At 70.4% G+C, this 57,671-nt stretch carries 49 protein-coding genes and 3 rRNA genes (2 of these 52 cut by a window edge); 39 read left to right on the top strand and 13 right to left on the bottom strand.

The annotated features are described in order from the left end of the window. The 3 genes from RLT59_RS31185 to RLT59_RS31195 all read left to right on the top strand — a co-directional run. Positions 1–8, top strand: the 3' portion of a protein-coding gene (locus RLT59_RS31185; protein ID WP_311306495.1) for an NfeD family protein. Its footprint begins 424 nt before the window's first position; 8 of the gene's 432 nt are visible here — the last part of the coding sequence; its start codon lies off the left edge, out of view; it ends in the stop codon at positions 6–8. A 157-nt stretch (positions 9–165) separates the two neighbouring features. Beyond that, the gene (locus RLT59_RS31190) at positions 166–1,107 is read left to right on the top strand and encodes an SPFH domain-containing protein (RefSeq protein ID WP_311306496.1); all 942 of its coding nucleotides are present in this window, start codon (positions 166–168) and stop codon (positions 1,105–1,107) included. A 62-nt stretch (positions 1,108–1,169) separates the two neighbouring features. Continuing rightward, a complete protein-coding gene (locus RLT59_RS31195; protein ID WP_311306497.1) occupies positions 1,170–1,937 on the top strand; it encodes a sulfite exporter TauE/SafE family protein in 768 nt (255 codons plus the stop codon). A 61-nt stretch (positions 1,938–1,998) separates the two neighbouring features. Here RLT59_RS31195 and RLT59_RS31200 read toward each other — a convergent pair whose 3' ends face one another. The 3 genes from RLT59_RS31200 to RLT59_RS31210 all read right to left on the bottom strand — a co-directional run bounded on the left by RLT59_RS31200 (position 1,999) and on the right by RLT59_RS31210 (position 4,033). Further along, positions 1,999–2,505 (bottom strand): HNH endonuclease, encoded by a 507-nt coding sequence (locus RLT59_RS31200; RefSeq protein ID WP_024490345.1) that lies wholly within the window; start codon positions 2,503–2,505, stop codon positions 1,999–2,001. A gap of 156 nt (positions 2,506–2,661) precedes the next feature. Then, complete coding sequence (locus RLT59_RS31205; protein WP_311306498.1) at positions 2,662–3,192, bottom strand: YbhB/YbcL family Raf kinase inhibitor-like protein; 531 nt, start codon at positions 3,190–3,192, stop codon at positions 2,662–2,664. Between the two features lie 58 nt (positions 3,193–3,250). Next, positions 3,251–4,033 (bottom strand): sporulation protein, encoded by a 783-nt coding sequence (locus RLT59_RS31210; protein ID WP_311306499.1) that lies wholly within the window; start codon positions 4,031–4,033, stop codon positions 3,251–3,253. Between the two features lie 73 nt (positions 4,034–4,106). On the opposite strand from RLT59_RS31210, the gene RLT59_RS31215 reads away from it, so the two are divergent. From RLT59_RS31215 to rrf, 4 genes are all read left to right on the top strand, one after another. Continuing rightward, positions 4,107–4,748: a DNA-3-methyladenine glycosylase gene (locus RLT59_RS31215; RefSeq protein ID WP_311306500.1), complete on the top strand. Its 642-nt coding sequence runs from the start codon at positions 4,107–4,109 to the stop codon at positions 4,746–4,748. Positions 4,749–5,325: 577 nt separating this feature from the next. Beyond that, positions 5,326–6,852: ribosomal RNA gene (locus RLT59_RS31220) — 16S ribosomal RNA — on the top strand. A gap of 309 nt (positions 6,853–7,161) precedes the next feature. Beyond that, positions 7,162–10,288 (top strand): 23S ribosomal RNA (locus RLT59_RS31225). A gap of 111 nt (positions 10,289–10,399) precedes the next feature. Next, a 5S ribosomal RNA gene (gene rrf, locus RLT59_RS31230) occupies positions 10,400–10,516 on the top strand. Together the 16S, 23S and 5S rRNA genes form the textbook arrangement of a ribosomal RNA operon. 224 nt (positions 10,517–10,740) lie before the next feature. On the opposite strand, the gene RLT59_RS31235 is transcribed toward rrf, so the two are convergent. Then, on the bottom strand, positions 10,741–11,808 hold the full coding sequence (locus RLT59_RS31235; protein WP_311306501.1) for a hypothetical protein: 1,068 nt from the start codon (positions 11,806–11,808) through the stop codon (positions 10,741–10,743). A 30-nt stretch (positions 11,809–11,838) separates the two neighbouring features. Between RLT59_RS31235 and RLT59_RS31240 the strand changes: the two genes are divergently transcribed. After that, a complete protein-coding gene (locus RLT59_RS31240) occupies positions 11,839–12,585 on the top strand; it encodes a tetratricopeptide repeat protein (protein ID WP_311306502.1) in 747 nt (248 codons plus the stop codon). 63 nt (positions 12,586–12,648) lie between these two features. Here RLT59_RS31240 and RLT59_RS31245 read toward each other — a convergent pair whose 3' ends face one another. Next, positions 12,649–13,926, bottom strand: a complete 1,278-nt coding sequence (locus RLT59_RS31245; protein ID WP_311306503.1) for a DUF1015 family protein — start codon at positions 13,924–13,926, stop codon at positions 12,649–12,651. 71 nt (positions 13,927–13,997) lie between these two features. On the opposite strand from RLT59_RS31245, the gene RLT59_RS31250 reads away from it, so the two are divergent. After that, entirely contained in the window at positions 13,998–15,026 is a 1,029-nt protein-coding gene (locus RLT59_RS31250; protein WP_311306504.1) for an HAD-IIA family hydrolase, read from the top strand. 155 nt (positions 15,027–15,181) lie between these two features. On the opposite strand, the gene RLT59_RS31255 is transcribed toward RLT59_RS31250, so the two are convergent. After that, positions 15,182–16,063 carry a sigma-70 family RNA polymerase sigma factor gene (locus RLT59_RS31255; protein ID WP_311306505.1) on the bottom strand — a complete coding sequence of 294 codons (882 nt, stop codon included), beginning with the start codon at positions 16,061–16,063 and terminating at the stop codon, positions 15,182–15,184. A gap of 58 nt (positions 16,064–16,121) precedes the next feature. Between RLT59_RS31255 and RLT59_RS31260 the strand changes: the two genes are divergently transcribed. The 4 genes from RLT59_RS31260 to RLT59_RS31275 all read left to right on the top strand — a co-directional run bounded on the left by RLT59_RS31260 (position 16,122) and on the right by RLT59_RS31275 (position 19,938). Then, positions 16,122–16,859, top strand: coding sequence for an FMN-dependent NADH-azoreductase (locus tag RLT59_RS31260; RefSeq protein ID WP_311306506.1), 738 nt, complete (start codon positions 16,122–16,124; stop codon positions 16,857–16,859). 114 nt (positions 16,860–16,973) lie between these two features. Continuing rightward, positions 16,974–17,936 carry a FecCD family ABC transporter permease gene (locus RLT59_RS31265; RefSeq protein ID WP_311307914.1) on the top strand — a complete coding sequence of 321 codons (963 nt, stop codon included), beginning with the start codon at positions 16,974–16,976 and terminating at the stop codon, positions 17,934–17,936. A 119-nt stretch (positions 17,937–18,055) separates the two neighbouring features. Beyond that, on the top strand, positions 18,056–19,045 hold the full coding sequence (locus tag RLT59_RS31270; protein WP_311307915.1) for a FecCD family ABC transporter permease: 990 nt from the start codon (positions 18,056–18,058) through the stop codon (positions 19,043–19,045). 77 nt (positions 19,046–19,122) lie between these two features. Continuing rightward, a complete protein-coding gene (locus tag RLT59_RS31275; RefSeq protein WP_311306507.1) occupies positions 19,123–19,938 on the top strand; it encodes an ABC transporter ATP-binding protein in 816 nt (271 codons plus the stop codon). Positions 19,939–20,042: 104 nt separating this feature from the next. Here RLT59_RS31275 and RLT59_RS31280 read toward each other — a convergent pair whose 3' ends face one another. Beyond that, on the bottom strand, positions 20,043–20,390 hold the full coding sequence (locus RLT59_RS31280; RefSeq protein ID WP_311306508.1) for an SCP2 sterol-binding domain-containing protein: 348 nt from the start codon (positions 20,388–20,390) through the stop codon (positions 20,043–20,045). Positions 20,391–20,805: 415 nt separating this feature from the next. Here RLT59_RS31280 and RLT59_RS31290 point away from each other — a divergent pair, with 415 nt between their 5' ends. From RLT59_RS31290 to RLT59_RS31305, 4 genes are all read left to right on the top strand, one after another. Then, complete coding sequence (locus RLT59_RS31290) at positions 20,806–21,621, top strand: TlyA family RNA methyltransferase (protein WP_311307916.1); 816 nt, start codon at positions 20,806–20,808, stop codon at positions 21,619–21,621. After that, on the top strand, positions 21,618–22,523 hold the full coding sequence (locus RLT59_RS31295) for an NAD kinase (protein WP_311306509.1): 906 nt from the start codon (positions 21,618–21,620) through the stop codon (positions 22,521–22,523). Before RLT59_RS31290 ends, RLT59_RS31295 begins: the two co-directional genes overlap by 4 nt. A 96-nt stretch (positions 22,524–22,619) precedes the next feature. Then, positions 22,620–24,365, top strand: coding sequence for a DNA repair protein RecN (recN, locus tag RLT59_RS31300; protein WP_311306510.1), 1,746 nt, complete (start codon positions 22,620–22,622; stop codon positions 24,363–24,365). 193 nt (positions 24,366–24,558) lie between these two features. Next, positions 24,559–25,656 carry a glycosyltransferase family 4 protein gene (locus RLT59_RS31305; RefSeq protein ID WP_311306511.1) on the top strand — a complete coding sequence of 366 codons (1,098 nt, stop codon included), beginning with the start codon at positions 24,559–24,561 and terminating at the stop codon, positions 25,654–25,656. Positions 25,657–25,779: 123 nt separating this feature from the next. On the opposite strand, the gene RLT59_RS31310 is transcribed toward RLT59_RS31305, so the two are convergent. Then, on the bottom strand, positions 25,780–27,414 hold the full coding sequence (locus RLT59_RS31310; RefSeq protein ID WP_311306512.1) for a PucR family transcriptional regulator: 1,635 nt from the start codon (positions 27,412–27,414) through the stop codon (positions 25,780–25,782). A 370-nt stretch (positions 27,415–27,784) separates the two neighbouring features. Between RLT59_RS31310 and RLT59_RS31315 the strand changes: the two genes are divergently transcribed. Continuing rightward, on the top strand, positions 27,785–28,630 hold the full coding sequence (locus RLT59_RS31315) for a sulfurtransferase (protein WP_311306513.1): 846 nt from the start codon (positions 27,785–27,787) through the stop codon (positions 28,628–28,630). Between the two features lie 48 nt (positions 28,631–28,678). On the opposite strand, the gene RLT59_RS31320 is transcribed toward RLT59_RS31315, so the two are convergent. Beyond that, the gene (locus RLT59_RS31320) at positions 28,679–30,478 is read right to left on the bottom strand and encodes a glycoside hydrolase family 15 protein (RefSeq protein WP_311307917.1); all 1,800 of its coding nucleotides are present in this window, start codon (positions 30,476–30,478) and stop codon (positions 28,679–28,681) included. Between the two features lie 407 nt (positions 30,479–30,885). Between RLT59_RS31320 and RLT59_RS31325 the strand changes: the two genes are divergently transcribed. The 13 genes from RLT59_RS31325 (at position 30,886) to RLT59_RS31385 (ending at position 45,527) form a co-directional block, all read left to right on the top strand. Next, a complete protein-coding gene (locus RLT59_RS31325; protein ID WP_311306514.1) occupies positions 30,886–32,559 on the top strand; it encodes a CTP synthase in 1,674 nt (557 codons plus the stop codon). Between the two features lie 88 nt (positions 32,560–32,647). Further along, positions 32,648–33,274: an NUDIX domain-containing protein gene (locus tag RLT59_RS31330; RefSeq protein WP_311306515.1), complete on the top strand. Its 627-nt coding sequence runs from the start codon at positions 32,648–32,650 to the stop codon at positions 33,272–33,274. Positions 33,275–33,514: 240 nt separating this feature from the next. Next, complete coding sequence (locus RLT59_RS31335) at positions 33,515–35,578, top strand: tetratricopeptide repeat protein (RefSeq protein WP_311306516.1); 2,064 nt, start codon at positions 33,515–33,517, stop codon at positions 35,576–35,578. A gap of 144 nt (positions 35,579–35,722) precedes the next feature. Continuing rightward, complete coding sequence (gene ald / locus RLT59_RS31340) at positions 35,723–36,838, top strand: alanine dehydrogenase (protein ID WP_311307918.1); 1,116 nt, start codon at positions 35,723–35,725, stop codon at positions 36,836–36,838. 367 nt (positions 36,839–37,205) lie between these two features. Then, positions 37,206–38,324, top strand: a complete 1,119-nt coding sequence (locus RLT59_RS31345) for a ParA family protein (protein ID WP_123468964.1) — start codon at positions 37,206–37,208, stop codon at positions 38,322–38,324. After that, positions 38,321–38,917, top strand: coding sequence for a hypothetical protein (locus tag RLT59_RS31350; protein WP_311307919.1), 597 nt, complete (start codon positions 38,321–38,323; stop codon positions 38,915–38,917). Before RLT59_RS31345 ends, RLT59_RS31350 begins: the two co-directional genes overlap by 4 nt. A 79-nt stretch (positions 38,918–38,996) precedes the next feature. Continuing rightward, the gene (locus RLT59_RS31355) at positions 38,997–40,064 is read left to right on the top strand and encodes a segregation and condensation protein A (protein WP_311306518.1); all 1,068 of its coding nucleotides are present in this window, start codon (positions 38,997–38,999) and stop codon (positions 40,062–40,064) included. Next, positions 40,061–40,708, top strand: coding sequence for an SMC-Scp complex subunit ScpB (scpB, locus tag RLT59_RS31360; RefSeq protein WP_311306519.1), 648 nt, complete (start codon positions 40,061–40,063; stop codon positions 40,706–40,708). Before RLT59_RS31355 ends, scpB begins: the two co-directional genes overlap by 4 nt. After that, positions 40,708–41,919, top strand: coding sequence for a pseudouridine synthase (locus RLT59_RS31365; protein ID WP_311306520.1), 1,212 nt, complete (start codon positions 40,708–40,710; stop codon positions 41,917–41,919). The genes scpB and RLT59_RS31365 overlap by 1 nt, the downstream gene beginning before the upstream one ends. A 128-nt stretch (positions 41,920–42,047) precedes the next feature. Then, positions 42,048–42,701: a nicotinamide riboside transporter PnuC gene (gene pnuC / locus RLT59_RS31370; protein WP_311306521.1), complete on the top strand. Its 654-nt coding sequence runs from the start codon at positions 42,048–42,050 to the stop codon at positions 42,699–42,701. Then, complete coding sequence (locus RLT59_RS31375) at positions 42,698–43,777, top strand: AAA family ATPase (RefSeq protein WP_311306523.1); 1,080 nt, start codon at positions 42,698–42,700, stop codon at positions 43,775–43,777. The genes pnuC and RLT59_RS31375 overlap by 4 nt, the downstream gene beginning before the upstream one ends. Then, on the top strand, positions 43,774–44,508 hold the full coding sequence (locus tag RLT59_RS31380) for an NUDIX hydrolase (RefSeq protein WP_311306525.1): 735 nt from the start codon (positions 43,774–43,776) through the stop codon (positions 44,506–44,508). The genes RLT59_RS31375 and RLT59_RS31380 overlap by 4 nt, the downstream gene beginning before the upstream one ends. Further along, positions 44,505–45,527 carry an ADP-ribosylglycohydrolase family protein gene (locus RLT59_RS31385; RefSeq protein WP_311306526.1) on the top strand — a complete coding sequence of 341 codons (1,023 nt, stop codon included), beginning with the start codon at positions 44,505–44,507 and terminating at the stop codon, positions 45,525–45,527. Before RLT59_RS31380 ends, RLT59_RS31385 begins: the two co-directional genes overlap by 4 nt. Before the next feature lie 99 nt (positions 45,528–45,626). On the opposite strand, the gene RLT59_RS31390 is transcribed toward RLT59_RS31385, so the two are convergent. After that, positions 45,627–46,337 (bottom strand): nucleotidyltransferase domain-containing protein, encoded by a 711-nt coding sequence (locus RLT59_RS31390; RefSeq protein ID WP_311306527.1) that lies wholly within the window; start codon positions 46,335–46,337, stop codon positions 45,627–45,629. A 176-nt stretch (positions 46,338–46,513) separates the two neighbouring features. Here RLT59_RS31390 and aroH point away from each other — a divergent pair, with 176 nt between their 5' ends. The 5 genes from aroH (at position 46,514) to der (ending at position 51,028) form a co-directional block, all read left to right on the top strand. After that, entirely contained in the window at positions 46,514–46,876 is a 363-nt protein-coding gene (aroH, locus tag RLT59_RS31395; RefSeq protein ID WP_311306528.1) for a chorismate mutase, read from the top strand. After that, positions 46,873–47,958, top strand: a complete 1,086-nt coding sequence (locus RLT59_RS31400) for a prephenate dehydrogenase (RefSeq protein ID WP_311306529.1) — start codon at positions 46,873–46,875, stop codon at positions 47,956–47,958. The genes aroH and RLT59_RS31400 overlap by 4 nt, the downstream gene beginning before the upstream one ends. A 115-nt stretch (positions 47,959–48,073) precedes the next feature. Further along, positions 48,074–48,790, top strand: coding sequence for a (d)CMP kinase (gene cmk, locus RLT59_RS31405; RefSeq protein WP_311306530.1), 717 nt, complete (start codon positions 48,074–48,076; stop codon positions 48,788–48,790). Then, positions 48,787–49,494, top strand: coding sequence for a lysophospholipid acyltransferase family protein (locus RLT59_RS31410; RefSeq protein WP_311306531.1), 708 nt, complete (start codon positions 48,787–48,789; stop codon positions 49,492–49,494). The genes cmk and RLT59_RS31410 overlap by 4 nt, the downstream gene beginning before the upstream one ends. A gap of 64 nt (positions 49,495–49,558) precedes the next feature. After that, positions 49,559–51,028 (top strand): ribosome biogenesis GTPase Der, encoded by a 1,470-nt coding sequence (gene der / locus RLT59_RS31415; RefSeq protein WP_311306532.1) that lies wholly within the window; start codon positions 49,559–49,561, stop codon positions 51,026–51,028. Positions 51,029–51,145: 117 nt separating this feature from the next. Here the strand turns inward: der and RLT59_RS31420 are convergent, their stop codons facing one another. Together RLT59_RS31420 and RLT59_RS31425 are read right to left on the bottom strand one after the other, a co-directional pair. Then, positions 51,146–51,499: a hypothetical protein gene (locus RLT59_RS31420; protein WP_311306533.1), complete on the bottom strand. Its 354-nt coding sequence runs from the start codon at positions 51,497–51,499 to the stop codon at positions 51,146–51,148. 137 nt (positions 51,500–51,636) lie between these two features. Then, on the bottom strand, positions 51,637–52,425 hold the full coding sequence (locus RLT59_RS31425) for a DUF8842 C-terminal domain-containing protein (RefSeq protein ID WP_311306534.1): 789 nt from the start codon (positions 52,423–52,425) through the stop codon (positions 51,637–51,639). Positions 52,426–53,084: 659 nt separating this feature from the next. Here RLT59_RS31425 and RLT59_RS31430 point away from each other — a divergent pair. Next, positions 53,085–53,300, top strand: a complete 216-nt coding sequence (locus RLT59_RS31430; RefSeq protein ID WP_311306535.1) for an I78 family peptidase inhibitor — start codon at positions 53,085–53,087, stop codon at positions 53,298–53,300. A 128-nt stretch (positions 53,301–53,428) separates the two neighbouring features. On the opposite strand, the gene RLT59_RS31435 is transcribed toward RLT59_RS31430, so the two are convergent. Next, on the bottom strand, positions 53,429–54,478 hold the full coding sequence (locus tag RLT59_RS31435; protein ID WP_311306536.1) for a phosphatase PAP2 family protein: 1,050 nt from the start codon (positions 54,476–54,478) through the stop codon (positions 53,429–53,431). A gap of 532 nt (positions 54,479–55,010) precedes the next feature. On the opposite strand from RLT59_RS31435, the gene RLT59_RS31440 reads away from it, so the two are divergent. Continuing rightward, positions 55,011–56,738 carry an MFS transporter gene (locus RLT59_RS31440; protein ID WP_311306537.1) on the top strand — a complete coding sequence of 576 codons (1,728 nt, stop codon included), beginning with the start codon at positions 55,011–55,013 and terminating at the stop codon, positions 56,736–56,738. Between the two features lie 151 nt (positions 56,739–56,889). Continuing rightward, on the top strand, positions 56,890–57,671 hold the 5' portion of the coding sequence (locus tag RLT59_RS31445) for an acyl-CoA dehydrogenase family protein (protein ID WP_311306538.1). Its footprint extends 430 nt past the window's final position; only the first 782 of its 1,212 coding nucleotides appear in the window; it begins with the start codon at positions 56,890–56,892; the stop codon falls past the right edge of the window.

Here is a 57,671-nt window from a genome sequence, read left to right on the forward strand (position 1 = left end):
TCATGTGACCGAACAGCCCACACGGCAGAGCCCGTTCTGTCAGACTCGATGTCGATCATCATGAGAACCGGACCGGCAGGACAACCGACCTGACCCACGGCCCCTCACACGATCTCGACCTCGATCATCGCGATCCGTCGGCAACCGAAGGGCACGAGAAAAACGATGCAACCGATCATCATCGTCCTGATCATTCTGGTGGTGCTCGTCTTCATCGCTCTGATCAAGACGATCCAGGTCATCCCACAGGCCAGCGCCGCCATCGTGGAGCGATTCGGCCGGTACACCCGCACACTCAACGCAGGCCTGAACATCGTCGTCCCGTTCATCGACTCGATCCGGAACCGGATCGACCTCCGGGAACAGGTCGTGCCCTTCCCGCCGCAGCCGGTGATCACCCAGGACAACCTGGTCGTCAACATCGACACGGTCATCTACTACCAGGTCACCGACGCCAGGGCCGCGACGTACGAAGTGGCCAGCTACATCCAGGCCATCGAGCAGCTCACCGTCACCACGCTCCGCAACATCATCGGCGGCATGGACCTGGAGCGGACGCTCACCTCCCGCGAGGAGATCAACGCCGCCCTGCGCGGAGTCCTCGACGAGGCCACCGGCAAGTGGGGCATCCGCGTCAACCGCGTCGAGCTGAAGGCGATCGAGCCGCCCACCTCCATCCAGGACTCGATGGAGAAGCAGATGCGCGCCGACCGTGACAAGCGCGCCGCGATCCTCCAGGCCGAGGGAACGCGGCAGTCCGCGATCCTCACCGCGGAGGGCGAGAAGCAGTCCGCGATCCTGCGCGCCGAAGGTGAGGCCAAGGCCGCCGCCCTGCGCGCCGAAGGCGAGGCGCAGGCTGTCCGTACGGTCTTCGAGGCGATCCACGCCGGTGACCCGGACCAGAAGCTCCTCTCGTACCAGTACCTCCAGATGCTGCCGAAGATCGCCGAGGGCGACGCCAACAAGCTCTGGATCGTGCCCAGCGAGATCGGTGACGCCCTCAAGGGCCTCAGCGGCGCCTTCGGGAACCTCGGCACCGGCGGCATGCCCGGCTTCAACACCGGCGACTCGGGCAAGGAGCGCCGGGAGCAGCCCCCCGTCGACTGACGTGTACACCCCCTCGGGCATGATCTGTGCACCAAGCACCGATCAGCCACGGGGGATTCGGGATGACCATCTGGGAGATGCTCGCGGTCTTCGCCGCGGGCATCAGCGCGGGCACGATCAACACGATCGTCGGTTCGGGAACGCTGATCACCTTTCCGGTGCTCCTCGCCACCGGTCTGCCCCCGGTCACCGCCACGGTCTCCAACGCACTCGGCCTGATCCCCGGCTCCATCAGCGGCGCGATCGGCTACCGCAAGGAGCTCGAAGGGCAGCGCCCACGCGTCCTGAAGCTCGCCGTGGGCGCGCTCATCGGCGGACTGACCGGCGCCACCCTGCTGCTGGCGCTGCCGTCCACGGCCTTCGAGACCATCGTCCCGATCCTGGTCGCCATGGCCCTCGTCCTGGTCATCCTGCAACCACGCATCAGCAAAGCCGTCCAGCGCCGCCGCGAACACACCGGCGTCCCCGCCCGCCCCGACGGCGGCCCGCTGCTCTCCGTCGGCCTGATGCTCGCCAGCGTCTACGGCGGCTACTTCACCGCCGCCCAGGGGATCATCTACCTCTCCCTGATGGGCATGCTGCTCGACGACACCATGCAGCGCCTCAACGCCGTGAAGAACGTCCTGGCCGCCGTCGTCAACAGCATCGCCGCGCTGTTCTTCCTCTTCGTCGCGGACTTCGACTGGACCGCCGTCGTACTGATCGCGATCGGCTCCGCGCTCGGCGGCCAGATCGGCGCCAAGGTCGGCCGCCGGCTGAGCCCCGCCATCCTGCGCGCCCTCATCGTCACGGTCGGAACGGTCGCCATCGTCCAACTGCTGCTCCGCTGACCCGCGGCAGCCCGTCTCCGCCCGGAGACGGGCCCCGGCTGCCGCACCCGGCGTAGACCCACTACGCCGCGGACTGCGCCAGCCACTCCGGCAGCGCCGAGCGGTCACCGGCCCCCAGCGCCAGCAGCATCGCATCGGCGGGGGACGGCACGAACGGCTGCCGCAACAGCGGCATCCCCGCCTGCTCCGGGGTGCGGGCCGCCTTGCGGTGATTGTCCTCCGCGCAGGAGGCCACCGTGTTCAGCCAGGTGTCCTGGCCCCCCTGGGCGCGCGGCACCACGTGGTCGACGGTGCTCGCCCGCCGCCCGCAGTACGCGCACCGGTGCTGGTCCCGGATGAGCACACCCCTTCTGGACCACGGGGCGTGTCTTCGGAACGGCACCCGCACGTACCGGCAGAGCCTGATCACCCGGGGCACCGGAATATCCACGGCGGCACCGCGCATGCGGAGGCCGGGATGGGACTGCTCGACGACGGCCTTGTCCTGCAGGATCAGCACCACCGCACGATTCAGCGTCACCGTCGACAGCGGCTCGAAGCTCGCATTCAGCACCAGCGTGTCCCGCATCCCGCCCACCTCCCGTGTGCCGCCCACCACCTGGCAGGCCCGGATCAACTCTGGCCGGGCAGGCCGCAATGGACAACGCAATAAAAAGTGCCCTGCCCTGATCTCTCCAGGACCAGGGCAGGGCAAACAGGGGGGATCTATCGACTTTTCCGGGCCTCAGGCGGGCCCGGCGTACTCACCGATCAGCTGGGCGCGGCCCAGCGTGTGGAAGCGCAGATTGAAACCGACCACAGCGGGCGACGCGTCGCTGTCCGGTCCGAGCTTCTCGCTGTCCACCGCGTACACGGTGAACACGTACCGGTGGTTCTCGCCGGGCGGCGGCGCCGCGCCGCCGAAGTCCTTCGACCCGTAGTCGTTGCGGACGTGCACGGCGCCCTCGGGCAGCCCATCGAACTTCCCGCCGCCCGCACCGGCCGGCAGCTCCGTGACGGACGCGGGGATGTCGAAGAGCACCCAGTGCCAGAACCCGCTGCCGGTCGGAGCGTCCGGGTCGAAGCACGTCACGGCGAAACTCTTCGTCTCCGCCGGGAACCCCTCCCACCGCAGCTGGGGAGAGGTGTTCCCCGCCGCTTGCACCTGTGCGTCCGCAAGCACGGCCCCCGGTGCGAGGTCTTCGCTCACCACGGTGAACGAGGGGACCTCGGGATGGAAGTCGTGCGGCAGCGGCGCCCTTTTCGGCTGGGTCACGTCAGCACCTCTCCTGTAGCGGTTCCGGTTCCGGTATCGGCGGGTCTCCCCACCGACCCTAGAGCCAGTTGCGCTGACCGCCGACCTGGGCGAGCCACTGGTTGAGATAAGCCGCCCAGTCGGTCCCGTGGTAGTCGTTCAGACCCACCTTGAAGGCACGGTAGGAGTCGCTGCCCTCACTGAAGAGTCCCGCCTTCTTGTCCATCTCCAGCACGACGTCCATCTCACGGTCGTCCGCGACGAACGTCAGCTCGACCTGGTTCAGCCCCCGGTACTGCGACGGCGGGAAGAACTCGATCTCCTGGTAGAAGGGCAGCCGCTGACGCGTACCGCGGATGTGACCGCGCTCCATGTCGGCGCTGCGGAAGCCGAAGCCCAGCTGCCCGAAGGCGTCCAGGATGGCCTGCTGCGCCGGCAGCGGGTGCACGTTGACGGGGTCCAGGTCCCCGGAGTCCAGCGCGCGTGCGATCTCCAGCTCCGTGGTCACGCCGATGTTCATGCCGTGCAGGTGCTGGCCCGCGAACATCGTGATGGGCGTCTCCCAGGGGATCTCCAGCCCGAACGGCACGACGTGCACCGCACCCGCCCTGACCTCGAACGCGCCGCCGAGCCGCAGCTTGGTGAACTCGATGTCCTGCTTGGTCTCCTGGTCCTGGCCCTCGACCTCGACCCGGGCCTGCAGCCCGACGGAGAGCCCCTCGATCTGCTGGTCCACGGAGCCGCCCTGGACCCGCACCTCACCCTGGACGACCCCACCCGGTACGACGTTGAGCTCGGTCAGCTCCGTCTCCACCGAGGCGCCACCGGCACCCATGCTCGCGAGCAGCCGCTTGAAGCCCATGTTTTCTCCTCCTAGGTCCTGACCCCTACATACGCGCCATGACCGTAGTCGGTTCCCGGTAGCCTCGGACTCCATGATCGAGGGCCAGGAACGTACGCCGCTGACGCGGGAATTCTTCGACCGCCCCGTGCTGGACGTGGCGCCGGATCTACTGGGCCGGACACTGGTCCGCAGTACACCGGAAGGTCCCATCGAGCTGCGTCTCACCGAGGTGGAGGCATACGCGGGGGAGATCGACCCCGGTTCGCACGCCTTCCGGGGCCGGACCGCCCGCAACGGCGTGATGTACGGGCCGCCCGGCCACGCGTACGTCTACTTCACCTACGGGATGTGGCACTGCCTCAACCTGGTGTGCGGCCCGGAGGGCATGGCGAGCGGTGTGCTGCTGAGGGCCGGCTCCTTCCTCACGGGCGCGGAGCTCACCCGCAAACGTCGACTCTCGGCCCGCAATGACCGAGAACTGGCCAAAGGGCCGGCCCGGCTCGCGACGGCGCTGGACGTCGACCGCGCGCTCGACGGCACCGACGCCATCGCCCACCCGGGCGCCGTCCTCTCGGTACTGCGCGGCACCCCGCCCCCGCGCGACCAGGTACGCAACGGTCCGCGCACCGGAGTGGGCGGTGATGGAGCCACCCACCCCTGGCGTTTCTGGATCGACGGCGATCCCACCGTGAGCCCGTACCGGGCGCACGCACCACGCCGCAGGTCAACTTGACTCGCCCATCCGGGGTGCCTAATGTAGTCCGAGCCGCTTGACACGGGTACAGCGAACGGATCGGTCCATCGGACCTGTTGCCGGGCAACTCGAAGCGGCCAACCACTACCTACGACTCACCCCAGCGGGTGCGGATTTTTGGCGTGCCGAAATCCGAGCCCATTGACTCGATTATGAGTAACCGGGGGAATCGGCTAAAGTAGTGAACACGCCGAAAGGGAAAGCGCGAAAGCGAATTCCTGGAAAGCAATCCCGCTTCGACCGGGAATCGGACACGAAAGAGTCTGATAGAGTCGGAAACGCAAGACCGAAGGGAAGCGCCCGGAGGAAAGCCCGATGAGGGTGAGTACAAAGGAAGCGTCCGTTCCTTGAGAACTCAACAGCGTGCCAAAAGTCAACGCCAGATACGTTGATACCCCGACCTGCTTCGGCAGGTTCGAGGTTCCTTTGAAAGTCCTGGCAGACCCACTTGTGGTTCTACCAGGCAATGCACATAGCGAGGACACAGTGAACGGTCGGTCTTATTCCGACTCGACTGTTCCGCTCTCGTGGTGTGATCCCCGATTACGGGAAAACATTCACGGAGAGTTTGATCCTGGCTCAGGACGAACGCTGGCGGCGTGCTTAACACATGCAAGTCGAACGATGAAGCCCTTCGGGGTGGATTAGTGGCGAACGGGTGAGTAACACGTGGGCAATCTGCCCTTCACTCTGGGACAAGCCCTGGAAACGGGGTCTAATACCGGATAATACTTTCTCTCTCATGGGGGAAGGTTAAAAGCTCCGGCGGTGAAGGATGAGCCCGCGGCCTATCAGCTAGTTGGTGGGGTAATGGCCTACCAAGGCGACGACGGGTAGCTGACCTGAGAGGGCGACCGGCCACACTGGGACTGAGACACGGCCCAGACTCCTACGGGAGGCAGCAGTGGGGAATATTGCACAATGGGCGAAAGCCTGATGCAGCGACGCCGCGTGAGGGATGACGGCCTTCGGGTTGTAAACCTCTTTCAGCAGGGAAGAAGCGAAAGTGACGGTACCTGCAGAAGAAGCGCTAAGCTAACTACGTGCCAGCAGCCGCGGTAATACGTAGGGCGCAAGCGTTGTCCGGAATTATTGGGCGTAAAGAGCTCGTAGGCGGCTTGTTGCGTCGGTTGTGAAAGCCCGGGGCTTAACCCCGGGTCTGCAGTCGATACGGGCAGGCTAGAGTGTGGTAGGGGAGATCGGAATTCCTGGTGTAGCGGTGAAATGCGCAGATATCAGGAGGAACACCGGTGGCGAAGGCGGATCTCTGGGCCATTACTGACGCTGAGGAGCGAAAGCGTGGGGAGCGAACAGGATTAGATACCCTGGTAGTCCACGCCGTAAACGTTGGGAACTAGGTGTTGGCGACATTCCACGTCGTCGGTGCCGCAGCTAACGCATTAAGTTCCCCGCCTGGGGAGTACGGCCGCAAGGCTAAAACTCAAAGGAATTGACGGGGGCCCGCACAAGCAGCGGAGCATGTGGCTTAATTCGACGCAACGCGAAGAACCTTACCAAGGCTTGACATACACCGGAAAGCATCAGAGATGGTGCCCCCCTTGTGGTCGGTGTACAGGTGGTGCATGGCTGTCGTCAGCTCGTGTCGTGAGATGTTGGGTTAAGTCCCGCAACGAGCGCAACCCTTGTTCTGTGTTGCCAGCATGCCCTTCGGGGTGATGGGGACTCACAGGAGACTGCCGGGGTCAACTCGGAGGAAGGTGGGGACGACGTCAAGTCATCATGCCCCTTATGTCTTGGGCTGCACACGTGCTACAATGGCCGGTACAATGAGCTGCGATGCCGCGAGGCGGAGCGAATCTCAAAAAGCCGGTCTCAGTTCGGATTGGGGTCTGCAACTCGACCCCATGAAGTCGGAGTTGCTAGTAATCGCAGATCAGCATTGCTGCGGTGAATACGTTCCCGGGCCTTGTACACACCGCCCGTCACGTCACGAAAGTCGGTAACACCCGAAGCCGGTGGCCCAACCCCTTGTGGGAGGGAGCTGTCGAAGGTGGGACTGGCGATTGGGACGAAGTCGTAACAAGGTAGCCGTACCGGAAGGTGCGGCTGGATCACCTCCTTTCTAAGGAGCATCTAGATTCCGTAAGGAATCCAGAGCCACTACGCCGAGCAAATGTTCGGCGGTGGTCAGCTCATGGGTGGAACGTTGACTATTCAGTACCGGTGGTTCAACCGGTTCGTAAGTACTGCTCCTCGGAGCGTGGAAAACGAACCGACTGAATTACAGGTTCTGGGCACGCTGTTGGGTGTCTGAAGGTATGGCCGCAAGGTCGCCTTCAAACGCCAAGCCCCAGTGAACTCATCCGGTAAGGATGGGGTGATGGGTGGCTGGTCGTTGCTTGAGAACTGCACAGTGGACGCGAGCATCTGTGGCCAAGTTTTTAAGGGCGCACGGTGGATGCCTTGGCACCAGGAACCGATGAAGGACGTGGGAGGCCACGATAGGCCCCGGGGAGCTGTCAACCAAGCTTTGATCCGGGGGTGTCCGAATGGGGAAACCCGGCAGTCGTCATGGGCTGTCACCCGCTGCTGAACACATAGGCAGTGTGGAGGGAACGCGGGGAAGTGAAACATCTCAGTACCCGCAGGAAGAGAAAACAACCGTGATTCCGGGAGTAGTGGCGAGCGAAACTGGATCAGGCCAAACCGTATGCGTGTGATACCCGGCAGGGGTTGCGCATGCGGGGTTGTGGGATCTCTTTTTCATAGTCTGCTTAGCTGTGAGACGAGTCAGAAACCGTTGATGTAGGCGAAGGACATGCGAAAGGTCCGGCGTAGAGGGTAAGACCCCCGTAGCTGAAACATTAACGGCTCGTTTGAGAGACACCCAAGTAGCACGGGGCCCGAGAAATCCCGTGTGAATCTGGCGGGACCACCCGTTAAGCCTAAATATTCCCTGGTGACCGATAGCGGATAGTACCGTGAGGGAATGGTGAAAAGTACCGCGGGAGCGGAGTGAAATAGTACCTGAAACCGTGTGCCTACAAGCCGTGGGAGCGTCGCGCGCCGAGTTTACTCGGTGCGTCGTGACTGCGTGCCTTTTGAAGAATGAGCCTGCGAGTTAGCGGTGTGTAGCGAGGTTAACCCGTGTGGGGAAGCCGTAGCGAAAGCGAGTCCGAATAGGGCGTTTGAGTTGCACGCTCTAGACCCGAAGCGGAGTGATCTAGCCATGGGCAGGTTGAAGCGGAGGTAAGACTTCGTGGAGGACCGAACCCACCAGGGTTGAAAACCTGGGGGATGACCTGTGGTTAGGGGTGAAAGGCCAATCAAACTCCGTGATAGCTGGTTCTCCCCGAAATGCATTTAGGTGCAGCGTCGTGTGTTTCTTGCCGGAGGTAGAGCACTGGATAGGCGATGGGCCCTACCGGGTTACTGACCTTAGCCAAACTCCGAATGCCGGTAAGTGAGAGCACGGCAGTGAGACTGTGGGGGATAAGCTCCATGGTCGAGAGGGAAACAGCCCAGAGCATCGACTAAGGCCCCTAAGCGTACGCTAAGTGGGAAAGGATGTGGAGTCGCAGAGACAACCAGGAGGTTGGCTTAGAAGCAGCCACCCTTGAAAGAGTGCGTAATAGCTCACTGGTCAAGTGATTCCGCGCCGACAATGTAGCGGGGCTCAAGCGTACCGCCGAAGTCGTGTCATTCACACATATAGGGCCAACGCCTGTGTGGATGGGTAGGGGAGCGTCGTGTGCCGGGTGAAGCAGCCGCGGAAGCGAGTTGTGGACGGTTCACGAGTGAGAATGCAGGCATGAGTAGCGATACACACGTGAGAAACGTGTGCGCCGATTGACTAAGGGTTCCTGGGTCAAGCTGATCTGCCCAGGGTAAGTCGGGACCTAAGGCGAGGCCGACAGGCGTAGTCGATGGACAACCGGTTGATATTCCGGTACCCGCTTTGAAACGCCCAGTACTGAATCAGGCGATGCTAAGTCCGTGAAGCCGGCCCGATCTCTTCGGAGTTGAGGGTAGTGGTGGAGCCGGCGAACCAGACTTGTAGTAGGTAAGCGATGGGGTGACGCAGGAAGGTAGTCCAGCCCGGGCGGTGGTAGTCCCGGGGTAAGGGTGTAGGCCGTGTGGTAGGTAAATCCGTCACACGTTAAGGCTGAGACCTGATGCCGAGCCGATTGTGGTGAAGTGGATGATCCTATGCTGTCGAGAAAAGCCTCTAGCGAGTTTCATGGCGGCCCGTACCCTAAACCGACTCAGGTGGTCAGGTAGAGAATACCGAGGCGTTCGGGTGAACTATGGTTAAGGAACTCGGCAAAATGCCCCCGTAACTTCGGGAGAAGGGGGGCCATCACTGGTGATCGGATTTACTCCGTGAGCTGGGGGTGGCCGCAGAGACCAGCGAGAAGCGACTGTTTACTAAAAACACAGGTCCGTGCGAAGCCGTAAGGCGATGTATACGGACTGACGCCTGCCCGGTGCTGGAACGTTAAGGGGACCGGTTAGCTGACTTTCGGGTCGGCGAAGCTGAGAACTTAAGCGCCAGTAAACGGCGGTGGTAACTATAACCATCCTAAGGTAGCGAAATTCCTTGTCGGGTAAGTTCCGACCTGCACGAATGGCGTAACGACTTCTCGACTGTCTCAACCATAGGCCCGGTGAAATTGCACTACGAGTAAAGATGCTCGTTTCGCGCAGCAGGACGGAAAGACCCCGGGACCTTTACTATAGTTTGATATTGGTGTTCGGTTCGGCTTGTGTAGGATAGGTGGGAGACTTTGAAGCGGCCACGCCAGTGGTTGTGGAGTCGTCGTTGAAATACCACTCTGGTCGTGCTGGATGTCTAACCTGGGTCCGTGATCCGGATCAGGGACAGTGTCTGATGGGTAGTTTAACTGGGGCGGTTGCCTCCTAAAGAGTAACGGAGGCGCCCAAAGGTTCCCTCAGCCTGGTTGGCAATCAGGTGTTGAGTGTAAGTGCACAAGGGAGCTTGACTGTGAGACCGACGGGTCGAGCAGGGACGAAAGTCGGGACTAGTGATCCGGCAGTGGCTTGTGGAAGCGCTGTCGCTCAACGGATAAAAGGTACCCCGGGGATAACAGGCTGATCTTCCCCAAGAGTCCATATCGACGGGATGGTTTGGCACCTCGATGTCGGCTCGTCGCATCCTGGGGCTGGAGTCGGTCCCAAGGGTTGGGCTGTTCGCCCATTAAAGCGGTACGCGAGCTGGGTTTAGAACGTCGTGAGACAGTTCGGTCCCTATCCGCTGTGCGCGTAGGAATATTGAGAAGGGCTGTCCCTAGTACGAGAGGACCGGGACGGACGAACCTCTGGTGTGCCAGTTGTCCTGCCAAGGGCATGGCTGGTTGGCTACGTTCGGAAAGGATAACCGCTGAAAGCATCTAAGCGGGAAGCCTGCTTCGAGATGAGTATTCCCACCTCCTTTGAGGGGTTAAGGCTCCCAGTAGACGACTGGGTTGATAGGCCAGATGTGGAAGCCCGGTAACGGGTGGAGCTGACTGGTACTAATAGGCCGAGGGCTTGTCCTCAGTTGCTCGCGTCCACTGTGTTGTTCCCGGGTTGCGAACAGTTATCGCACCGGTTGAACAGCTTCACTACTTAATTGAAAAGTGTGCTTGTTCGCTAGAACCCGATAGGGTTTCGGTGGTCATTGCGTTAGGGAAACGCCCGGTTACATTCCGAACCCGGAAGCTAAGCCTTTCAGCGCCGATGGTACTGCAGGGGGGACCCTGTGGGAGAGTAGGACGCCGCCGAACAATCTTTCAAGGACCCTTGGTCCCAGCGTTCAACGCTGGGACCAAGGGTCCTTTTTGTTTTGTCGAAGCGCGTCGGGTGTCCGGCTGCGCAAGAATGTCTGTAGTACCCGATGACAGGAGCACCACCGATGTCCACCAACTCTCCCGACGATCGTTCGGAGCGCGAGCCGCGTCGCCGCGACGGCGGTGACCGGGGCGGCTTCAGCGGTGGTCGTGACGACCGGTCAGGCGGCCAGCGTCGGGACAACGACCGCGGTGCGGACCGGCGTGACGACCGCCGGCCCACCAACAGCGGCGGCGGTTTCCGTCGCGACGACAGTCGGCCCAGCAGCGGTGGCGGCAACTTCCGCCGGGACGACAACCGAAGCGACCGGGACCGTGCGCCTCGCCGTGATGACAGCCGTGGTGGTTCCAGCGGGGGCGGTTTCCGTCGGGACGACAGCCGTGGTGGCTCTTCCGGCGGTGGCTTCCGTCGCGATGACAACCGGGGCGGTTCCTCCGGTGGTGGCTTCCGTCGTGACGACCGGGCTCCGCGTCGGGATGATGACCGTGGTGGGCGTTCGGGTGGCGGGTTCGAGCGTCGTGACGACCGCCCCCGTGGGCCGCGTCGCGACGACGACAACCGGGGCGGTTCCTCCGGCGGCGGCTTCCGTCGCGACGACAGCCGCCCCAGCAGCGGTGGCGGCAACTTCCGCCGCGACGACAACCGTGGCGGCTCCACTGGCGGCGGGTTCCGTCGTGATGACCGGGCTCCGCGTCGCGACGATGACAACCGTGGCGGCAACTTCCGCCGTGACGACAACCGGGGCGGTTCCTCCGGCAGCGGCTTCCGTCGCGACGACCGGGCTCCGCGTCGGGATGATGACCGTGGTGGGCGTTCGGGTGGCGGGTTCGAGCGTCGTGACGACCGCCCCCGTGGGCCGCGTCGCGACGACGACAACCGTGGCGGCAACTTCCGCCGTGACGACAACCGGGGCGGTTCCTCCGGCAGCGGCTTCCGTCGCGACGACAGCCGCCCCAGCAGCGGTGGCGGCAACTTCCGCCGCGACGACCGCCGCGGTGGCTCCTCCGGCGGTGGCTTCCGCCGCGACGACAACCGTGGCGACCGGGATCGTGCGCCTCGCCGTGACGACAGTCGGGGAGGCCCTTCCGGCGGTTTCCGTGGTCGGCGCGATGAGGGCGACCGGGGCGGCTACCGAGGCCGCGACGACCGTGGTGGGTACGAGCGTCGGGACGAGCGTGAGCGCGAGCCGATCAAGCGGCTCCCCATCCCCGACGAGGTCACCGGCCACGAGATCGACAAGGATGTCCGGCAGGAGCTGATGAGCCTGCCCAAGACCCTGGCCGAGGACGTCGCCCGGAACCTGGTCATGGTGGCCCGGCTGCTCGACGAGGACCCCGAGCAGGCGTACGCGTACTCACGCATCGCCCTGCGACTGGCCTCGCGGGTCGCCGCCGTTCGTGAGGCGGCGGGCTTCGCCGCCTACGCGACGCAGAAGTACGCCGAGGCGCTCGCGGAGTTCCGGGCGTCCCGTCGGATGACCGGTTCCGTCGAGCTGTGGCCGGTCATGGCCGACTGCGAGCGTGGACTCGGGAGGCCGGAGCGGGCGATGGCTATGGCCGGTGAGCCCGAGGTGCAGAAGCTGGACAAGGCCGGACAGGTCGAGATGCGGCTGGTCGCTGCCGGGGCCCGCCGCGACATGGGGCAGATCGATGCCGCCATCGTGACGCTCCAGAGTTCTGAGCTGGCTTCCAGCGCCGTCCACCCGTGGACGCCGCGACTGCGCTACGCGTACGCGGACGCGCTGCTGGCCGCCGGTCGCGAGGACGAGGCGCGCGAGTGGTTCGGGAAGGCCCTGGAGGCCGACAAGGACGGCTCGACCGATGCGTCGGACCGCCTTGCCGAGCTGGACGGTGTCGAGTTCGTCGATGCTCTCGGCGACGATGACGAGGACGGCGCCCCTGCCGCCCCGGCCCCCGCCGCCCCCGCCGTCTCGGACGACCTCGGTGAAGATGAAGAGGACGACGAAGGCGATGAGGACGACGAGGACGGTCCGGTCAAGGCGTAACGCCTGAGAAGAGGGCGGTACCCCACTCGGGGTGCCGCCCTCTTCTGTGTGTCGGGGCCGGGGTCAGCCAAGGGGGAGACTGCGCAGGACGAGACCGGTGGCCGGTTTGGGGCCGAAGGAGGTCGACTTGCGGGGCATGGTGACGCCCTGGCGGGCCAGGTCCCGGACGACTTCCTCGCGTACCGGATGCATCAGCACCGCCGTGGCGTTGTGGCGTTCGGCCTGTTCGACGGCGGCCGAGGTGTCGTGGATGTACGCGATGTGCGCCGGGTCGTCCGGGATCTGCCAGACACGGTCGAGCAGCGCCGAGTGCAGGACCGTGGCATCGAGGGTGCGCCAGGCCTCGGGCCGGTCGGCCGGGACGGTGCGGGCCAGGAGTGCCTCGTCGGGGCGGTCGACCAGGTGGAATCCGCCGTCACCCGCGAGCAGGAAGGCATTGCCTTCGGCCGCCGCCCCGGCCAGGGCGTCCAGGGCCCGGGGGAGCGGCCCTTCGACCCGGCGGACGCGGAAGAGGCCGGCCAACGCGGCGAGCGCGTCGGTGACGGGCAGTCCGTGCAGCAGCCGGTGGATGGACCGTACCCGGAGCGGGTACCTGGCCGTGTCGACCAGGAGGACCAGGCCGAAGTCCCACGGGCCGGGCTCCGTGTGTTCCCGCTGGAGTCTGAGGTAGGTGGCCCAGCGGTGGTGGCCGTCGGCGATCAGGGCCTGGCGTTGGGCCAGATCCGCCTCCACCACCGACCGTTCGGCCGCGTCGGTGAGTGCCCAGAGCCGGTGGCTGAAGCCGTCCTCCGTGGTGGTGGCGAGCAGCGGCGGACGGTGGATCGTCCGCTCGATGACGCCGGCCGCCCCGGTGGCGTGGCCGTCGCTGCGGTAGGTCAGGAGCAGGGGTTCGAGGTGGGCCTCTGCGGTTCGCATCAGGTCGGCGCGGTCTGCGACGACATCGGCCATCACGTCCTCGTGCGGGAGCACGACGCCGTCGGCAGGGTCGGAGAGGGCGAGAGCGCCGATCACGCCGCGCTGGAACATGTCGCCGTCGCGCTGCTCGTACACGTACAGCGCGGGTTCGGCGTCGGGGGCGAGGATTCCCTCGGCCAGCCAGCGGTTCAGTGTCGCGGCGGCCTGTTCGTGGCGGGCGGTAGCGGTGTCGGCCTGCGGGAGGATCAGGCGCACGATGTTGTGCGGATCCGCCGATTCCAGATGGAGCAGTCCGTCGGGCCGTACGACGACGTCGTACGGGGGCGAGGTCACCGCGGAGAGACTGCCGACCAGCTCGGGGACGTAGCGCAGTCCACGGAACGGAATCAGCCGCAGTCCCTGGTCCGCAGGGCCTCGTGAGTTCATTTCTGCATCGTATGTGCGGTTCGTGGATGCGCGATGATCGGGGGAGACCCAGGCATTGAGGAGCGCAGGATATGAGTCAGGCGAGCAGGACCAGGCCGAGCGGGATCGGCACCGCGTTGAGTGAGGCGTACGACACGGCTCTGCTCGATCTCGACGGAGTGGTGTACGCGGGCGGGCAGGCGATCGACCATGCGGTCGAGGCGCTCGGCACGGCGCGGGACGGCGGGATGCACCTGGCGTACGTCACCAACAACGCGCTGCGGACGCCGGACGCGGTGGCGGAGCATCTGACCGAGCTGGGAGTGCCGGCCGAGCCCGCCGACGTGATCACTTCGGCGCAGGCGGTGGCCCGGCTGATCGCTGATCAGCTGCCGGCCGGGGCCCGGGTGCTGGTGATCGGGGGCGAGGGCCTGCGGGTGGCGCTGCGGGAACGCGGGCTGCGGCCGGTGGAGTCGGCGGATGACGAGCCGGTGGCGGTCGCGCAGGGATACGGCGGGCCCGATATGACGTGGGGGCGGTTCGCGGAGGCCGCCCACGCGGTCAATCGCGGGTTGCCGTGGTTCGCGTCCAACACGGATCTGACCATTCCGAGCGCCCGGGGTATCGCGCCCGGCAACGGGGCGGCCGTGGAGGTCGTACGGATCGCGACGGGCGCCGAGCCGCAGGTGGCCGGGAAGCCGTTGCCGCCGATGCACCGGGAGTCGGTGCTGCGGACCGGTGCCGAACGGCCGTTGGTGGTCGGGGACCGGCTCGACACGGACATCGAGGGGGCGTTCAACGGCGGTGTCGACTCGCTGCTGGTGCTGACCGGGGTGGCGGACGCGGCGCAGCTGCTGGCCGCGAAGCCGGAGCACCGGCCGGCCTATGTGGCCGCCGATCTGCGGGGGCTGCTGACCGGGCAGCCCGAAGTGACGACGGTGGGCGGGGGTTTCGGCTGCGGTGGCTGGACGGCGTCCGTCCGGGACGAGCAGTTCGTGCTGGAGGGTGAGGGGGAGGCGCTCGACGGTCTGCGGGCGCTGTGCGGGGCGGCGTGGTCGCACGCCCGAGAGGGGTCGTGCGGGCTGGACGCGGGGAAGGCCGTGGCCAGGCTCGGGCTGTAGCGGCTGTAGCGGCTGTAGCGGCTCTGGCGGTGGAGGTTCGGCCGGCGGCCCCGCGCTCAGCGGCCGGGGCGGCTGCCGGGGCGGCTGCCGGCCGCCGGCCGTGAACGCGCCGACCGGCGTTCCCGCGTCCGAGTCGGCGTCCGCCTCCGCCTCCGTCAGCCGAGTACGGCGAGGTCGAGGCGGCGCAGGCGTGCCGGGTCCGCGATCACGTCGTACTCGGTGATCAAGTCGTCCTCGATGGTGAAGGTGAGCCCGAACAGCAGGCGGCCGCGCGGGGCCACGACGACTCCCACCATGCCGTTGACCAAGGCAGGTTCGGCCAGCCGTGACCGGTGGGCCAGGGCCGCCGTGCCCTCCGCGACGGCTTGCGCGCCCCGGGCCTCGGCCGCGCCGCCCGGCGGCACCGCGACGGGGTCGGCACGCCGCACCACATCGGGGGCCAGTACCGCGAGGACCGCGGTGAGGTCACCGGCCCGCGCGGCGGCCAGGAACGCCGAGACGACCCGATGCTGTCGGGCCAGTTCGGCCGCCGGGACCACGGGGGTGCCCCGTACCTTGTGACGCGCACGGCTGGCGATCTTCTTCGTGGCGCCCGGCGTGCGCTCCACGACGGTCGCGATCTCACTGAACGGTACGGCGAACATGTCGTGCAGCACGAACGCGATCCGCTCGACGGGGTCCAGCGTGTCCAACACCACGAGCAGCGCCCGGCTCACCGAGTCGGCCAGCAGGGCCTCGTCCTCCGGCGGCCTGCCCTGGGCGGACCCGGCGACCTGGTCCAGCACCTCCTGCTCGGCCAGGTCCTCCCTGCGCGACCTTCGGGTACGCAGCAGGTCGAGGCAGATGCGGGTCACCACCGTCCGCAGCCAGCCGGTCAGGTTGTCCAGCTCGCCGGCGTCCACCCGGCACAGGCGCAGCCAGGTCTCCTGGACCGCGTCCTCCGCCTCGTCCAGCGAACCGAGCATGCGGTGGGCCACCGCGCGCAGCAGGGTACGCTGCGCCTCGAAGCGTTCCGCCAGTGCCTCGCGCTCGTCCACCGGTCACCTTTCGCCGTGCTGTTCCGTCACCCCTCCTGACGAACGCAACGTAACCGAAGTGACAGCAGAGCAGCCGATGACGTCCTTGCTGCATCTGGATTGCAGTGCCAACCGCTCGGAGGAGTCGGTCAGCAGGCAGCTGACCGCACTGTTCGCCCGTACCTGGCGGACCGTGCACGGCCCGGCCGGATACCGCTACCGGGATCTGGCCGCGGACCCCGTGCCCCCGCTGGACACCGCCTACTGCACGCTCGGCCGGAGAGCGGAGCGGACCGGTCTCGTACCGCCGGACGGGGTGGACGCGCTGGTCGGGAGCGAGGCCGAGCGGCGGGAGTGGTCGCTGACCCGCCCGCTGATCACCGAACTGCTGGCGGCCGACACCGTGCTGGTCGGCGCCCCGATGTACAACTACTCGGTCTCCGCCTCGCTGAAGGCATGGATCGACCGGGTCGGATTCCCCGGCGCGCTCACGGAGCCGGACACGGGGGAGGGACTGCTCAGGGGGAAGCGCGTCGTGGTGATCAGCGCGCGGGGTGGCGCCTACGGTCCGGGAACCCCTCGGGAGGGCTGGGACTTCCAGACGCCCTATCTGCGGGCGTACTTCGGTGAGAAGGGGGTGGCGCCGGAGGACCTGTGCTTCGTCAGCGCCGAGCTGACCATGGCCGGACTGGTGCCCGCACTGGCCCCCTTCCGCTCGTCGGCGGCGAGCTCGCTGGCCGGGGCGCGGGCGGAGGTGGTCGCGGAGGCGTCCCGGCCGGGGCCCGCGGGAGTCCGGATCGAGGTCACAGGAGGGTAGGCTAACCTAACCGGCGTGTTCGTTGAGAGTCCCCCGGAACCGAGTGCAGGCCCGACAGCCGCACCGGCCAAAACCGCGCCCCCCAGGCGCCATGCGGTTCGCGCCGCAGGGCTCCTGGTCGCCTTGGCGCTCCTGGTGCTGGTGTGCCTGGCGAGTATCGGGATCGGTGCCAAGGCGCTGCCCCTCGCCGACGTCTGGCACGGTCTGTTCCACTACGCGGGGAGCAGCGACGACGTCCTGGTACGGAAGGTGCGGATTCCCCGGACCGTGCTCGGGCTGATCGTCGGCAGCGCGCTCGGCCTCGCCGGGGCGGTGATGCAGGCGCTGACCCGTAACCCGCTGGCCGAGCCCGGACTGCTGGGGGTCAACGCGGGGGCGTCGGCGGCGGTCGTCTCCGCCATCAGCTTCTTCGGTGTCACCTCGCTGACCGGGTACGTCTGGTTCGCCTTCGTCGGCGCCGCGATCGTCTCGGTGGCCGTGTACCTGCTGGGGGGCAGCCGGTCCGCCACCCCGGTCCGGCTCGCGCTCGCCGGGACGGCGGTCACCGCGGCCCTGTACGGGTACGTCAACGCCGTACAGCTGCTGGACTCGGCGGCGCTGGACCGGCTGAGGTTCTGGACCGTCGGGTCGCTGGCCTCCGCGAACACGGAGACCGTCGGCAAGGTGTGGCCGTTCATCGCGATCGGCGTCCTGCTGACCCTGCTCATCGCCCGTCCGCTCAACGCCCTGGAGATGGGCGACGACACCGCGCGGGCGCTCGGCGCCCATCTGACCAGGACCCGGGTGTTGGCCATGCTCGCGGTCACCCTGCTGTGCGGGGCGGCGACCGCCGCGTGCGGGCCGATCGTCTTCATCGGGCTGATGATCCCGCACCTGGTGCGCACGATCACCGGGCCCGACATGCGGTGGATCCTGCCGTACGCGGCCGTGCTCTCCCCGGTGCTGCTGCTCGGCGCGGACGTGGTGGGCCGGATCGTCGCCCGGCCGTCCGAACTCCAGGTCGGCATCGTCACCGCGCTGATCGGCGGGCCGGTCTTCATCCACCTCGTACGACGCAAGAGGATGTCCCAGCTGTGAAGGCCACCAAGGAGACGACAGGGGCGACGGGGGCGACGGGAGCGGCCGGGAAGGTACGGCAGCCGGGAACGGCCCGGTCGGTGAAGGCCGTGCGGACGGCCGGCGGGTACTCGTTCCGGATGAACGTCCGGGCCTCCCTGGTGGTGGTGCTGCTCGCCGCCGTCGTGGCGGCGACCGGGGTCGTCCTCATCGGCAGCGGCGACTTCTCCATGACCCCGGGTGAGGTCGTCACCACCCTGTTCGGGCACGGCACCTTCCAGCAGGAGTTCATCGTCACGGACCTGCGGTTGCCGCGGGTGCTGGTGGGGCTCCTGGTGGGCGCGGCGCTCGGGGCCGGCGGCGCCGTCTTCCAGACCATCTCGCGCAACCCCCTCGGCAGCCCCGACGTGCTGGGCTTCGGCCAGGGCGCGACGGTCGGCGCACTGACCGTGATCGTGGTGTTCCAGGGCGGGGCGACGGCGGTCGCGGGCGGTGCGGTGGCCGGCGGTCTGCTGGCCGGGGTCGCCGTGTACCTGCTGGCGTGGAAGCGTGGGGTGCACGGGTTCCGGCTCGTGCTGGTCGGGATCGGCGCCGCCGCCATGCTGACCGCCGTGACCCAGTACCTGATCACCAAGGCCGACCTGGTGGACGCCACCCGGGCGGTCGTCTGGATGACCGGCTCGCTCGACGGACGGGACTGGGCCCAGGTCTGGCCCCTGCTGGCGGTCTGCGCCGTGCTGCTGCCGCTGGTGTTCGGGCACGGCCGGGCCCTGCGGGTGATGGAGATGGGCGACGACGCCGCGTACGCGCTCGGGGTGCGGGTCGAGCGCACCCGGCTCGTCCTGATGGGCTCCGCCGTGCTGCTCGTCGCCGTGGCCACGGCCGCCGCCGGGCCGATCGCGTTCGTCTCGCTCAGCGCCCCGCAGGTGGCCCGCCGGCTCACCCGCTCGACCGGCCCCAACCTGGTGGCCGCGACCTTCATGGGCGCCGCCCTGCTGCTCGTCGCGGACTGGGTCGCGCTCGACGCCTTCGGCGACCGGCAGCTGCCCGTGGGCGTGGTGACCGGCGTGCTCGGCGGCTGCTACCTGCTGTGGCTCCTGGTGTCCGAGCGCAAGGCGGGCCGCATATGACATCCGGCACCGGGCGCCAGAAGCCCTCACCCGCACCGCATTCCCCCAGCACCCCGACCGACCCACGGAGTACGACCATGCAGCGCCTCACCGCGGACTCGGTGACCCTCGGCTACGACCAGCGGGTCATCGCGGAGAACCTCTCGGTCGAGATACCCGACCACTCGTTCACCGTGATCGTCGGCCCGAACGCCTGCGGCAAGTCGACATTGCTGCGCGCGCTGTCCCGGATGCTCAGGCCGAGCCGGGGCCAGGTGCTGCTGGACGGGCAGTCCATTCACCGGCTGCCCGCGAAGAAGGTCGCCAGGACGCTGGGGCTGCTGCCCCAGTCCTCGATCGCCCCGGACGGCATCACCGTGGCGGACCTGGTGGCCAGGGGGCGCTACCCGCACCAGGGGCTGCTGAGGCAGTGGTCGCCGGAGGACGAACGCATTGTCGAGGAATCGATGGCGGCGACCGGCGTCGGTGAGCTCGGTGATCGCTATGTCGACGAATTGTCCGGCGGGCAGCGTCAGCGGGTCTGGATCGCGATGGCGCTCGCGCAGCAGACGCCGCTGCTGCTGCTGGACGAGCCGACGACGTACCTCGACATCCAGCACCAGATCGAGGTGCTCGACCTGTGCGCGGAGCTGCACGAGACGCAGGGGCGCACGCTGGTCGCCGTCCTGCACGACCTGAATCACGCCGCGCGGTACGCCACGCACCTCATCGCGATGCGGGAGGGCGAGATCGTCGCGGAGGGCGCGCCCGGGGAGATCGTCACCGCGGAGCTGGTGGAGCGGGTGTTCGGGCTGCGGTGCCAGGTGATCTCCGATCCGGAGACGGGGACGCCGCTGGTGGTGCCGGCCGCGCGGGTGCGGGGGACGCGGGTCGCGGTGGGTGGAGGCGCGTGACCTTCGGCCACGCCTTGTCCCCAAACGCCGGACGGGCTTGAAAGACGTCCTCAACCGCCGGACGGGCTTGATGTGCCGGGCCTGATGTGGACGGGCCGGGGCGGTTACAGCAGGGATCTGAGTTTCAGGAGGTCCCGGAAGCCTGCTTCCAGGCGTACCCGGCCCGAGCCCCACGCCTTCGCGAAGTTCAGCTCGCCGTTGACCAGGGCCACCAGGTCGTCCCCGGTCATCGCGAGGCGAATCTCCGCCTTTTCGGCGGGCGGCCCCTCGACGGTGTCCAGGACCTGGATCCGGCCGCCGGCCAGCCGGCCGGTGAACGTGACGTCGAGATCCTTGATGTGGCAGCTCAGCGAACGGTCCAGGGACGCCGCGCTGCGCACGTCGCCGTCGGCCCCCGCGAGGTTGTCCGAAAGTCTGTCGAGTGCGCTGCGGCACTCCGCCGTGGTCGCCATCGTGATCGACGGTACCGCAGCGCCTCGGGGTAGCGTTTCCCGCATGAGCGACTCGACGCCGGGGCCGGGGACGGCCGCCGGAACCGAACCCGGGGAGATCCGGCAGGACGCGCCGCAGGAGCCGCCCCCGGCCGCTCCGCACGACCCGGCGGCCCCCGCGCCCCTCGGCGTCGTCCGCACGCCCACCGGCAACGCCGGGGTGGACGCACGGCTGGAGCGGCTGGCCGACGCCGACCGGCTCCCGGCGAGCGGCCATATCGAGGTGTACGAGGATGTACACCGTGGACTGCGCGACGCGCTGACCGCGCTGGACGCGGGACCCGCACCCGTCCGGGGCCCGCGCACCACAAGCCGTACAACCAGGCTCACGACAACTCGTACAACGACTCGTACAACAACAGGAGCTGAACCGAACGTGGCAGGAGTGGCCCGTCGCCGCCTCGACGCCGAGCTGGTACGCCGAAAGCTCGCCCGTTCACGCGAGCATGCCAGCCAGCTGATCGCCGCAGGACGGGTGACCGTCGGCGGCAACACCGCGGCCAAACCGGCCACCCAGGTCGAGACGAGCGCCGCGGTCGTCGTCACCAAGGACGACAGCGACCCCGAGTACGTGTCGCGGGGCGGCCACAAGCTGGCCGGTGCCCTCGCCGCCTTCACGCCGCTGGGGCTGACGGTGGAGGGGCGCCGGGCGCTGGACGCCGGGGCGTCCACCGGCGGGTTCACCGATGTCCTGCTGCGGGCCGGAGCGGCACACGTCGTCGCCGTCGACGTCGGCTACGGGCAGCTCGCCTGGTCGCTCCAGTCCGACGAACGCGTCACCGTCAAGGACCGCACCAACGTGCGGGAGCTGACGCTCGACGCGATCGACGGCGAGGCCGTCGACCTGGTGGTGGGCGACCTGTCGTTCATCCCGCTGGGACTCGTCATGCCCGCCCTGGAGCGCTGCGCCGCCCCGGACGCGGACCTGGTCCTCATGGTCAAGCCGCAGTTCGAGGTGGGCAAGGAGCGGCTCGGCAGCGGCGGGGTGGTGCGCAGCCCCGAGCTGCGGGCCGAGACCGTACGTGAGGTGGCGCGCCGGGCCTGGGCGCTCGGACTGGGGGTCCGGGGCGTGACGGCGAGCCCGCTGCCCGGACCGTCGGGGAATGTCGAGTACTTTCTGTGGCTGCGGGCCGGAGCACCTGAGCTGGATCCCGCAGATGTCGACCGTGCAGTGGCGGAGGGGCCTCGGTGACGACGAATACGGCACGAACTGTCTTTCTTCTGGCGCACACCGGCCGGCCGGCCGCGATCCGCAGCGCCGAACTGGTGGTCCAGGGCCTGCTGCGCAACGGTCTGGGCGTACGGGTGCTGGCGACGGAGGCGGCCGACCTGCCGCTGCCGCCGTCCGTCGAGACGGTCACCGACGCCACCCCGGAGCCGGTGAACGGCTGCGAACTGCTCATCGTGCTCGGCGGGGACGGGACGCTGCTGCGCGGCGCGGAGCTCTCGCGCGCCTCCGGGGTGCCGATGCTCGGCGTCAACCTGGGCAGGGTCGGCTTCCTCGCGGAGGCGGAGCGCGACGACCTGGACAAGGTCGTCGACCGGGTCGTCACCCGGGCGTACACCGTTGAGGAACGCATGACGATCGATGTCGTCGTGCACAGCAACGGCACCGTCGTCCACACCGACTGGGCGCTCAACGAGGCGGCCGTGCAGAAGGTGTCGCCCGAGCGGATGCTGGAGGTCGTACTGGAGATCGACGGCCGCCCGGTGACCGGGTTCGGCTGCGACGGCATCGTCTGCGCGACGCCCACCGGCTCGACCGCGTACGCCTTCTCGGCCGGCGGGCCCGTCGTGTGGCCGGAGGTGGAGGCACTGCTGATGGTTCCGATCGGTGCCCACGCGCTGTTCGCCAAGCCGCTGGTGACCTCGCCCACGTCGGTGCTGGCTGTGGAGGTCCAGGCGCACACCCCGCAGGGGGTGCTGTGGTGCGACGGGCGCAGGACGGTCGAGCTGCCCCCCGGTGCCCGGGTCGAGGTGCGGCGCGGCACGGTTCCCGTCCGGCTGGCGCGGCTGCACCAGGCCTCCTTCACGGACCGGCTGGTGGCCAAGTTCGCGCTGCCGGTGTCGGGGTGGCGGGGCGCGCCGCACTGACACCGGACCGGGCACCCGGTGAGTCCGCCGTACCCACCCGATCCGGTGTCCCGGCAGCGGCCCGTGTGCGCGGGGGCCACGAAACCTCGTATGGTCATGACCGTGTTGGAGGAGATGCGGATACGGTCGCTCGGAGTCATCGACGACGCGGTGGTGGAGCTGTCACCCGGTTTCACCGCCGTGACCGGTGAGACCGGCGCGGGCAAGACCATGGTCGTCACCAGCCTCGGGCTGCTGCTCGGCGGACGCGCCGACCCCGCCCTCGTACGGATCGGCGCGAAGGCGGCGGTCGTCGAGGGCCGGATCACGGTGTCCGAGGGCGACGCGGCGGCGCTGCGGGCCGAGGAGGCCGGTGCGGAGATCGAGGACGGTGCGCTGCTGATCAGCCGTACCGTTTCCGCGGAGGGGCGCTCCCGTGCGCATCTCGGCGGCAGATCCGTGCCGGTGGGCGTGCTGGCGGAGCTGGCCGACGAACTCGTCGCCGTGCACGGCCAGACCGACCAGCAGGGGCTGCTCAAGCCGGCCAGGCAGCGGCAGGCCCTCGACCGGTACGCGGGCGACGGTGTCGCCGTACCGTACGCCACGTACGCGGCGGCCTACCGGCGGCTGCGCGAGGTCGCCGGTGAGCTCGACGAGCTGACCACCCGCGCCCGCGAACGGGCCCAGGAAGCCGACCTGCTGCGCTTCGGGCTGAACGAGATCGCCGCCGTCGAACCGCTGCCCGGTGAGGACACCGAGCTCGCGGCCGAGGCCCAGCGGCTCGGCCACGCGGACGCCCTCGCCTCCGCGGCCGCCCTCGCGCACACCGCGCTGGTCGGCAACCCGGAGGACCAGGAGGCGGTGGACGCGACGACCGTCGTCGCGGCGGCCGGTCAGGCCCTGGAAGGGGTACGGGCCCACGACCCGGCACTGGCCGCACTCGCGGACCGGGTCGGCGAGATCTCCATCCTGCTCTCCGACGTGGCCGGTGAACTCGCAGGCTACGCCGACCAGCTGGACTCCGACCCGCTGCGGCTCGCCGCGGTCGAGGAACGCCGCGCCGCGCTCACCGCACTCACCCGCAAGTACGGCGACGACATCACCGCCGTGCTGGCCTGGGCGGAGGACGGGGCCGCGCGCCTCATGGAGCTGGAGAGCGACGACGACCGGATCGGTGAACTGATCGCGGAGCGGGACGCGCTGCGCGGCGAGCTCTCCGGACTCGGCCAGGCGCTGACCGACGCCCGGACGGCGGCGGCCGCGCTCTTCGCGGAGGCGGTCACCGCGGAGCTCGCCTCCCTCGCGATGCCGCACGCCAGGGTCTCCTTCGACATCCGGCAGACCGAGGCGCCCGACGAGGCGTCAGGCATCGACATCGGCGGGCGCAGTGTGGCCTACGGGCCGTCCGGCGCCGACGAGGTCGAACTGCTGCTGGCTCCGCACCCCGGCGCCCAGCCCCGGCCGATCGCCAAGGGCGCCTCCGGCGGTGAGCTGTCCCGGGTGATGCTCGCCGTCGAGGTGGTCTTCGCCGGTTCCGATCCCGTACCCACCTACCTCTTCGACGAGGTCGACGCGGGCGTCGGCGGCAAGGCGGCCGTCGAGGTCGGCCGGCGGCTGGCCAAGCTCGCGAGGTCCGCGCAGGTGGTCGTCGTCACCCACCTGCCCCAGGTCGCCGCGTTCGCGGACCGGCAGCTGCTGGTCGAGAAGACCGTGGACGGCTCGGTGACCCGGAGCGGCGTCACCGTCCTGGAGGGCGAGGAGCGGGTACGGGAGCTGTCCCGGATGCTCGCGGGCCAGGAGGACTCCGAGACGGCCCGCGCCCACGCGGAGGAGCTGCTCGCCACGGCACGGTCGGACGGGTAGCGGCGGGTCGCGGGGCCCGGCCGCCGTGCGCTGGTCCGGCCCCGCGATCTTCACCCGTGCGAGTGGTACGCCACGCCCGGTTTGTTGCGGTGCGCACCGGAGTTACGGTCCGGTCGTGCCGGAACGTGCGTACGGACTGGCATCCTTGGCGGTGTACACACCGCCGACTCGGCAGCCCCGGGAGCCATTCAACGTGTCACAGCTGCGTACGGTCCAAGTGCTGGGCGGAGGCAGTGCGGGAAGCAGCGCCCATGTCGGCTCGCTGGCCGCCGGACTGGTCGCGCGAGGCGTCCAGGTCACGGTCTGCGCGCCCGCCGGGCTGGACCGCGCCTACGACTTCTCCGCGACCGGGGCCCACTTCGCGCCCGTACCCAGGCGCAGTGACCCCGCCGCCGTCGCCGCGCTGCGCGGTGCCTGCGCGGGTGCGGACGTGGTCCACGCGCACGGACTGCACGCCGCCGTACGGGCCGCCCTGGCGCTCGGCGGCCGCCGCGTCCCACTGGTCGTCACCTGGCACACCCGCTCCCACGCCGAGGGCGCCCGCCGCCGGCTGCTGCACCTGCTGGAGCGAAGGGCCGCCCGCGCGGCGGCCGTTGTGCTCGGCGCCTCCTCCGACCTGGTCGACCGGGCCCGAATGCGCGGGGCGCGCGACGCCCGGCTCGCGCCCGTCGCCACCCCGCCGCCGCTGATCCCCGCCGCGCTGCCCGACGGCAAGGTGCGGGCCGAACTCGGTGCCGTGGACCGGCCGTTGATCGTGGCGGTCGGCAGCCTGATGCCGCACCGCGGATTCGGCACGCTGCTCGACGCGGCGCGCGCGTGGCGGCGGCTCGACACCGTGCCCCTGCTGGTCATCGCGGGCGAGGGGCGCGAGCGGGCGGCTCTGCAGCGGCGGATCAAGGCCGAGGACCTGCCCGTCGCGCTGATCGCCAGCCGGGACGACGTCACCGAGCTGCTGGCCGCCGCCGACCTGGCCGTGCTGCCCAGCCACTGGGAGGCCCGCTCGCTGCTGGCCCAGGACGCGCTGCGGATCGGCGTGCCGCTGGTGGCCACCTCGGTCGGCGGAGTGCCCGAACTTGTGGGCGAGGCCGCGGAACTCGTGCCGTACGGGAACGCGGAGGCGCTCGCCCGCGCGGTGGCCCGGCTGCTCCGGGACCCGGCGGAACGGGACCGGCTGGCCGCCGCGGGGATCGCGCAGGCGGCGAGCTGGCCGACCGAGGACGACACGATCGCCCAAGTGCTGAGCGTGTACGACGAGTTGGCACAGCCGCTGGCGGTGGCCCGGAACCGCTGAGCCGGTGGCGGCGGCGGTGGCGCGGAACCGTCGAGGCGGTGGCGTGCGGTCCGGAACCGCTGAGCCGCTGGTGTGCGGTCCGGTCCTCGGGCCGTGTGGCGGCGGGCGCGGGCGGTCCGGATCTCAGACCGTGTGGCGGCGGGCGCGCAGGGCCAGGCTCAGGGCCAGGACGGCCTGCGGGTCGTCCAGATCGGTGCCGAGAAGTTCACCGATACGAGCGAGCCGGTTGTACAGCGTCTGACGGTTCAGATGCAGCTCGCGGGCCGTCTCCGCCTTGCGGCCCGCGTGTGCGAGATAGGTCTCAAGGGTGGGCAGCAGCGGCGGGCGCGAGGTGCGGTCGTGGTCCCGCAGCGGACCGATCGCCCGCTCGACGAACGCCGCCAGATCCGGATGGTCCCGCAGCCGCCAGAGCAGCAGATCGATATCCAGGCGCCGGGCGTCGTACCAGGGCCGGTCGTCGAGCCCCTGTGCCGCCGTGGCCGTCTCCGCCGCGTGCCGGAGCCCCGCGCCGGCCGTCGCCCAGCTGCCCGCCACCCCGACCACCCCGACCACCACGACCGGGGGATGGGAACCCGCCCGCTCAAGACCGGCCCGCTCCACCCCGGCCCGCAGCGCCGCCGCGACCCGGTCGGCCACCGCCGTACGCTCCGTCTCGGCCCGCAGCGCCAGCAGCAGCGGCACCCGGCCCTCCACCGGCCGCACCCCGAGCAGCACCGGCACCCCCACGGAGGACAGCTCCTCCAGGACCGCGCGGGCCAGCAGCGCCCAGTTGCCGGACGGGGACAGCTCGGGGGCCAGCCGCATCACCACGGGCAGCAGCGGCATCTCGCCCGGCTTGAAGCCGAGCACCCGGGCCTGGGCCGGGGCGTCCTCCGGGGCGATCCGGCCCTCCGCCAGATCGGTGAGGAAGTCACCTCGGCCGCGCGCCGCGAGCTCCTCCTCCTGGCGCGCCTGCATCAGCACCACGGCGAGCAGGCCCGCCGCGCGCTCCGCCGCCATCCGGTGCACCGTCACCAGCGGACCGTCCACGGCCAGCAGCACCAGCCTGGCCCGTACCGAACCGGCGCCGGGACCGCCGCCCGGCACATCCGCCAGCACCGCGCCGACGGGCGGCGACTCGCGGGCAGCCCGGCCGCCGCGCATCCCGTCCCAGACCTGGAGCGGATCGGCGGAGACCGGCCCCGACTCGGTGCCGGCCGCGTACAGCAGCTGGCCGTCGGCCGTCTCCAGGAACACCGGGTTGGCCGTGAAGTCCGCCAGGATGCCCAGCACCTGAGGCACCCCGCCGCCGCCGAGGAGCGCCTGGGTGCAGCGCCGGTGGACCTCCTCGGCCTGCTGAAGCAGCGCGTAGTGACCGTTGACGATCTCGGTGTGGATCTCCTCGGTCACCGTCACGAACGGCACCTCGCGGTGCAGCTGGACCAGCGGCAGCCCGGCGGCGCGGGCGGCGTCCACTATCGAGGCGGGCAGCCTGCCGAAACGCGGACCGAGCTCCACCACCAGGGCGGCGATGCCCCGGTCCGCGAGCCTGCGGACGAACGCGCGCTGCTCGGCCGGGCGGGTACCGAGCCCCAGACCGGTGGTGAGGAGCAGCTCACCGCCCTTGAGCAGCGAGGCGATGTTGGGGACCTCGCCCGCGTGCACCCAGCGCACCGTGCGGCTGAGCCGGTCGGCGCCGGACACCACCTCGGGGAGCCCGCCGCGCAGCCCCGGCAGCTCCAGGGCACGCTGCACGGTGATACCGCCTTGGGTCTCCATCGACTCGGGCCTTTCGTTTGGATCAGGCTGGATCAGGGAGCGGGGTCTGGTGCCGTGCGTCACAAGGCGGAGGATTGAGGCAACGCGAAGGGGGTCCCCCATGCCTTTAAGGCTATGGGGGAGTTGGTGATTGACGACAACGCCGCGAGGTGCGGTGCCAGGGCACGCGAGCCCAGCCTGATCCAAACGAAAGGCCCTCGGGCCTCGCGCTTCGCTTCGTTCGGACCGGGCGCGCACACTCGCCGACGCCCTGGTCAGGAAGGTACCGGCCCGGAGCACCGGACCCACCGCCGGGGCGGCGGGCCGTTGACAGGCCGGGGCCCCGCTGCGATCTTGACCCTTCGGTACCGGCACGGGGGAGGACCCGCCCATGGACGACGCGGCACCTGCGTACGAGGACGGACCGCCCGGCCCGCTCGTGGGCCCGGACTGGCTCGCCGCCCGGCTCGGCCGGCCCGGACTGCGGGTCTTCGACGCCTCGGTCGGCGCCCACCGGGAGGCCCCCGTACGGATTCCCGGGGCCCACCTCTTCGACCTCGACGGCGCCCTGTCGGAGCCCGGCGGACCGCTGCCGCACACCATGCCAGGTAAGGCCCGGTTCACCGAGGAGATGCGCGCCCTCGGCCTCCACGACGGCGACACGGTCGTGGTCTACGACGCGGTGGGCCTCTACTCCGCCGCGCGGGCCTGGTGGATGCTCCGGGCGATGGGCCTGGACCGGGTCGCGGTGCTCGACGGCGGGCTGCCCGGCTGGACGGCCGCCGGACTGCCGATCCGGGAGGGCGCCCCCGACGGCCTCCCCGCGCGCGGGGACTTCACGGCCGTGCCGCGCCCCGGGGTGTTCGTGGACGCCGAAGAGGTGGCGGCCGCGCTCACCGATCCGGCGGCCGTCGTGTTCGACGCCCGGTCCCGGGAGCGCTTCGGCGGCACGGCGCCCGAACCACGCCCGGGGCTGCGCGGCGGCCATATGCCCGGGGCGGTGAACCTGCCGTTCACCGAGGTCCAGCACGAGGGCCGGATGCGCCCGGCGGCCGAGCTGCGGGCTCTGTTCGACGCGCTCGCCCCGGGCCGGGACCGGCTGCTGTTCAGCTGCGGTTCCGGCGTGACCGCCTGTGTGCCCGCCCTGGCCGGCCGCGGGGAGTCCGCGGTCTACGACGGCTCGTGGAGCGAATGGGGACTGCCCTCAGGAAACCGTCCGGTCGTCACGGGCGGCTGAACGGGAGCGGGTGCGGCGAGCCCCCGACGGGGCCCGCCGTCCGGACCGTCAGCCCACGTACGCCCCGCTCGCCGTCAGCCGGAGTGCCGTGTCGATCAGCGGCACATGGCTGAAGGCCTGCGGGAAGTTCCCCACCTGGCGCTGCAGCCGGGAGTCCCACTCCTCGGCCAGCAGGCCCAGGTCGTTGCGCAGGGACAGCAGCCGCTCGAAGAGCTGGCGGGCCTCGTCGACCCGGCCGATCATCGCCAGGTCGTCGGCCAGCCAGAACGAGCACGCCAGGAATGCGCCCTCGTCGCCCTCCAGGCCGTCCACCCCGGCGTCCCCGCCCGTGGTGGGGTAGCGGAGCACGAAGCCGTCCTCCGTGGACAGCTCCCGCTGGATCGCCTCGATCGTGCCGATGACCCGCTTGTCGTCGGGCGGCAGGAACCCCATCTGGGGGATCAGTAGGAGGGAGGCGTCCAGCTCCTTCGACCCGTACGACTGGGTGAAGGTGTTGCGCTCCTTGTCGTACCCGCGTTCGCAGACGTCGCGGTGGATGTCGTCGCGCAGGTCGCGCCACTTCTCCAGCGGCCCCTCCGCGTCCCCGGCCTCGAGCAGTTTGATCGTCCGGTCGACCGCCACCCAGGCCATCACCTTGGAGTGCACGAAGTGCCGGCGCGGCCCGCGCACCTCCCAGATGCCCTCGTCCGGCTCCTCCCAGTGCTTCTCCAGGTACTCGATCAGCTTGAGCTGGAGGCCGGTGGCGTAGTCGTTGCGGGTCAGCCCGGTCATGTGCGCGAGGTGCAGCGCCTCGGTGACCTCGCCGTACACGTCCAGCTGGAGCTGGCCCGCGGCGCCGTTGCCGACCCGGACCGGGCCGGACTGCTCGTAGCCCGGCAGCCACTCCAGCTCGGCCTCGCCCAGCTCCCGCTCGCCCGCGATCCCGTACATGATCTGCAGGTTCTCCGGGTCGCCCGCGACCGCCCTGAGCAGCCACTCGCGCCAGGCGCGGGCCTCCTCGCGGTAGCCGGTGCGCAGCAGCGAGGACAGCGTGATCGCGGCGTCGCGCAGCCAGGTGTAGCGGTAGTCCCAGTTGCGGGAGCCGCCGATGTCCTCGGGCAGCGAGGTGGTGGGCGCGGCGACGATGCCGCCGGTCGGCGCGTAGGTCAGCGCCTTCAGGGTGATCAGCGAGCGGACCACGGCCTCGCGGTAGGGGCCGTGATACGTACACTGCTCGACCCACTCGCGCCAGAAGTCCGCGGTCGCCTCCAGCGAACCCTCGGGGTCCGGGAGCGCGGGCGGTTCGCGGTGCGAGGGCTGCCAGCTGATCGTGAACGCGATCCGGTCACCCGGGGCGACGGTGAAGTCCGAGTACGTCGTGAGGTTCTCGCCGAAGGTCTCGGCCGTGGTGTCCAGCCAGACCGAGTCGGGGCCCGCGACGGCGACCGTGCGGCCGTCCACCTTGTGCACCCACGGGGTGACCCGCCCGTAGCTGAACCGCATGCGCAGCTCCGAGCGCATCGGCACCCGGCCGCTGACGCCCTCCACGATCCTGATCAGCTGCGGGGCGCCGTCACGCGGCGGCATGAAATCGGTCACCCGGACCGTGCCGCGGGGCGTGTCCCACTCCGATTCCAGGATCAGTGAGTCCCCGCGATAGCGGCGGCGGTCGGCCGCGGGCGGTTCCTCGCCCTCGGTGCGGGGCCCGAGGCGCCAGAAGCCGTGATCCTCGGTGCCCAGAAGGCCCGCGAAAACGGCGTGTGAATCGAAGCGGGGCAGGCACAGCCAGTCGGCTGTACCGTCCCGGCAGACCAGGGCGGCGGTCTGCATGTCTCCGATGAGTGCGTAATCCTCGATGCGCCCGGCCACGTGCATCTCCAGTCGAACGGCCATGTCGCCCCGTAGGGCGCTTACTGCGGGTCAAGAGGTCGTCGCTAGGGGTTGAGGTGGGGGAATCTGCGCGTCCATACCTCCCCCGGAGCGAGTGTCCGAGCAGGATACGACGCACCTGGGTGATCCGCGCGACGGTCCCGGCAAGAGAGATGAGCCGAACGGGTGGGGCGTGAGGGACATGCGTGGATCATGTGCGCTGACTGTGCCGGGAGTGGCCGGAAGCAGGCTCCCCCGGTCGCTGATACCCTGGTAGCCCGTGGACCGGTGGTCGTCTGGCAACAGCAGACGAGGCCCCCGAACCGCAGCGACGGCGCCTCCGGAATCTCCGGACGGCAAAGCCGGTACGCACCTCACGATCGCGACCACGGGAGCCCCCTTTGGCTATGCAGCCCACATCCACGACGACCAAGCACATCTTCGTCACCGGGGGTGTCGCCTCTTCCCTCGGCAAGGGTCTGACTGCCTCCAGCCTCGGTGCCCTGCTCAAGGCGCGCGGCCTTCGGGTCACCATGCAGAAGCTCGACCCGTACCTGAACGTCGACCCGGGCACGATGAACCCCTTCCAGCACGGTGAGGTGTTCGTCACCAACGACGGCGCCGAGACCGACCTGGACATCGGACACTACGAGCGCTTCCTCGACGTCGACTTGGACGGCTCCGCCAACGTCACTACAGGCCAGGTGTACTCGCAGGTCATCGCCAAGGAGCGGCGAGGCGAATACCTCGGTGACACCGTGCAGGTCATCCCGCACATCACCAACGAGATCAAGCACCGCATCCGCCGGATGGCCACCGACGACGTGGACGTCGTCATCACCGAGGTCGGCGGCACGGTGGGCGACATCGAGTCGCTGCCGTTCCTGGAGACCGTCCGCCAGGTCCGCCACGAGGTGGGCCGGGACAACGTCTTCGTCGTGCACATCTCGCTGCTGCCCTACATCGGCCCGTCCGGCGAACTGAAGACCAAGCCGACCCAGCACTCGGTGGCGGCGCTGCGCAACATCGGTATCCAGCCGGACGCGATCGTGCTGCGGGCCGACCGCGAGGTGCCGACCGCGATCAAGCGCAAGATCTCGCTGATGTGCGACGTCGACGAGGCCGCCGTGGTGGCCTGCCCGGACGCCAAGTCGATCTACGACATCCCCAAGGTGCTGCACTCCGAGGGCCTGGACGCCTACGTCGTGCGCAAGCTCGACCTGCCGTTCCGGGACGTCGACTGGACGACCTGGGGGGATCTGCTGGACCGCGTCCACAACCCCGACCACGAGGTCACCGTCGCCCTGGTCGGCAAGTACATCGACCTGCCCGACGCCTACCTCTCGGTCACCGAGGCCATCCGGGCCGGCGGCTTCGCCAACAAGGCCCGCGTCAAGGTCAAGTGGGTCGCCTCCGACGACTGCAAGACCCCGGCGGGCGCCAAGAAGCAGCTCGGTGACGTCGACGCCATCTGCATCCCCGGCGGCTTCGGCGAGCGCGGTGTGATCGGCAAGGTCGGCGCCATCCAGTACGCCCGTGAGAACAAGGTGCCGCTGCTCGGCCTCTGCCTCGGGCTCCAGTGCATCGTGATCGAGGCCGCGCGCAACCTCGCGGAGATCCCCGACGCCAACTCCACCGAGTTCGACGCCGCCACCGCCCACCCCGTCATCTCGACGATGGAGGAGCAGCTCGCGTTCGTCGAGGGCGCGGGCGACCTCGGCGGCACCATGCGGCTCGGCCTCTACCCGGCGAAGCTCGCCGAGGGCTCGCTGGTCCGTGAGGCGTACGACGGCCAGCCGTACGTGGAGGAGCGCCACCGCCACCGCTACGAGGTCAACAACACCTACCGCGCCGAGCTGGAGAAGAAGGCCGGACTGGTCTTCTCCGGCACGTCCCCGGACAACAAGCTCGTCGAGTACGTCGAGTACCCGCGCGAGGTCCACCCCTACCTGGTCGCCACCCAGGCGCACCCGGAGCTCCGCTCCCGCCCGACCCGCCCGCACCCCCTGTTCGCGGGCCTGGTGAAGGCGGCCGTCGCGCGTAAGACGGGCAGCGGGCCGGAAGCCACGCCGGGCAAGTAACGGCACCCCCGCAGGCGTTACGGTTGACCGGGGTACGCGTCCTTCGAGGACACGTACCCCGGTCACTGTTTTTTGTGGGAGGACGTAGATGGGTTTCCAGGACACGCCCGAGGAATGGCCGGTCACCGCGACCGAGACTCCGTTCCGGGGCAACAAGACCAGCGTCCGCACCGACCAGGTGGTGATGCCCGACGGATCCGTCCACGGCCGCGACTACCAGGTCCACCCGGGTTCGGTCGCCGTGCTCGCACTCGACGGCGAGGGCCGCGTCCTGGTGCTGCGCCAGTACCGCCACCCGGTGCGCCACAGGCTGTGGGAGATCCCGGCCGGACTGCTCGACGTCCCCGGTGAGAACCCGCTGCACGCCGCGCAGCGCGAGCTGTACGAGGAGGCATACGTCAAGGCCGAGGACTGGCGGGTGCTGACCGACGTCTACACCACGCCCGGCGGCTGCGACGAAGCCGTACGGATCTTCCTCGCCCGCGACATCTCCGAGGCGGACGGCGAGCGTTTCGAGGTCGCGGAGGAGGAGGCCGACATGGAGCTGGCCCGGGTGCCGCTCCAGGACCTGGTCCGCGGTGTGATCGCCGGGGACCTGCACAACAGCTGCCTGGTGGTGGGGGTGCTCTCGCTCGCCGCGGTACTCGCGGGCGACGGGGTCGAATCGCTGCGGCCCGCGGAGGCGCCCTGGCCCGCCCGGCCGTTCGAGGCCTGACGGACCGTCGGAACCGCCGGAGTTTTTTCGAGGCCGTCGGGACAGTCGGGACCGCCGGGTTTTCGAGGCCGTCGGGCCCGTCGGGGAATCGGAACGTCCCCCAGTCGGAAAAAACGCTGATCCGATCGGGGGACCCGACCGCCGCGCTCCACCGGATTCGCCCACCCGCCTGAACTACGCTCGGAATGCCCTGACCGGAGTCCCGGCGGGCGACGCGTGCAGCGAAGTGGAGCGTGGCTCGTGACGGATCAGGCGGTGGACACCAGCGACCCGGCCGAGGCAGCGGGGACCGAGGAGTCGGCCACCGTCGAGCCATCCCAATTCTTCGGGCGCGAGCGCGAGTTGAAGGAACTCCGGGCCGACATCGAACGGGCCGGACTGGACACCATGGCCGGTCGCAGGAGCGGCCGGGCAAGGGTCCTGCTGATCGCCGGACGCCCCGGCTCCGGCCGCACCGCGCTGGCCGGCGAGCTCACCCGGCGACTGCTCGGCACCGGCGACTACCCCGACGGCCTGCTCCGCGTCCGGCTCACCGAACCCGGCGGCGCCCCGGTCCCCACCGAACGCGCCGCCCGGGACCTCCTCGGCCAGCTCGACGTGGCGGGACCGCCCGGCGCGGACGAGGACGAGCTGTCCGAGATGGTCCGCGAGGCCCTCGCCGTACGCCGGGTCCTGCTGCTGATCGACGACGCGCCGGACGCCGAACAGGTCGACCCGCTGCTCCCGGACAACCCGGACTGCCTGGTCGTCGCCACCGCGCAGGGCCCGCTGACCGGTATCCCCGGCGTCCGGCCCTGCACCGTCGGCGGGCTGGAGGCGGGCCCCGCGGTCCAGCTGCTCGCCCGCGCCATCGGGCAGGTCCGCATCACCGTCGACCCGCGGACCGCCGAGACCCTGGCCGAGGAGTGCGGTGGGCAGCCCGCCGCACTCGTGATGGTCGGGGGCTGGCTGGCCGCGCACCCGACCGCCTCGGTGGCCGACGTCACCAAGCAGCTGCGGGAACTTCCCGAGGACGCCGAACTGTCCACCGGCGCCCGCCCGCTGGCCCGCGCCTTCCAGCTGATCCACGACTCCCTGCCGCCGACCGCCGCCCGGATACTGCGACTGCTCTCACTGGCTCCCGCCGGACTCGCCGACGCCCACACCGCGTCCGCGCTGGCCGGCTGCTCCGTCTCCGCCGCCCAGACCACGCTCGACGACTTCGTGCGCCTGGGCGTGCTGCGCGGCAATGGGGCAGACCGGCCGCAGTACGAGGTGCCCGGCTGCCTGGCCCCGCTGCTGCGGGCGCTGCTGGCGGACCGGGACCGTCCGGCCGAGATCCAGCTCGCGCGGGCGAGGATGCTGGAGCGGACCGTGCGCCTGCTCCAGTCCTGCCGCGCGGTCACCGAACCCGAGGGCTCACCGGCCCGGCGCAGACTCGCCGGACTGCCGCGCACCCTGCGCTTCCCCGGCCCGGAGGCCGCCGCCGAATGGCTGCGGATCCGCCGCCCCGCTCTGCTCGCCTCCGCCCGGATCGCCGTGCAGGACGGCGAACTCGACACGCTGGCAAGGCGGTTGGTGGCCGCACTGGTGCGGGCGCTCGCGGTGCACGAGGGCACGGAGGCGGCCGCGCCCGAGCTGTACGGACTGCACGGTCTGGTACTGGCTGTCGCGGAGCGCCGCGAGCTGCCGCGCGAGCGGGCGGCCGCCCTGCTCAACCTCGCGGACCTGGACGCCGGGACCGGCCGGACCCGGGAGGCGCTGGCCCGCTACCGGGCCGCGCTGGATGCCGGCCGGGCCGCGAAGGACCCGTACGCCACCGGGCGCGCGATGGAATCCGTGGGCGGCGCCTACGCGGAGCTGGGCGACTTCCACCGGGCCTCGGACTGGTACGGCCGGGCGCTCGCGCAGCGGCTCACCCAGGGGGAGAAGGCCGACGAGGCGCGGCTCTACGGGCGCCTGGGCACGGTCCACACCTACGCCGGGCGGTACGGCGAGGCGCTGCGGAACTGGCGCGCCGCGGCGGCCGGCTACCGCAGGCTCGGTGACCTGCCCGCCCAGGCGCGGGCGCTCAGTGAGGTCGCCCGGGTCCAGGAGTACGCGGGCCGTCCGCAGGAGTCGCTGCAGACGTGCCGGGAGGCCGTGCAGTGGGCGCGGCAGGCCAAGGACGTACGGCTGCAGGCAGCCCTTGAGCTGCGGCTGGCCGACACGCTGGACCGGCTCGGTGACCCCGCAGCTGCGGGGCTGCACCGGGGTACAGCCGAGAGATTGCTGGGCGAGGAGAGCGCAGCCTGCGAAATCCGTAGTGCGGCGACGGAAAATTAATGCTTTGTAAGGCTAGACAGCGGGAAGCCCTTCATTAGACTGGCTCTGCCGCGGGTGTTCGCGGTGTCTCCATTTACGCTGCGTCTATCCGGGTATGTATCGCTATGCCCGGACAACCCCTCTGAGTCAAGGACCGTGATCGACGTGAAGGTCGGCATCCCCCGCGAAGTCAAGAACAACGAGTTCCGCGTGGCGATCACGCCTGCCGGTGTGCACGAGCTCGTCCGCCACGGCCACCAGGTCGTCGTCGAGGAGAGCGCCGGTGCCGGCTCGTCCATCACGGACGCGGAGTACGTCGCGGCCGGGGCGCGGATACTGCCCACCGCCGACGAGGTCTGGGCCACCGCCGACCTGCTGCTGAAGGTCAAGGAGCCGGTCGCGGAGGAGTACCACCGCCTCCGCAAGGGCCAGACCCTCTTCACCTACCTCCACCTCGCCGCCTCCCGCGCCTGCACGGACGCGCTGCTGGAGTCCGGCACCACCGCCATCGCCTACGAGACCGTCGAGACCGCGAACCGCGCGCTGCCGCTGCTCGCCCCGATGTCCGAGGTCGCGGGCCGGCTGGCCCCGCAGGTCGGCGCGTACCACCTGATGCGCTCGGTCGGCGGCCGCGGTGTGCTGCCCGGCGGCGTCCCGGGTACGGCGGCCGGGCGGGCCGTCATCATCGGCGGCGGTGTCTCCGGCTGGAACGCCACCCAGATCGCCGTCGGCCTCGGCTTCCACGTCACGCTGCTCGACAAGGACATCAACAAGCTCCGCGAGGCCGACCGGATCTTCGGCACCAAGGTGCAGACGGTCGTCTCCAACGCCTTCGAGCTGGAGAAGGCGGTCGTCGAGGCGGACCTGGTCGTCGGCGCCGTGCTCATCCCCGGCGCGAAGGCCCCGAAGCTGGTCACCAACGAGCTCGTCGCCAAGATGAAGCCCGGAAGTGTACTTGTCGACATTGCAATTGATCAGGGTGGCTGCTTCGAGGACTCCCACCCGACGACGCACGCCGAGCCGACCTTCATGGTTCACGACTCGGTCTTCTACTGCGTCGCCAACATGCCCGGCGCGGTGCCGAACACCTCCACGTACGCCCTCACCAACGCGACGCTGCCCTACATCGTCGAGCTCGCGAACCGGGGCTGGACCGAGGCGCTGCGCCGTGACGCCGCGCTCGCCAAGGGGCTCAACACCCATGACGGGCAGGTCGTTTACCGCGAGGTGGCGGAGGCGCACGGCCTCGACCACGTCGAACTGAGCGCGCTTCTCGGCTGAGGGTCAACCCCTCCCGTCAACCTCGCGCACCCGGCCGGACCTTGCCGAGCAAGGTCCGGCCGGACGTGTGCCGGGCCCCTGCCGGAGCCCGCGCAACTCGCCTCGAACGTAACCCTTTAACCGATTCGTGCACCCGCGAAAAGTACGCCCGGAGGGCTGCGCGCCCTTGACAGCGGGGTGTTCGATTGCCGACACATCGGGCCGGGTCCGGCGGATTGTGTTGCTGCGAACCGGTGACACGCCATAGAGTCGCCAATCGTCGGCATGGTGCCACGCTGACCTATCGATAAGTTTCCTGGTCACGTCCAAGGAGGTAAGACGACTTGTGAATGAGTCGACATTTACTCCCGGGGGTGTTCAACCAGGGATGCCTGCACGGGGCCAGAGCCCGAACGGGCTGGAGGCTGTCGGCTCCGTCGCTGTCCGCACCTTCGCCACACACCAGCACATGACGACAGCCCCCCAGATGATGGACGGCCTACACGTGAACGCCATGGCCGGCAACGAGAGTGGCCGGGACACCGCCCACTTCGCCGACTTCGACGAGGCGCCCCAGGGGCGCTTCTACGACCCCGACGCCGAGTACGAGCCCGATCCGGAGTACGCGGCCACTCTCGCGCCCGACGCCGCCCGGCAGCGCCGCGAGCGAGTCGGCCCGACCGGCCGGCCCTTGCCGTACTTCCCGATCCCCGGCCCGCTGACCGATCACGGCCCCGCCAAGATCATCGCGATGTGCAACCAGAAGGGCGGCGTCGGCAAGACCACGTCGACCATCAACCTGGGTGCCGCGCTCGCGGAGTACGGGCGGCGGGTCCTGCTCGTCGACTTCGACCCGCAGGGAGCCCTGTCGGTCGGTCTCGGCGTGAACCCGATGGAGCTCGACCTCACCGTCTACAACCTGCTCATGGAGCGGGGCATGGCGGCCGACGAGGTCCTCCTGAAGACCGCCGTGCCCAACATGGACCTGCTGCCGAGCAACATCGACCTGTCGGCCGCCGAGGTCCAGCTGGTCAGCGAGGTGGCCCGGGAATCCACCCTGCAGCGCGCCCTGAAGCCGCTGATGGCCGACTACGACTACATCGTGATCGACTGCCAGCCCTCGCTCGGCCTGCTCACCGTGAACGCCCTGACCGCCGCGCACAAGGTGATAGTGCCGCTTGAGTGCGAGTTCTTCGCGCTGCGAGGGGTGGCGCTGCTCACCGAGACCATCGAGAAGGTCCAGGAGCGGCTCAACCCGGAACTGGAGCTCGACGGCATCCTCGCCACCATGTACGACTCCCGTACGGTGCACAGCCGCGAGGTCCTCGCGCGCGTCGTCGAGGCCTTCGACGATCACGTCTACCACACGGTCATCGGGCGTACGGTCCGCTTCCCGGAGACCACGGTCGCCGGCGAGCCCATCACCACGTACGCCTCCAACTCGGTCGGTGCCGCCGCCTATCGCCAGCTCGCCAGGGAGGTGCTCGCCCGGTGTCACGCCGAGTGAGTCTGCCGGGGGCCGACGAACTGTTCCGCACCACCGGGGGGATGGGGCTGCAGTCCTCGTCCCCCGCGGAACGACGGCGCAAGGCGAACGGCGGGGCCCCCCGGGTGCCCGCACCGGCCGGCGGCGAGAGCGACCCCGGGGCCGACGCCCCGGCTACGGGCGCAGAGGCCCCGGCCGCCCCCTCCGGCCAGGAGGAGCACTCTGCGGCCAGGTCCGACGCGGGCGATTCGCGCAGCCGGAGCGGTGAGAGCGACCGGATGGCGGTGGCCGCACAGGCCGGGCGCCGTCCGCAGCCGCCGTCCTCGCAGGAGCCGGTTCCGGCGCCCGTGGTCCAGCAGCAGCGCAGACGCGGCGGCGGGCGCGGCGCGAACCGGCGGCCCAGCGGCCGGGAGCGCCACGACGAGAAGATCACGGTCTACGTCTCCGCCGAGGAGCTGATGGACCTCGAACACGCGAGGCTGGTGCTGCGCGGCGAGCACGGGCTGGCCATCGACCGGGGCAGGATCGTCCGTGAGGCGGTCGCCGTCGTCCTGGCCGACCTGGAGTCCCGGGGCGACGCGAGCATCCTCGTACGGCGGCTGCGCGGCCGCTGACGGGCCCGGCGCCGGTAGCCTGCCCCGGAGGGCGGGCCGCCGTCCGCCCGCCCCGTGTCCCGCCGCACCCTGGATCCCGATGCCCTCACCCGACGAGCCCGCCCGCACCTCCCGCCGCCCACTGGGCCGCGGGCCGGGCGGCGGGCCCGTACCGGTGCCTGCCCCCGAACCGGTGCCTGTTCCCGTACCGGAACCCGAACCGGTTTTCGTACCGGACCCCGATCCCGTACCGGACCCCGGACCCGCGCCCGTTCCCGTACCGGAACCTGCACCGGACCCCGATCCCGTACCGGACCAGGACCCCGCGCCCGCGCCCGTCCCGGAGGCCGACGACGGTCGGTTCACCGTGCGGCTGGCGAACTTCGAGGGGCCGTTCGATCTGCTGCTGCAGCTCATCTCCAAGCACAAGCTGGACGTGACCGAGGTGGCCCTGTCCAAGGTCACCGACGAGTTCATGGTCCACATCCGGGCCATGGGGCCGGACTGGGACCTGGACCAGACCACCGAGTTCCTCGTCGTCGCGGCGACCCTCCTGGACCTCAAGGCGGCCCGGCTGCTGCCCGCCGCGGAGGTGGAGGACGAAGGGGACCTGGCGCTGCTGGAGGCCAGGGACCTGCTCTTCGCGAGGCTGCTGCAGTACCGCGCCTACAAGCGCATCGCGGAGATCTTCAGCGAGCGGCTCGAATCGGAGGGCCGCCGCTTCCCCCGTACCGTCGGACTGGAACCGCACCACGCCGAGCTGCTGCCCGACGTGGTGATCAGCATCGGGGCCGAGGGCTTCGCGAAGCTGGCCGTGAAGGCGATGCAGCCCAGGCCCCGGCCCCAGGTCTACGTCGACCACATCCACGCCCCGCTGGTCAGCGTGCGGGAGCAGGCCGGGATCGTGATGGCCCGGCTGCGGGAGGCGGGGGAGATGAGCTTCCGGGAACTGGCCGGGGACGCCCCGGACACGCTCACCGTCGTCGCCCGGTTCCTGGCGCTGCTGGAGCTCTACCGGGAGAAGGCCGTCGCCCTGGACCAGGACGAGGCGCTGGGGGAGCTGATGGTGCGCTGGGCCGGGGAGCAGGGGGCCGAGCCGGTCGTCACGGACGAGTTCGACCAGGAGGCACCGGACATGCGGGACGAGCGGCAGGACGTGAAGGCATGAGTGAGCAGGACGTCACCGGACCGGCCGTCGCGGGCCTCGGTCTGAAGCCCGCCCTGGAGGCCGTGCTGATGGTCGTCGACGAGCCCGCCACCGAGGAGCACCTGGCCAAGGTGCTGGAGCGGCCCCGGCGGGCCGTCGCGGACGCGCTGCGGGAGCTGGCCGACGAGTACACCGCCCAGCGCCGCGGTTTCGACCTGAGGCTGGTCGCGGGAGGCTGGCGGTTCTATACCCGCCCGGAGTACGCGGCGGCGGTCGAGGGCTTCGTCCTGGACGGCCAGCACGCCCGTCTCACCCAGGCGGCGCTGGAGACCCTCGCGGTCGTCGCGTACCGGCAGCCGGTGAGCCGTTCCAGGGTCTCCGCGGTGCGCGGCGTGAACTGTGACGGGGTCATGCGGACCCTGCTCCAGAGGGGCCTGGTCGAGGAAGCGGGCGCGGAACCCGAAACAGGTGCGATCCTGTACAGGACGACGAACTACTTTCTGGAGCGAATGGGCCTGCGTGGCCTGGACGAGCTCCCGGAGCTCGCGCCCTTCCTACCGGAGGCGGACGCGATCGAGGCTGAGACGCTAGAGGGTGTGCCGTCGTTCGATCCGGACGCACCGGACACCCCGGATACTCACGCAGACGACAAGACGGAATTTTGATGCGAAGCAGTGGCAGGAACAGCGGAAGCGGCAGCGGCGGCGGCAGGAGCGGCGGCGCCGCGGGCGGCGGCAGGAGTGCCGGCGGAGCCAGGAGCGGCGGCGGCAGGAGCGGCGGCAGCGGCGGCCGGAACAACATCGGCACCGGCCGGAACACCAACCCGAACCCGCGGGTCTCCGGCTCCGAGCGCGACGACAAGCAGGAGCAGCGCCCCCGCCGGCCCCGCCCCGAGGAGCGCCGCTACGACGTGGGCAACGACAAGCCGGGCGGCGACGGCGGCACCCGCAAGGGCCGCGGCGCCTCGGCCCGCGGTGGCGCCAAGGGTGGCCCGAAGGCGGCTTCCGGCGGCTCGAAGAGCACCGGCAGGCGCGCCCCGTACGGCGCCCCCGCGCGCCCGCGCGAGCTCGACGCCAAGATCGAGCAGCGCAACCGCGACCGGTACGCGAACAAGCCCGAGATCAAGACGCCGAAGACCCACCCGGGCGCCGAGCAGGAGGGCGAGCGGCTGCAGAAGATCCTCGCCAGGGCCGGCATGGGCTCACGCCGGGCCTGCGAGGAGCTCATCGAGCAGTCCCGCGTCGAGGTGAACGGCGAGATCGTCGTCGAGCAGGGCATGCGCGTCGACGTGCACAAGGACGAGATCAAGGTCGACGGCCTGACGGTCGCCACCCAGTCGCATCTGTTCTTCGCGCTGAACAAGCCGGCCGGTGTCGTCTCCTCCATGGAGGACCCGGACGGGCGCCAGTGCCTCGGCGACTACGTCACCAACCGTGAGACGCGGCTCTTCCACGTCGGCCGGCTGGACACCGAGACCGAGGGCATCATCATGCTCACCAACCACGGCGAGCTGGCCCACCGTCTCACCCACCCCAAGTACGGCGTGAAGAAGACCTACCTGGCCGCCATCCAGGGCCCGCTCCCGCGTGACCTGGGCAAGCGGCTCAAGGACGGCATCCAGCTGGAGGACGGTTACGCACGCGCCGACCACTTCCGCGTCGTCGAGAACACCGGCAAGAACTACCTGGTCGAGGTGACCCTCCACGAGGGCCGTAAGCACATCGTCCGCCGGATGCTGGCCGAGGCCGGCTTCCCGGTCGAGCGGCTGGTGCGGACGTCGTTCGGCCCGATCCCGCTGGGCGACCAGAAGTCGGGCTGGCTGCGCCGGCTCACCAACACCGAAGTGGGCATGCTGATGCGCGAGGTCGGTCTGTAGACCTCGGCTCCACCGCGTAAGGCCCGCGGCCGGTTCCCGGATTCCGAATTTCGGACAGGAACCGGCCGCGGGCCTTTTGCTACCTGCGTTCGACCTTTATAGTCAGAATGACTATTAAGGAGATGGGTGTGAGTCTCGCGGACGTCCTCGATCCCCTGCGGCAGCCCCTGGTGACGGTCCTGGGCACCCCGGTCAGCTGGACCGAGGTGCTGGGCTTCGGCAGCGGGGCGCTGTGCGTCTGGCTCGTGGCCCGCCAGCACCTCGCCAACTGGCCGGTCGGCATCGCCAACAACGTCTTCTTCGTCCTGCTGTTCGCCCAGTCCGGCCTGTACGCCGACGCCGGGCTCCAGTTCGTCTTCATCGCCCTTGCCGCGTACGGCTGGTGGACCTGGACCCACGGGGGTGGATCAGGGACGGACAGCCTGCCGGTGCGGAGCACCACCCGCGCCGAATGGGCCCTGCTGCTCGCGGCGGGGGTGGTGGGGACCTTCGCGCTGACCGTCCTGCTGGACCGGGCCACCGACTCCACGGTGCCCTTCTGGGACGCCCTGACGACGGCGCTGTCGCTGGCGGCGACGTACGGGCAGTGCCGGAAGCTCGTCGAGTCGTGGTGGCTGTGGATCGCCGCCGACGTGGTGTACATCCCGCTCTACGCGTACAAGGAGCTCTACCTCACCTCGCTGCTGTACGTCGGCTTCCTGACGCTGTGCCTGCTCGGCCTGCGCAACTGGCGGCGCGCTCTCACCGTCCGGCAGCGGGAGTTCACGGAGGTCCCGGCATGAAACGCTTCGCGCACGGCCTGGTGCTCGGCAAGTTCTACCCGCCGCACGCCGGCCACCACCATCTCGTCCGCACCGCGCAGGACCGCTGCGAGCGGGTGACCGTGCTGGTCTGCGCCGCCTCGGTGGAATCCGTCCCGCTCGCGGACCGGGTCGCCTGGATGCGCGAGGTGCACCCGGACGTGACGGTGGTCGGCGCCGTCGACGACACCCGGATGGATCTCCACGACCCGGCGGTCTGGGACGCCCACATGGCGGTCTTCACCGCGGCCGTGCCCGAGCGGGTGGACGCCGTGTTCACCTCGGAGTCGTACGGGGACGAGCTCGCCCGCCGCTTCGGCGCGGAACCCGTCGCCGTCGACCCGGACCGCACGGTCTTCCCGGTCTCCGGCACCGCCCTGCGCGCGGACCCGGCGGGCTACTGGGACTTCCTCGAACCGCCGGTCCGGGCCGCGCTGGCCCGCCGGGTCGTCGTCCTGGGCGCCGAGTCCACCGGCACCACCACCCTGGCCCGCGCACTGGCCGCCCAGTACCGCAGGCGCGGCGGCGTCTGGGCGCTCACCGGGTACGTCGCCGAGTACGGGCGCGAGTTCAGCGAACAGAAGCCGGCCGCGCTGCGCGCCCGCCGGCCCCGCGCCCAGTGGGAGGACGTCACCTTCACGACCGACGACTTCCCGCTGATAGCCGAGGCCCAGAACGCCCGGGAGGAGGCGGCCGCCCGCACCGGATCCCCGGTGCTCGTCTGCGACACCGACTCCTTCGCCACCACCGTCTGGCACGAGCGGTACGTCGGCGGCCGCAACCCGCTCGTCGAGCGCACGGCCGACCGGGCAGCCCATCACCTGTGGCTGCTGACCGACCACGAGGGCGTCGCCTTCGAGGACGACGGGCTGCGCGACGGCGAGGAGCTGCGGCCCTGGATGACCGACCGTTTCCGATCCGAACTCACCCGGACAGGAAGGAACTTCATCGAAGTCACCGGAAGCCGCCAGCAGCGCCTGGCCACAGCCGTCGAGGCGGTCGACGCCCTGCTGGCCAGGGGCTGGCACTTCGCCGACCCCCTTCCGGAGCGGCGATGAGCGGCGCCGCACCCGAGGGCTACGACCCGCACGCCTTCGAACCGTTCGCCGTCACCGTGGACCTGGCCGTCTTCACGGTCCGCGAGACCCGGCTGCACGTCCTGCTCGTCGAGCGGGGCGAGGACCCGTACAAGGGCCGGTGGGCGCTGCCCGGCGGCTTCGTCCTGCCCCGCGAGTCCGCCGAGGACGCGGCCCGCCGGGAGCTGGCGGAGGAGACCGGGCTGAGCCAGGACACCGTCTCGGCCCTCCACCTGGAACAGCTCGCGACGTACAGCGACCCGGACCGCGATCCGAGGATGCGGGTGGTCTCCGTCGCCTACGCCGCGCTCGTACCCGACCTGCCCGAACCGCGCGGCGGCGGCGACGCGGCCAGCGCCGGATGGTGGGACGCCGGAGAGCTCGGCGCGCTCGCCTTCGACCACGACCGCATCCTCGCCGACGCACAGATCAGGATCGGCGCCAAACTCGAATACACCTGCCTGGCCACCGCGTTCTGCCCGCCCGAATTCACCCTGGGAGAGCTCCAGCAGGTGTACGAGACGGTCTGGGGCGTCGAGCTGGACCGGCCCAACTTCAGGCGCAAGATCCTCACCACGCCCGGCTTCGTCCAGGCGGCACAGGGCTCACCGCGCCGTACCGGCGGACGGGGAAAACCGGCCGCCCTCTACCGGGCGGGCGCCGCGACCGCCCTGCACCCCCCACTGCTGCGACCGGAAGGAAGAAGCACGTGATCGTGACCAGGACCATCACCAAACAGGCCGCCACCGGCGCGCTGACCGGGCTCGCGCTCGGCGACGCGCTGGGCTTCCCGACCGAGTTCAACAACGTCCCCTCGATCCTCGCCAAGTGCGGGCCGTGGCGCCAGATGAGGCTGCCGAAGCCCGCGGTCGTCAGCGACGACACCCAGATGACCCTGGCTCTCGGCCGCGGCATCCGTACCGCCATGGACCGCGGACTGCTCACCCCGCTGCGCCTCGCGCGCCCGGTGCGCGAGGAGTTCGTCGACTGGTACCACTCGCCCGACAACAACCGCGCCCCCGGCCGCACCTGCATGACCGCCTGCCGGATGCTCGACAGCGACCGCGTCTGGCAGGAGGCCAGCCAGACCGGCTCCAAGGGCTGCGGCGCCAACATGCGGGTCGGCCCCATCGGACTCGTACCCGGGCTGAGCGACGAACAGCGCGCCGGCTCCGCCCAGCTGCAGGCGGCCCTCACCCACGGACACCCCACCGCACTCGCCGCATCCGACCTGATGGCCCGCGCGGTCTACCTCCTGGCGCAGGGCGCGGACCCGGTGGGACTGATCGGGCAGCTGCGCAGCTACGCGTACGAGAACAGCGGCACCTACCTCACCCGCTGGCTCGGGGACCTCTGGCGCTACGCCGGGGACTCCTCGCCCGAGCTCTACATCCAGCGGGGCTGGGAGGAGTGCCTCACCGCACTGGAGCGCGTCCAGGACGCGCTGCGCGACCCCTCCCCGGAGACCGACCCCTGCGAGGCGACCGGCGACGGCTGGATAGCAGAGGAAGCCCTGGCCACGGCCCTGCACTGCTTCCTGCTCTTCCCCGACGAACCCCTCACCGCCCTGCGTCGCGCCGCCTGCACCCGGGGCGACTCGGACTCGCTCGGCTGCCTGACCGGCGCGCTCGCCGGGGCGCACCTGGGCTCCGGTGCCTGGCCCAAGGAGTGGTCGGAGCGGATCGAGTACCGGAGCGACCTGCTGTCCCTGGGGGCGCTCTGGGACTCCTGAGCCATGCGTACGGACATGAAGCGTCTCAAGGAAGCCGGGCTGCCGGTCGATGCGGACCTGCGGGGGTTCCACATCCGGCCCGAGCGGTTCTTCGCACCGTCAGCCGGCTGAGCCGTCACCGGCCGACGCCGACGCCCGCCGGGTGCGGATCAGGAAGTCCTCGATCCGTGCACGGTCCGGCTCGGCCGGCAGCGGGGAGGCGGCGGCCGCCGCGTCGTTCTCCTCGGCCAGCCCGTTCATGCGCCGCTCCACCTCCGGCCACGGCACCTCGCCCCGCTTGACGGCGAGCAGCCCGTCGCGGGCCGCGCCCACGCCGATCGTGAGCTCTCCCGTACGCAGCAGGTCCCGGCCGCTCGTCAGCAGCCGCAGCAGATGCATGGCGTGCTTCCAGCGCGGCGCCCCGTACTGCCGTACGTCCGCCTCCAGCTTCCTGCGCTGGCCCATCGCGTAACGGACGAAGGTCAGGTGCGCCCGCCGGGAGAGAAAGGCGCCGCGCAGCGTGAGGAGTTCGCGGCCGGTGGCGTCGGTGTGTTCGACCAAGGGCGAGTGCAGGCACTCCAGCACATTGGGGTCGGCCCGCAGCGCCAGTTCGCAGAAGCGTTCCAGCTCCCAGGAGAACTGCTCGTCGGCCGGTCCATCGACATGGGCGGGCGGCTTGTCGAACCGCCAGAACAGCGGGGTCGGCGCGAGGTAGACCCCCCGCCGGTCGGTGTCGCTGTCCTCCGTGGCCAGCCCGAAGGCGCGCGAGCCCATCACACAGGAGTAGACGGTGTGGTCGCGCACCAGCGCCTCGCCGGACGGAGTGATCATGCGGGGAGGGTACGCGAGAGCCCGGCGCCGCCGCCCGGGGATTCGGCGCCGCCGACGCGTCTCACGGACAGGGCGGCCCGGCGCGGGACCCCGTCGGCCCCCTACGCTGAAACAGCCGGAACACGGGCAACGGACACAGGCAGTACGAAGTCGTACGGACAAGCGAGGAGCACGACGTGGCGGTACGAGCGGTCCGAGGAGCCGTCCAGCTGGAGCGGGACGAGGCCGGGCACATGGGCGAGCAGGTCGGCGCTCTCCTGACAGCCGTCCTGGAGCGCAACAGCCTCGTCCCGGACGACCTCATCAGTATCTGGTTCACGGCCACCACCGACCTGCACAGCGACTTCCCGGCCGCCGCGGCGCGCTCCATCGGTATCGTCGACGTACCGCTGATCTGCGCCCAGGAGCTGGACATCGAGGGGGCGATGCCCCGGGTGGTCCGGATCCTCGTCCACATCGAGACCTATCTCCCCAAGTCCGAGATCGCCCACGTCTACCTCGGCGCCACCGCCGCCCTGCGCAAGGACATCGCCCAGTGAGAAACGCCGTTGTCATCGGAACAGGCCTCGTCGGCACCTCCGCGGCCCTCGCCCTCGCCGGCCGGGGCATCACGGTGTACCTCGTCGACCACGACCCGGAGTCGGCCCGGACGGCGGCCGCGCTCGGCGCCGGCACCGACGAGGCGCCGGACGGCCCGGTCGACCTGGCGATCGTCGCCGTACCGCCGGCCCACACCGCGGCCGTGCTCGCCACCGCCATGCGCGAGGGCGTCGCCCGCGGCTACCTCGACGTGGCCAGCGTCAAGGGCGGCCCGCGCCGCGAGCTGGAGGCACTCGGCCTCGACCTCGCCCCGTACATCGGCACGCACCCGATGGCCGGCAAGGAGCGCTCCGGCCCGCTCGCCGGTACCGCGGACCTCTTCGAGGGCCGCCCCTGGGTCCTCACGCCGACCCGCGACACCGACACCGAGGTCCTCAACCTCGCCCTGGAGCTGGTCGCGCTCTGCCGGGCCGTGCCGGTCGTCATGGACGCCGACGCCCACGACCGGGCCGTCGCGCTCGTCTCCCACACCCCGCAGCTGATCTCCTCGATGGTCGCCGCCCGGCTGGAGGAGGCCGACGAGACCGCGGTACGCCTGTGCGGGCAGGGCATCCGGGACGTCACCAGGATCGCCGCTTCCGATCCCCGGATGTGGGTGGACATCCTCTCCGCCAACCCCGGACCGGTCGCCGACGTCCTCGCCGGGGTCGCCGCCGACCTGGACGAGACCGTCACCGCGCTGCGCGGCCTGCAGTCCGCCGACGAGGACAAGCGCCGCGCGGGCACCGAGGGCATCCAGGACGTGCTGCGCCGGGGCAACGCCGGCCGGGTCAGGGTGCCCGGCAAGCACGGCGCGGCCCCCGCCTCCTACGAGGTCGTGGCCGTCCTGATCAGCGACCGGCCGGGCGAGCTGGCCGGGATCTTCGCGGACGCCGGCCGGGCCGGGGTCAACGTCGAGGACGTACGCATCGAGCACGCCACCGGCCAGCAGGCGGGCCTCGTGCAGCTCATGGTCGAGCCGAGCGCCGCCCCCGGCCTCAGCGCCGCCCTGCGCGAGCGCGGCTGGTCGATCCGCCAGTAGCCCAAGGGCCGGGAGGCGGTTGTCCACAGGGGTGGTCGGGCCCGCGCCGACACTCGGTAACCTTGTGCGGGGCGGGTTCGCGCGTCCCGTCCCGCCCACCCCGTGTACCAGGAAGGTGTCCACCACCGTGGAAACCGTAAGCGCCGCCGCCCGGACCGCCCCGGCCGCAGTGATCGTCGCCATCGACGGGCCCTCCGGCACCGGCAAGTCCAGCACGTCCAAGGCCGTCGCCGCCCAGCTCGGCCTGAGCTATCTGGACACCGGTGCCCAGTACCGGGCGATCACCTGGTGGATGCTGAACAACGGCATCGACGTGCACGACGCGCTGGAGGTGGCCACCGCGGCCGCCAAGCCCGTCATCGTCTCCGGCACCGACCCGGCCGCCCCCACGATCACCGTCGACGGCGAGGACGCCTCCGGCCCGATCCGCACCCAGGAGGTCACCTCCAAGGTCAGCGCCGTCAGCGCCGTCCCCGAGGTGCGCACCCTGATCACCGAGCTGCAGCGCACCATCGCCCGGGGCGCGGAGAAGGGCATCGTGGTCGAGGGCCGGGACATCGGCACGACCGTGCTGCCCGACGCCGACATCAAGATCTTCCTGACCGCTTCGCCGGAGGCGCGCGCCGCCCGCCGCAGCGGAGAGGTGCAGGGCTCCGATCTCGCCGCCACCAAGGAGGCGCTGATCAAGCGGGACGCCGCCGACTCCGGCCGTAAGACGTCTCCCCTCGCCAAGGCGGCCGACGCCGTGGAGGTGGACACCACAGAACTGACCCTCAAGCAGGTCATCGAGTGCGTCGTCACCCTCGTCGGGGAGAAGCAGGCGGCGAAGTGAGCCCAGCCGCGGGCGCGCCCACGCTGCGCGGAGCGGCGGTCGGGCGCTCCATCGGGATCGGGCTGATGTACGGGCTGTTCAGGCCCCGTGTGCTCGGCGCGTGGCGGGTCCCCGCCTCGGGACCCGTCATACTCGCGGTGAACCATTCGCACAACGTCGACGGTCCGATGCTGATGGGCACCGCGCCCAGGCCCGTCCACTTCCTGATCAAGAAAGAGGCGTTCGTCGGCCCCCTGGACCCGTTCCTGCGCGGAATCGGTCAGCTGAAGGTGGACCGTACGACCGCCGACCGCACCGCCATCACCCACGCCCTCGGCGTGCTGGGGGACGGCGGAGTGCTCGGGATCTTCCCCGAGGGCACCCGGGGTGAGGGAGACTTCGCCTCGCTGCGCGCCGGACTCGCGTACTTCGCGGTACGCAGCGGGGCGCCGATCGTGCCCGTGGCCGTACTGGGAAGCACGGAACGCCGCGGACGGTTGATATCAGCGCTGCCGCCGCTGCGCAGCCGCGTCGATGTCGTCTTCGGCGAGGCATTCGACGCACAAGAGGGCGTGCGAAGCTCGTATACGGGTGGCGGTGGGCGACGGGTGGGCAGCAGCGGGCGGCGGACGCGCAAGGCGCTGGACGAGGCGACCGTGCGGATCCAGGGCCGGCTGACCGGCCACCTGGAGCAGGCCAGGCGCCTCACCGGGCGCACTGGGTAAGACTTGAGTAGTGGACCGCGTGCTGCGTGGTCCATCGATGATGATGCAAAGAGGAACGGACTTCATGAACGACCAGATTCACTCCGGCGGCTCGGACCACGAGCACGGAGCGCTTGGCGATGCCGAGTACGCGGAGTTCATGGAGCTCGCCGCGCAGGAGGGGTTCGACCCGGAGGACGTCGAGGGCGCGATCGGTGAGGCCGGTCACGGACCGCTTCCCGTGCTCGCCGTCGTCGGCCGCCCCAACGTCGGCAAGTCGACGCTGGTGAACCGGATCATCGGCCGCCGTGAGGCCGTCGTCCAGGACAAGCCCGGCGTCACCCGTGACCGTGTCAGCTACGAGGCCGAATGGGCGGGCCGCCGCTTCAAGGTCGTCGACACCGGCGGCTGGGAGCAGGACGTGCTGGGGCTCGACGCCTCCGTCGCCGCCCAGGCCGAGTACGCCATCGAGACGGCCGACGCGGTCGTCTTCGTGGTCGACTCCACCGTCGGCGCCACCGACACCGACGAGGCCGTCGTCAAGCTGCTGCGCCGGGCCAAGAAGCCCGTCGTGCTCTGCGCCAACAAGGTCGACGGACAGAGCGGTGAGGCGGACGCCACCGCGCTCTGGTCGCTCGGCCTCGGCCAGCCGCACCCGGTCTCCTCGCTGCACGGCCGAGGCACCGGCGACATGCTGGACGCCGTCCTGGAGGCGCTTCCCGAGGCCCCGGCCCAGTCGTTCGGCACCGCGGTCGGCGGGCCGCGCCGCATCGCGCTGATCGGCCGCCCGAACGTCGGCAAGTCCTCGCTGCTGAACAAGGTGGCCAACGAGGACCGGGTCGTCGTCAACGAACTGGCCGGCACCACCCGTGACCCGGTCGACGAGCTGATCACGCTCGGCGGCATCACCTGGAAGTTCATCGACACGGCCGGCATCCGGCGCCGGGTCCACCTCCAGGAGGGCGCGGACTACTACGCCTCGCTGCGTACCGCCGCCGCCGTGGAGAAGGCAGAGGTCGCCGTGATCCTGATCGACTCCAGCGAATCGATCAGCGTCCAGGACCAGCGCATCGTGACCATGGCCGTCGAGGCCGGGCGTGCGATCGTGGTGGCCTTCAACAAGTGGGACACCCTCGACGAGGAGCGCCGCTACTACCTGGAGCGCGAGATCGAGACGGAGCTCGCGCAGGTCGCGTGGGCCCCGCGGGTCAACGTCTCCGCGCTCACCGGCCGCCACATGGAGAAGCTGGTCCCGGCGATCGAGACCGCGCTGGACGGCTGGGAGACCCGCGTTCCGACGGGCCGGCTGAACGCGTTCCTCGGCGAGATCGTCGCCTCGCACCCGCACCCGATCCGAGGCGGCAAGCAGCCCCGTATCCTCTTCGGCACCCAGGCGGGCACCAAGCCGCCGCGCTTCGTGCTCTTCGCCTCGGGCTTCCTTGAGCACGGCTACCGGCGCTTCGTCGAGCGCCGGCTGCGTGAGGAGTTCGGCTTCGAGGGCACCCCGATCCACATCTCGGTGCGGGTCCGCGAGAAGCGCGGCCGCAACAAGTAGCCGACGGGCGGGCGGCACGGCCCCGGCGCGAGAGCGCCCCGGCCGCGCCGCCGAGCCCGGACACGACTGAGCCCCGGACCACTCGGAGAACGAGTGGTCCGGGGCTCAGTCGTGTCGTCAGGCCCCTCGGGAGCCCGGTGGCAGCGCGGCCTGTACCCGCCCCGCGTGCCGCCCCACGCGTTGCCAGGAGCCCAGGCTCCCGGTGTGCGTACCGGGGCTGCCGCTGCCGCTGCCGTGCCCGGCGGCAGAGCCCGTGCCACCGGACGTGCCGCCCGCGCCGCCGTGCCCCGAGTGGCCGCTCAGCGGGGCGCGGGAGCCGAAGAACCCGCTGCCGAAACTCGGGAGCCCCAGGCTCTCCTCCCCGGTCCGGTCACCCGGCAACGCCCTGAACGACCGGCGGTACTCGGAGTACAGCGCGTCGTAGATAGGGGTGCGGGACGGGCCACCCGATGGGTCCTGCGCGGGACGCATGGCAGGGATCGGGCTCGGACGCTGGTGGGAGGGGTCGTATGAGTGCACGTATGTGCCAACGACCTCACCGCCCGTGAGATGCGGGCGCGCCGGAGAAATAGCTGTTCGCCCCGGGGCCCCGGAGTGCCCGGACACGGTCAGGTACCGGCCAGCGGCATCGCCGCGGCGACCAGGATGCCGCCCGCAGAGGCCTTCTCCAGGGCGTCGCGCAGCAGGTCCTCGCGGGGCTGCTGGCCGATCGAGCCGGCCGGGGCCGCGTAGACGAGCACGGTCTGCGACTTGTTGGCCGCGGTCCGCCAGCCCTCGGTCACCTGGAGCGGCGCGTGCGCCTGCCACCAGGCCACCGGGGCGCCGCCGCCGGCGCCCGGCTGGAGCACCGCGTGCAGCTGGCCCATGGCGAGCAGGATCGACCAGCCGTGCAGTACCTCGGGGACCTGACCCATCCGCTGGACCGGGTGGAAACCCTGCTCCAGCAGCAGTTGCAGGAACTCGTCGCCGCCGCTGCCGTCCGTGTGGGGCCGGGCGATCGCCCCGGTCGGCTCGACGACCAGGGCCGGGTGGAGTTCGTCGTCGATCAGGACGAGGCCGCTGGTGATCCCCAGCACGGCCTGCTCGGGGCCCGGGTTCGGCCCGTCCTGGGCCTCCTGCTCGCTCCCGGTGATGCTGCGCACGGCGCCCTGCAGCTGTTCCTCGGCCACCTGGACGACCTGGGAGGGGATGCAGGTCGCGTGGGCGAAGGCGAGGACCGCCGTCTCGTCACCGACGAACAGCACCGTGCTGGTGCGTTCCTGCTCGGAGTCGCCGGGGGTGCGGCAGGAGGTGCAGTCGTAACTGCCGGGGGCGTTGTCGCCGACGAGCAGCCGGTCGGCTTCGGCGTCGCCGATCTCGGCGCGTACGTCCTCGCTGACGTCGAGCATGCGCGGCACGGGTGGCTCCTCGAACTCGGTACGTGCGCCGGGCGGTTCCCGGCTCATGAAGAAGACAACGGGTGAGTCGCCGCCGGGGTCACGCGAGAAAGCGAACGGAATCGAACCGGGGAGCCGGCCGGCCGTTGATACGCCGACAAGTCGGGAAATCCTGGCGCTCGATCGCGGCCGTGCCCCGGACCTGACGGTGCCGGGGGCCTACGGGAACCCGGCCCGTGCCGCCCCCGCGTGCCGGTGGCCGGAGCGGCCGCGTGGAGGTCGGAAAGCGGGGTGATTCGGGCCGCCGGCTATACGTCCGGAACCGTGCTGCCGGACCCGGTGCGATGGTGTGGATATTGTGAGCATGAGATAAGGGTGCGATAAGGAAGGATGAATTCCTGACGGGCCTCTCGCTTACGGGAGGATATTCAGGAGGGAAATCGACGACGTCCGGCAACGGAAATCCAGCCCGTTTCTCCTTCCTCTCCGCTGATCGTTTTCCGGCCTGTGTGATTACTGTGCGTCCAGTTCCGAATCGCGCGATCGGGTGACGGAGTACGGCGGGAACGTGTGTGGTGATCCTGTGACACAAGCGTGACCGGTGAGGGACGTGAGGATGCACTGCGACCGGCCGGCGCCCCGGCTTCCGCCACGGTCCCCGGCCGCCTACGGTGAGAGGCATGGCACCCATACCGACCCCTTCCGCCCAGCCCGACGACACACCCGGCGCGTATGTCGGCCTCGGCGCCGAGACCGCCGAACGCAGGGCCCGGGAGCGCGGCTGGACCACGGTCAGAGCCCTGCCGCCGGGCACCGTCATCACCATGGAGTTCCTGGGCGGCCGCATCAACTTCGAGGTCGACGAGGGCGTCGTGAAGCGCTGCTGGGTCGGCTGAGCCCCTTCTGCGGCCCCCTGCGGACCGGTGCGGGTCCGTACACATGGCTGAAGGCCCCGACCGGAGTCGGGGCCTTCAGCCATGTCCGGGCCTTCACCCGTGCGGGGGAGTCCGTCCGCGCGTACCGCTCAGCCGCCCGCCACCGGCCGGGCCGGGGCCGTGCCGCCGCGCGGTGTGCGGTCCGCGTGCGGCGGTCGGCGGCTGCCCGCCGGGGTGACCGGGGTGCGCTCCGAGCGGGCCGGGTGGCCCGGGTGTGCGGGGGGTGTGGTGTGGGCGCGCGGGCGGCTGCCGGTGGCCGTGGTGACCACCGCCACCGCCGCCGGACGGCTGCCCGTGGCGAGCGGCGGGCGGACCTGGTCCTGTGCCGCCGTCTCCGCCGCGGCCGGCTGTCCGGCCGGAACCGGCTGGGGGTCGCCCGCCGGTACGGGCGGGGCAGGTACGAGCCTGCTGCGGGCGCTGAGCCTTTCCCGGGCCGCGAAGATCCAGTTCTCCGCCCGGGTGATCATCGGCTCGCACCACGGCAGGCCGAGCAGGATCAGCAGACCGGCCGCCCAGCCGAGCACCACGTCGCTGAGCCAGTGCGTACCGAGGTAGACGGTTGTCAGGCCGACCCCGAGCGACACGACCGCGGACATCGCGGAGAGATAGCGCCTGGCCCTCGGAGTGGCGGCCAGATAGGCGAGGATTCCCCAGGTCACGACCGCGTTGGCGGTGTGCCCGGACGGGAATATATCGCCGCCGGCGAAGAGCTCGGCCGATCCGATCTGGGTCGCGTAGTGCGGGCCGAGCCGGCCGAGGCCGTACTTGACCGCTCCCACCGTCGCGTTGAGCAGCAGCAGTGAGGCGCCCAGCGTCAGCAGGGGGCGCAGGGTGTGCTGCCGCCAGGACCGCCAGCCGAGCCAGCAGGCGACCATGACAGCGGTGGGGCCGCGCTGACCGAGTACGACGTAGTAGTCGAGGAAGGCATGGATCTGGGGCCACTGCTGGTAGGGCCGGAAGAGCATGACCTTCCAGTCCAGGGTCACCAGCCAGGACGACATGAGCACGGCAATGACGATGGCGAGATAGAACGCCAACGTCCCGCCGAAGAGAGCGATGCGGTGACGGCTCATCCGCGGTGTCTCTATCTTCGGCGGTTCCGGCTCCCGGTCCAGGCGGGCGAAGATGTCGGTACGCACCCAATCGACGTTACAGCGAGTGAGTGGGTGACCTGGTCGATCCGGCCGCTTTGTGATGACGATGTGATGTGGACTATGTCTCGGTGCGGTCGGATTTCCTGACCCTCCGGAGAATCCTGGATTCCTTCTGTTCTGCTACTTCGGCACTCGCGCCGGAGGGGTTTTTGGATATTGACGTAAAAGCGCACGGGATATCGAAGCGTATTTACCGGGAGCACCGGAGAAGCGGAACGGACGGTATCGGTCCGGTTACTCGACGCCTTCGTCGGTCGTCCGCAAGCGCTCCACGAGGCCGTCGGGCAGCCGGTCCGCGCAGGTCGGGACGGGTCTCCCGACGGGCCGGTGAGGCCGCGGGGAGTGGCGTACACCACAGTCGAGGGCGGTTGGCGGTATGAGATGGGCCACATGTAGCCCTGCCGAACTCGCGTACGCTGACGCATCACTCGCCCGTCGATGCCGGGCCCGGAGGGACAGCGGACGCTGAATCCCCGGGGGCCTGCCGAGCGCGAGGGACCTTCTGGGAGGTAGATGCATGTCCGGGACGACCGCAGCCCGAGCCCGCCTGCGCGCAGCCGCCGACGGTGCCAACCGATGGGTCGTCCTGGTCGTCCTCTGTCTCAGTCTGCTGCTCGTGGCGCTCGACGCGACGGTGCTGCATGTCGCCGTCCCGGCCGTCACCGAGGACCTGCGGCCCAGCGCCGTCGGCCTGCTGTGGATCGTGGACGCGTATCCGCTGGTCTGCGCCTCGCTGCTGATCCTCTTCGGCACCCTCGGGGACCGGGTCGGACGGCGGCGCGTCCTCCTGCTCGGCTACGCCCTCTTCGGGGTCGCCTCCGCCGTCGCGGCGATGGCCGACAGCGCGGGCGTACTCATCGCGGCGCGGGCCCTGCTCGGCGTCGGCGGCGCGATGATCATGCCGGCCACCCTGTCGATCCTCCGCCAGGTCTTCCCCGACCGGCGCGAGCGGGCCGTGGCGATCGGCGTGTGGTCCGCGGTCGCCGCGGTCGGCGCCGCCACCGGACCGGTCATCGGCGGCTTCCTCGTCGAGCACTTCTGGTGGGGATCGGTCTTCCTGATCAACATCCCGCTGATGGCGCTGCTCCTCCCGGTCGGCCGGCTGCTGCTCCCGGAGTCCCGGGGCAGCGACGACGGCCCCTGGGACGTGCTCGGCGCCCTGATGGCCGCGGCCGGTGTGCTCGGAGTGGTGCTGGGCGTCAAGCGGGCGGGCACCGGCGAGGGTCTCCTCGGACCGGCCACGCTCGCCCCCCTGCTGATCGGGGCCGTGCTGCTGGTCGCGTTCGTCCGCCGCCAGAAGCGGCGCACGCACCCGCTGATCGACATGGGGATGTTCGCCAGGCCGGCCTTCTCCACCGCGGTGGGCTGCATCGTCGTCGCCATGCTGGCCCTGGTCGGCCTGGAGCTCATCGCCGTCCAGTACCTCCAGCTCGTCCTGGGGCTCAGCCCGCTGGAGACGGGACTGCGGCTGCTGCCGCTCACCTTCGCCGCGATGGCGGCGGGCGCCACTGGTTCGTACACCCTGCGCCGGGTCGGACCCCGCCGGATGGTCGGCCTGGGCTTCGTGCTGACCGCCGCCGCGGTGCTGATGCTGACCGTGATGGGACAGCACGACCGGCCCGGACTGCTCACGGTGTCCTTCGTCGTCCTCGGCTTCGGCCTCCAGTCCACGCTCTTCGGCGCGTACGAGTCGATGCTCAGCGAGGCCCCCGCGGACCGGGCCGGCGGGGCGGCCGCGATCGGCGAGACCTCGTACCAGCTGGGCGCGGGCATGGGGATCGCGCTGCTCGGCAGCGTCATGAACGCCGCGTACACCCCGGGCCTCGCGCGGCTCCCCGAAGCGGGCGTCCCCGCCTCCGCCGGTGCCGCCGCCTCCCACTCGCTCGGTGAGGCCTACCAGGTGGCTGCGCGGCTGGGGGGCCCGCTCGGCGGGGTACTGCGCTCCACGGCCCGGCACGCCTTCATCCACGGGCTGCACATCACGCTCCTGGTCAGCGCCGCCCTGCTGCTGCTCGGCGCCCTCGCCGCGCTCAGGCTGCCCCGGGTGATGGAGTGCCCGCCGCCGCTGTGCGAGCCCGGCGAAGCCCCGGACGGCCGCCGGGCCGCCGAACCCCGGGAAGCCGGGGATTCCCGCGGTCACCGGAGCCACGAAGCGCCGGCTGCGGACCGGCCGGGGGCCCTGCTCCCGCTGCCCGGCGCGCGGCGGGCAGCGGAGGCGACCGGCTCTGGACGCACGGCACGCTGAGCCGTAACGTCGGCACGACGCCCGTAACTAACACCGCTAGTTTCCGGTGCCGGGCCGTAACGTCGGCACGACGCCGTAACCCGCACTGCCGGTTTCCGGCGTTCCGTACCGACCTCTCCGTACCGTTGCGAGCCGCCGGAGGCACATCCTCATGTCCACCGCTCCGTCCTCGAAGCTCCCGCCCTTCGACCCCCGCGACCCCATCGGCATCGACGACCTCCTGAGCCCGGAAGACCTGGAGATCCGTGACACCGTCCGGGCCTGGGCCGCCGACCGCGTCCTGCCGCACATCGCGCAGTGGTACGAGGACGGCGAACTGCCCGGCATCCGCGAGCTGGCCCGTGAACTCGGATCGCTCGGCGCCCTCGGCATGTCCCTGGAGGGCTACGGCTGCGCGGGCGCCACCGCCGTCCAGTACGGGCTGGCCTGCCTGGAGCTCGAAGCGGCCGACTCGGGCATCCGCTCACTCGTCTCCGTACAGGGCTCCCTCGCCATGTACGCGATCCACCACTTCGGCTCGGAAGAGCAGAAGCAGCGGTGGCTGCCGGGCATGGCGGCAGGCGAGATCATCGGCTGCTTCGGCCTGACCGAACCCGACCACGGCTCGGACCCGGCCGGTATGCGCACCTACGCCAAGCGCGACGGCGAGGACTGGGTGCTCAGCGGCCGCAAGATGTGGATCACCAACGGCTCGGTCGCCGGGGTCGCCGTCGTCTGGGCGCAGACCGATGACGGCGCCGCCGGCGCCGGCATCCGGGGATTCGTGGTGCCCACCGACGCGCCCGGCTTCTCCGCACCCGAGATCAAGCACAAGTGGTCCCTGCGCGCCTCGGTCACCAGCGAGCTGATCTTCGACGAGGTACGGCTGCCCGCCGACGCGGTGCTGCCCGGAGCCACCGGCCTGCGCGGGCCGCTCAGCTGCCTCAGCCACGC

Source organism: Streptomyces sp. ITFR-6, from assembly GCF_031844725.1.
GTDB lineage: Bacteria > Actinomycetota > Actinomycetes > Streptomycetales > Streptomycetaceae > Streptomyces.

What these genes read in the sequence shown, in the direction of transcription:
- RLT59_RS31280 (WP_311306508.1), bottom strand. Translation starts at nt 20,390, where the DNA reads ATGGCGACCACGGCGGAGTGCCGCAGCGCACTCGACAGACTTTCGGAC.
- RLT59_RS31380 (WP_311306525.1), top strand. Translation starts at nt 43,774, where the DNA reads ATGAGCGGCGCCGCACCCGAGGGCTACGACCCGCACGCCTTCGAACCG.
- RLT59_RS31275 (WP_311306507.1), top strand. Translation starts at nt 19,123, where the DNA reads ATGCAGCGCCTCACCGCGGACTCGGTGACCCTCGGCTACGACCAGCGG.
- der (WP_311306532.1), top strand. Translation starts at nt 49,559, where the DNA reads ATGAACGACCAGATTCACTCCGGCGGCTCGGACCACGAGCACGGAGCG.
- RLT59_RS31240 (WP_311306502.1), top strand. Translation starts at nt 11,839, where the DNA reads ATGAGCCTGCCCAAGACCCTGGCCGAGGACGTCGCCCGGAACCTGGTC.
- RLT59_RS31245 (WP_311306503.1), bottom strand. Translation starts at nt 13,926, where the DNA reads ATGAACTCACGAGGCCCTGCGGACCAGGGACTGCGGCTGATTCCGTTC.
- RLT59_RS31315 (WP_311306513.1), top strand. Translation starts at nt 27,785, where the DNA reads ATGGACGACGCGGCACCTGCGTACGAGGACGGACCGCCCGGCCCGCTC.
- RLT59_RS31390 (WP_311306527.1), bottom strand. Translation starts at nt 46,337, where the DNA reads ATGATCACTCCGTCCGGCGAGGCGCTGGTGCGCGACCACACCGTCTAC.
- RLT59_RS31200 (WP_024490345.1), bottom strand. Translation starts at nt 2,505, where the DNA reads ATGCGGGACACGCTGGTGCTGAATGCGAGCTTCGAGCCGCTGTCGACG.
- RLT59_RS31325 (WP_311306514.1), top strand. Translation starts at nt 30,886, where the DNA reads ATGCAGCCCACATCCACGACGACCAAGCACATCTTCGTCACCGGGGGT.
- RLT59_RS31250 (WP_311306504.1), top strand. Translation starts at nt 13,998, where the DNA reads ATGAGTCAGGCGAGCAGGACCAGGCCGAGCGGGATCGGCACCGCGTTG.
- RLT59_RS31330 (WP_311306515.1), top strand. Translation starts at nt 32,648, where the DNA reads ATGGGTTTCCAGGACACGCCCGAGGAATGGCCGGTCACCGCGACCGAG.
- RLT59_RS31210 (WP_311306499.1), bottom strand. Translation starts at nt 4,033, where the DNA reads ATGGGCTTCAAGCGGCTGCTCGCGAGCATGGGTGCCGGTGGCGCCTCG.
- scpB (WP_311306519.1), top strand. Translation starts at nt 40,061, where the DNA reads ATGAGTGAGCAGGACGTCACCGGACCGGCCGTCGCGGGCCTCGGTCTG.
- RLT59_RS31440 (WP_311306537.1), top strand. Translation starts at nt 55,011, where the DNA reads ATGTCCGGGACGACCGCAGCCCGAGCCCGCCTGCGCGCAGCCGCCGAC.
- RLT59_RS31345 (WP_123468964.1), top strand. Translation starts at nt 37,206, where the DNA reads ATGCCTGCACGGGGCCAGAGCCCGAACGGGCTGGAGGCTGTCGGCTCC.
- RLT59_RS31430 (WP_311306535.1), top strand. Translation starts at nt 53,085, where the DNA reads ATGGCACCCATACCGACCCCTTCCGCCCAGCCCGACGACACACCCGGC.
- recN (WP_311306510.1), top strand. Translation starts at nt 22,620, where the DNA reads ATGACCGTGTTGGAGGAGATGCGGATACGGTCGCTCGGAGTCATCGAC.
- RLT59_RS31270 (WP_311307915.1), top strand. Translation starts at nt 18,056, where the DNA reads ATGAACGTCCGGGCCTCCCTGGTGGTGGTGCTGCTCGCCGCCGTCGTG.
- RLT59_RS31195 (WP_311306497.1), top strand. Translation starts at nt 1,170, where the DNA reads ATGACCATCTGGGAGATGCTCGCGGTCTTCGCCGCGGGCATCAGCGCG.
- RLT59_RS31310 (WP_311306512.1), bottom strand. Translation starts at nt 27,414, where the DNA reads ATGGAGACCCAAGGCGGTATCACCGTGCAGCGTGCCCTGGAGCTGCCG.
- RLT59_RS31375 (WP_311306523.1), top strand. Translation starts at nt 42,698, where the DNA reads ATGAAACGCTTCGCGCACGGCCTGGTGCTCGGCAAGTTCTACCCGCCG.
- RLT59_RS31420 (WP_311306533.1), bottom strand. Translation starts at nt 51,499, where the DNA reads ATGCGTCCCGCGCAGGACCCATCGGGTGGCCCGTCCCGCACCCCTATC.
- RLT59_RS31190 (WP_311306496.1), top strand. Translation starts at nt 166, where the DNA reads ATGCAACCGATCATCATCGTCCTGATCATTCTGGTGGTGCTCGTCTTC.
- RLT59_RS31355 (WP_311306518.1), top strand. Translation starts at nt 38,997, where the DNA reads ATGCCCTCACCCGACGAGCCCGCCCGCACCTCCCGCCGCCCACTGGGC.
- RLT59_RS31215 (WP_311306500.1), top strand. Translation starts at nt 4,107, where the DNA reads ATGATCGAGGGCCAGGAACGTACGCCGCTGACGCGGGAATTCTTCGAC.
- RLT59_RS31365 (WP_311306520.1), top strand. Translation starts at nt 40,708, where the DNA reads ATGCGAAGCAGTGGCAGGAACAGCGGAAGCGGCAGCGGCGGCGGCAGG.